Genomic DNA, 57,671 nt, shown 5'->3' with positions numbered 1-57,671 from the left:
GGCGGGCGGCAGGTCTTCGCGCTGGACGTCACGGACCCCACCTCCCCCCGGTTGCTGTGGGAGTTCGGCGTTGAACAGGACGAACGCATGGGTTACTCGATGCCAACGCCCGTCGTTGCGCGGCTCAACGACGCCGGCCGGTCCAAGGGCAGGTGGGTGGTATTCCTGTCCAATGGCTACCAGGCGTCGAACAGCGCCTCCGGCGAGTCCAGCCTGTTTGTGCTGGATGTCTCCAGTGGCGAGGTCATCCGGCGCTTTGATTTCGCGGCAGGCATGACGGCCGCAGAGCTGAGCGCGCTGCCTGCGCCGAAGAACGGCCTGTCGCGCGCCGCCGTGGTGGACAACAACGGCGATGGCAAGGTGGACGTGGCCTATGCCGGTGATCTTGCGGGCAATGTATGGCGCGTGGACCTGGCCAGCGGTGCCAGCGGCTCATGGAATGCGCAACTGTTCTTTGTGGCACGCGAGTCCGAACGCAGCGGCGGCAAGCGGCTGTCCATCACCACCGCACCCTACGTGGTGCGGCACTCCAGCGGCAAGGGCGATGTGGTGGCCTTCGGCACGGGCCGCTTCATGACGGATGACGACAAGCTGGACATGCGCCGGCAATCGGTGTTCGGTATCTGGGATCGCTACGGCACACCCGCCACGACTGCGCCGCAGCCGCTGCCTACCGCCGGCAAGGGACGCGGGGATCTGCAGGCCCAGCAGTTCACCCAGGTGAGCGGCTTTCCGGGCAAGTTCGCCCTGTCGGCCAACCCGGTCACCTGGTACAAGGACGCCACCAGCACCGCCGACTCCAATGTGCACAGCTGGGGCTGGTACGTCGATCTGCCGCGCGACGGCGAAAGACTGGTCTACGACATGAGCCTGTACGGGCGGGGACTGGTGTTCACCTCCATCCGGCCGCCGCTGGGCGACCCCTGCTCCGCGGGCCTGGCCAGCACGATCTACGCCATCGATCCCGACACCGGGGGCAAGACCGACTATGTCGCCTTCGATGTGAACGGCGACGGCATCTTCAACGCCTCCGACAACCTGGCAGGCCAGCAGGTCAACGGCCGCGAGGTGGGGCCGGGCAGGCCCACCATCAGCGGCGCGAAGATCTTCGACTCCAGCGGAAAGCCAAGCGGGGCGGGAGACCCGGTCAAGACCGGGGGCGACGATATCAACAGCGGAGTGGACCGGGGGCGACAGAGCTGGCGCCGCCAGCCAGCGAACCCGTGACCGCCATCCCATCCACTACACACAGGGGCCTGTCGGCCCCGGCCGTCTGGCTGGCCCTGCGGGCCCCCAAGGAGAACTGCGTGCGCAGCAAGCTACATGGATTCACGCTGATCGAGCTGATGATCACGGTGGCGGTGGTCGCCATCCTTTCGGCGATCGCCTACCCCTCCTACCAGGAATACGTGCTGCGATCGCGGCGCGTGGAAGCGCAAAGCCTGCTGGGCGAGGCCGCCGCCCGGCAGGAGCGCTGGCGGGCGCAGAACGGCGGCTACACAAGCTCCGTCGCCAACCTCAGGCTGCCCTGGGGGGACAAGTCCGAGAACGGCCACTACACCCTGACGATGGCCACGGCCGCCAATGACGGCGGCTACACGCTCAAGGCCACGCGCACCGGCCGCCAGGCATCGGACAGGCGCTGCGGCGACTACACCCTGAACGCCCTGGGCGTGAAAGGCATCTCGCCCCTGGGAACGGTGGAGGACTGCTGGCGCTGAGCGCCACCGGGGCCGGGGTCTCAGTCCTGCGCCTCATCCACAAATTCCACCATGGCCGCCGACACCTTGGGCAAGCGGCCTCGTACCCGTGCCGTGCTACCGCAGTCAGGTGCGTTGCGAATCCAGCTGCTCACCGTTCCTGGCCACTTCCTGCGCCTTGGAGTAGCTTTCGATCAGCAACTGGTACGGCGGGAAGACTGCGCTGTAGGCCTGCGCCCACTGCAACGCGTCCTCGCGGTTCCAGGTCTTCTGCACCTCCGAGCACACCGCCGCCGTGTCCATCGGCACGACACCAGCCTGCACGATGCGCGCCAGCGTGATCTCCTGCGCCATTTTCGAGTAGGTCCCCGAGGCGTCGATCACCGCGAAGACCTGGTAGCCCTCGTGCACCGCGGCGATGCTGGGAAAGGCCATGCAGACGCTGGTGATCGTCCCCGCGATGATGAGCTGCCTGCGCCCGGTGGCCTTGACGGCAGCGACGAACTCCGGGTTGTCCCAGGCGTTGATCTCGCCCTTGCGCGCAACGTACCGGGCATGCGGGGCGTACTGGTGGATCTCGGGGATCAAGGGGCCGTTCGGACCCTGCGGCACCGATGCGGTGGTGATGACCGGGATCTTCGCCAGTGTCGCTACCTTGGCGAGTGTGGTGGCATTGGCACGCACCTCGGTGAAGGGCATGTCCTTGATGGTCTGGAACAGGCCGCTTTGATGGTCGATCAGCAGCATCGCCACATTGTCGGGATCGATGACCGGGCGGGCGCCGTTGAAGTTGGCGATGGTTTGGGGTGTGCTCACGGTCTTCTCCTCAATTGCCCTGGCTGAACGTGGTGTGGCTCGTGATCAGGTTGCGGTAGTCGGGGATGTGGTTGGAAAACAGAGTTCCCAGCCCCTGCACGTCGTTGCGCCAGTCGCGGTGCAGTTCGCAGGCAGCGCCGAACCAGCTCATCAGTTGCACGCCGGCCTGCGACATGCGATTCCACGCCGCATCGCGGGTGATGGAGTTGAAGGTGCCGGAGGCGTCAGTGATCACGAAGACGTCGAAGCCTTCCTCGATGGCCGACAGTGCGGGGAAGGCCACGCACACCTCGGTCACCACGCCGGCGATGATCAGTTGCTTCTTGCCCGTGGCCTTCACGGCCTTGACGAAGTCCTCGTTGTCCCAGGCGTTGATGTTGCCGGGCCGGGCGATGTAGGGCGCCTGGGGAAACTGGCTCTTGAGCTCCGGCACCAGCGGGCCGTTGGGGCCGTTCTCGAAGCTGGTCGTCAGGATGGTGGGCAGCTTGAAATAGCTGGCGATGTCGGCCAGCGCCAGCACGTTGTTCTTGAACTTGTCCGGGTCGATGTCGCGTACAAGGGAGAGCAGGCCGGTCTGGTGGTCTACCAGCAGCACGGCGGCGTTGTCCTTGTCCAGGCGGACGTAGGGCTTGGTCATGGTGAATCTCCTTGGGGTTGCAAAGTGCCCGGGATGGGCGGTTCAGGCGCAGCCGTGCACGACCGGGGCAGCAGGCCCCGGCTGAACAAAGCCGCGTCGGGGGAAACATGCAGGACTCCCGGCGGGAGCCCTGCGGCGCTCAGTGCGCCATCTGGCCGAAGCGTCCGCTGTTGAAGTCGGTCATGGCCTGACGGATCTCGGCCTCGCTGTTCATCACGAACGGGCCATAGCCCACCACCGGCTCATCGATGGGCTCGCCGGACAGCCACAGCACGGTGGCGTCGCTGCTGCCCTCGATCTCCACGCCGCTGCCGGCGCGCTCCAGGTGCACCAGTTGTCCTTCCCGCGCGATGGCGCCGTTGACCAGCACCGAGCCGTGGAGCACCACCAGGGCCAGCGTGTGGCCGTCCTTCGCGTCGAACCGGCCCACGCCGCCATGGCGGATGCGGATGTCCCACACGTCCATCGCCGTGAAGGTCTGCGCCGGGCCGCGGTGGCCGCCGAACTCGCCGGCAATCACCCGCACACGGCCCGCGCCTTCCGCCAGGTCCGCCCAGGGAATCTGCGCATCCAGCAGCGTCTGGTAGCCCGGCGCGGTCATTTTGTCCTTGGCGGGCAAGTTGACCCAGAGCTGCACCATCTCGATGGTTCCGCCGCGTTCGGTGAAGGCGCGCGAGTGGAATTCCTCGTGCAGGATGCCGCCGCCAGCGGTCATCCACTGCACGTCACCGGGGCCGATCAGGCCGCCGGCGCCGGTGGAGTCGCGGTGCTCCAGCTCGCCCTGGTAGACGATGGTCACGGTCTCGAAACCACGGTGCGGGTGCTGGCCGACGCCGCGCGGCCGGTCGGTCGGCCCAAAGGGCGTCGGCGCCGCGTGGTCAAGCAGCAGGAACGGGCTCAGGTGCTTGCCCAGCCCGTCGTAGCCGAACAGCGAGCGCACCGGAAAACCGTCGCCTACCCAGTGCATGCGGGGGGCGCTGTAGACACCGAGGATTTTCTTCATGCTGATCTCCTTGTGTCGCCGAGACAAAGGTCTTGGCTGACGGATAGAGAATAGGATTTGAACGATGAACGCGGTAGTCGTTAATATTTGCCATCAGAGTCCTATCTGAGGAACGATGAAGGCGGTGTGCAATGAAAGACCTGAACGACCTCTACTACTACGTGCAGGTGGTGGACCACGGCGGCTTTGCGCCCGCGGGCCGCGCGCTGGGGATGCCCAAATCCAAGCTGAGCCGGCGCATCGCGCAGCTTGAGGAGCGTCTCGGCACGCGCCTGATCCAGCGCTCCACGCGGCGATTTGCCGTCACCGAGACCGGCCAGACCTACTACGGCCACTGCAAGGCGATGCTGGTGGAGGCCGACGCCGCCGACGAGGCCATCGCGCTGACCCACGCCGAGCCGCGCGGCATCGTGCGCATGACCTGCCCGGTGGCGCTGCTTGATGCGCGCATCGCCGACATGCTGGCGGCCTTCATGGCCGCGTATCCGCGCGTGGAGATCCACCTCGAGGAAACCAACCGCCGCGTCGACGTGGTGGGCGAAGGAATCGACGTTGCCATCCGCGTGCGCCCGCCGCCGCTGGAGGACAGCGACCTGGTGATGCGCATGCTCGCCGAGCGCGGGCAATGCCTGGTGGCCTGCCCGCAGCTGCTGACAGGCGGCATCCCCCAGGTGCCCGCCGATCTGGCAGGCCTGCCGAGCATGGACCTGGGCCTGCCGCAGCACGAGCATGTGTGGCACCTGATCGGCCCGGACGGCACGCAGGCGGCCATCCGCCACCGGCCGCGCCTGGTCACGCGGGGCATGCTGGCGCTGCGCGCGGCGGCCTTGGCGGGGGTGGGCGTGGTGCAACTGCCCTCGATGATGGTGCGCGAGCAGATCGCGCGCGGTGAACTGGTCCACGTCATCCCGGGCTGGGCGCCACGGCGCGAGATCATCCATGCGGTGTTCGCCTCGCGGCGCGGGCTGCTGCCGGCCGTGCGGGCGCTGCTGGATTTCCTGGCAGAGCGGTTTGAGGCGCTGGACGAAGACTGAGCTGCCGGCAAGCCCCATGGTGGCGGTTGCAGCAGCTCATGGCTGCATCTCGCCTTGTGGGGCACGGCTCCTGCCGCATGTCCGTTCAATGCGGGTGTTGGTGTCCGGATGGCATGCGCTTGGGTTGCTGCACCCAGACCTTGACCTTGTATTCACCAGCCTTTTCGAACTGCAGCGTCAGATCGAAGCGATCACCCTCGCGCAGGGGCTGCGTGAGTCCGATCAGCATGAGGTGGTGTGACTGGCCATGGCGCAACTGCACCTCCTGGCCTGCGGGCAGTTCGATGAAGGGCACTTCGCGCATGCGCATGATGTCGCCCTCCATCTTCATCTCATGCAGCTCCACGCGTGCGGCCGCTGGCGTGCTGGCCCCGATGAGCCGGTCGGCGTTCTTTCCCTTGTTCCTGATCCCCCGCAAATACGCCGCCCCGTTGCCGGAGCCGGCGATGGAGGGCGTGGCGTAGGGGTGGTCTATGACCAGGTCTCCCGCCCGGAAGTCATGGGCCCGTGCCGTCAGCGGCAGTGTCAGGGCACAGCCCGTGCCCAGCAGCATTCCAAGCGCCTGGCGGCGAAGCATTGTGGTCATTTCCAGTTCCTTTCCAACAGGGCATCGGGGGTCCAGATCAGCCGCAGGCCTGCCACCGTATGGCCTTTGCCGGCAATGTGCTCGCGCCCGGCTTCAAGCGCGATCAGAACGCTTTTGACGGGGCGCCAGCCGGCCATGGCCGTGAAGCGGCGCGATGGGTTGTTGGGCAGCAGGTTGGCGTCCGTGGCCACCAGCAGGGCGCCCGGCCCGCTGACGCGATTGGTGCTTCTGAGCCATTCCTGGCGGGCACCGAATTCCCAGCGCGCGTGCGGCTGCCAGAGCACCTCCAGCCAGCCGCCCAGGGTGCGCCCCTGGTAGCGGGTGTCGCCGTTCTGGGAATAGAGGTTTCCGCTTTCGCGCCGCCAGATGCCTGCTGCGGTGAGCTTGACGCCCTGCAGCGGCGTGGTCCAGGTAGCGCTGGCCCCGGCCAGGTCCACGGTGCCGTCGAAGCAGGTGATGTCGCGCAGGCTGGCGTTGCACTGTGGCGCCGTGTGGATGTGGCCGCTGTTGGAGCGCTGCACATAGGCGCCGCGGCCCTTGGGCTGCATCCGGCTGTAGAAGACGTCTGCCTGCACCGAGGTCCAGGCGGCGCTGGCATGCACGACGGGCGCCCAGGCGGCGTTGTCGCTGCCGGGAAAGCGCCGGGCGCGCCAAAGCCCCAGGTCAATGCCCTGCAGCCAGGACATGGCGCCTTGCAGGTGGGGACGCCAGGCGGCGTTGATGCCATCCTCGATCCAGTCGCCGTTGAAGGCCGCCCGCTTGGCCAGCGGCATCTGGCCGTAGCGGTCGAAGTGCCCGGCACGCGTGAGCACCTGCCCCATGGGCACGCGGTTGCGGCCTGCGCCCAGGGTCAGCTCGGCGTCTGAGCCGCTGCGCGCTTCCATCCAGGCGGCCTCCACGTGGGCCGGGTCGCTGTCGTGCCAGCCCATCGCGATGTTGGCCCCCAGTTGGGGAGATAGGCGCAGGCCGGCGCCCAGGGTGCCATGCTCCAGCCGCCAGCCGCGCTGGTCGTCAGGCGTGTCGCCCAGGCCCAGCGTGCCGGCCAGCCTGGGCGCCGGCAAGGTGGAATCGCCATGGAGATAGGCGGCCACCGCAGCCATGTCGATGCGCAGGCCGTTGGTCTGCGGTATGCCGTCATCCAGGGTGTGCGCGGCGGCGCTGCCTGCCGACAAGGCGATGGCGATGACGACGGCGATGGCCGCTGCCAGCGGTGTGCGTTGCGCGAGGAAGCTGCGTTGCATGCTATTGGCCTGCCTGCTGTGCAAAGGGATCGGCGAGCCTGGGGTTGGTGAGCAGCTCATGGTCCGTGAGGGTTTTGAGAAAGGCCAGCAGGTCGGCGCGGTCGTCGGCCGTCAGGGCGATCTGGTTGATGAAGTCGTTCTTGTTGGGGTTGGCGCGCCCGTCGCCGGCATGCGGGCCGGAGGTGATGTTGCGGCCACCGGCCGCATAGAACTGCAGCACTTCCTCCAGCGTCGCGATGCTGCCGTCATGCATGTAGGGGCCGGTGACTTCCACATTGCGCAGGCTGGGCGCGCGGAACTTGCCCATGTCCTTGAAGAGCTGGGTCAGTTCATAGACGCCCCGGTTGGGCTCGGGGAAGGCGCCGGTGCCGCCGATGTTGTAGAGGCCCGTGTTGTGGAACGGGGTCTCGACGATGCGGCTGCCCGCGTGCACGATCTGGTCGTTGAAGTTGAAGCTGCTGTGGCAGTGGAAGCATTCGGCCTTTTCGCCGAAGAACAGGTTCATGCCGCGCTGCTCGGCCGGGTTCAGTGCCGTGCTGCCCTTGAGGTACTGGTCATATTTGCTGTTGCCCGAAAGAATGGTGCGCTGGAATGCCGAGATGGCGTGGATCACATTGCCCCAGGTGATGGGCGCTGCCTGGCCCGGGTAGGCCCTGGCGAAGCGCGGGCCGTAGCCGGTGTCGGCAGCCAGCCGCGCGAGGATTTCCTCCTTGTTGTTGTCGTTGACGCCCATCTCCACCGGGTCCGTGCCGAACAGCGGCGTCTCCATCTGCTTTTCAAGCGTGACCAGCGAGGGGTTGGCCCAGGTCAGCGTGGCGTTGTAGACCACGTTGGCCAGGCTCTGGGCGTTGCGCGGATGTGCGTGCCCTGTGGAGCCCAGTGATGTCGTCAGGCCATCGGTGAAGGCCTTGGACTGTATGTGGCAGCTCGCGCAGGCCTGCGTGCCGTTGCCCGACAGGCGCCTGTCATAGAACAGAAAGCGGCCGAGCTCGGCCTTCTCTGTCGTCATGGGATTGGTGTCGGGCACCTTGGGGGTGGGGAAAAAGGAGGGCAGCACCCAGGACCAGCCCGTGCTGCTGCCGGAGTCATCGTGGACGGCGGTGTCGCCGCCCCCGCAGCCCGCCAGGGCGATGGCCCCGGCAAGGCCGCACAGGGCGGCGGTCCATGCCGCCACCCGCCGAAGCGAATGGGGCTTGTGCATTACTTGGCCTCGGTACGGAACACGGTCTGGCCGCTGCCTTCATTGATGGAGCGGCCCGTGGTCAGATCGATCTTGAGCGCGCTGAAGATGGGCACGCATTCCGGATCGGTGGCCCCGGACATGCAGCCGGCGGCGCCGCCCAGGTCTTCCTTGACGTTCGAGCCCTGCAGCAGCTGCGCAATGTCCAGCACCACCTTCTGGGTGCCGGCATTGAAATCGCCGAACCCGAAATCCATGCGGTCCGCACGCGCGCAGCTGACCGTCTCGCCGGTCACGGGGTTGCCCGTGCAGCCGGTGGAGCCCAGGTGGACGTAGAAGGTCTTGCCGGGGGCGGCCGGCGCGGGGCGGGCCACGCCGCCCACGGGGTTGACCTCGATCTGGGCGAACTTGCGGCCGGCCTGCCAGGACCAGGCCAGGGCCTGCACATCGAGCGGCTTGGGCGCGACGGCATAGTCGGTGTGGTTGACCGAAGAGGGCACGCCCACGGTCATCCTGATGCCCTTGTACGTGCCTGCGGGCACCGTGCCCCGGACCTGCGTGTTCTGCGCCTGCGTGCCTGCGTCGGCGCATGCGCCGGTGCCGTCCTCCAGGTCGATCAGCGTCACCTCCTTGGTCTGCCAGTCGTTGACATCCAGGGTGACGGCCACGGCCTCGCCCTTGTCATTGATCAGCGAGACGCCGCTGACGTAAAAGCGCAGGTCATGCAGGTCCACCGTGGCCTGGCTGGTTCCCATGCCGGGGATGGGCGTGCCGCATTTGGCGGGCAGGTTGCCGGCCTTGGCGGCGAACTCGATGGCCACGGGCTGGGGGCCCGTGGGCGTGGTGGGCGTGGTGGGCTGGCCGTTGTCACCGCCTCCGCCGCCACCGCAGGCGGCCAGCAGCAGCGGCAGCGCGGTGGCGATCAGGGCGAGGGGAAAGCGGGAGTTGTCAAAGTAAGTGGTACGCATGGGTAAACGGTTTCTTGGTGCCTGCGCTGGGGCCATGGCTGCGCGCAGGCGTGGGTAACCCTGCAGGCTGCGACACGGGTCGCGGCTTGGCATGGGAAAGGAATTCGGGAATGGGCGACGGCATGCCGCCCGTGCGGCCCTTTCGGGCTTCAGGGAAGGGGAGGCGCCCTGGGGGGAGTGCTCAGCACCACGCGCAGCACGGTGTCCCGCGGGCGCAGGGCCTGGGGCGGCAGCGGGGTGGGAGGCGGCGGCGCGGCAAAGCGCAGGTCCGCGCGGGACACATCAGGAGGGGCATCGCCCACGACCCGGCACAGCGGGCAATGCGCCTGGCCAGCGGCCGTGGTTTGACCATCGGCTTCGGGCTCGCCTGCAGCAGACACCGGTTGCGCCTGCTGCAGTCCCAGGGGCGTGCAGACTTCCATGGCCAGCCGCGCCAGCGGGTCGCCACTGCCCTGGCCCGATGCCAGCACCATCGCCAGGGCAGGGTGCACAAAGGCGAACAGCAGCGCCGCAGCCATCCAGGCGGCAAAGCGCCGGCCCTGGTCGCGCCGCTGTCGTGCGCCCGGCAACGCCCACGGCCAGGCGGGTGGCCCGAAGGCCACCCAGCGCTTGATGCGGAGGCTGCTGCAGCGCATGGGCCCTGTGTCAGTGCTTGTGATCGTGGCCCGAGGGCGCCGCCTTGGTGGCCAGCGGGCGTACGGGCGCCTGCACCTGAACGGATTCACGCTTGCCGTCCTTGCCTTCGATGATGAGGGTTAGGGGCACGGTCTGGCCTTCCTGTACCTGCTGCTTGAGGTCCAGCAGCATCACGTGGTAGCCGCCGGGCTTGAGCTCCACGGTCTTGCCTGCCGGCAGGGCGATGGACGGCACCTGGCGCATCTTCATCACGTTGTCCTGCATGGCCATCTCATGGACTTCGACGACCGGCGTCAGGGGCGAAGTCGCTGCGACGAGCTTGCTGTCCTGGGCGGCCTGCAGTTTCAGGAAGGCGCCGGTGGCCTTTTGCTGCGGCACGGTGGCGCGCACCCAGGCATCACTGACGCTGACCTGGGCATTGGCGAATCCGCTGATCATGGCGGCGGCGAGGGCAAGCAAACGGACGTGGCGTTTCATGGGTTTCTCCTTCGTTGGCAAAAATGTCGTGTGTGTCGGGTGCGTGCCTGGTGCGCGACTGGTGCGTGACTGGTGCGGTGGACGGCTGGAAGGTGTCCATCAGAAGCGCAGGTTCATGCTGGCATAGACGCCGCGCCCGTCGGCGGGCGAGTAGCCCGAGGAGCCGCTGTCATACCAGGCGTAGACGTACTTGCGGTTGGTGACGTTCTTGACCTGCAGGCCCAGGTCCATGGTGTCCGAGAGCCGGTAGCTGGCACCCAGGTTCAGCACGGCGAACTTGCCTGCGCGGCCCTGGGTATTGGTGCGCTCCAGGTAGTAGTCACCCTGGGCATTGCCCCAGGCCGACAGCTTCAGCCGGTCCGTGGCCTGCCAGTCCGCGCCGGCCGAGACCAGGTAGTGCGGCACGTTCTCGATTTCCTTGCCCAGGGTGGCGGGAGCGCTGGGGTCGGGCGCGGTGATGCGCGCCACCTGATGGGAGTAGGCGATCCAGGCGGTGGTGCGGGCATGGGGCTTCATGTTGAGCTGGATGTCGTAGCCCTTGCGCAGCGTCTTGCCCACGTTGCCCAGGCCGCCGGGGTCGGGCAGGCCGTCCACGCCCAGCACCCGGGCCACCTCGCCCGAGGCGCGCTGCTCCCAGTAGGCCACGCGGCCGTTGAGCCAGGGCAGGGGAGAGAACTTGACACCCGTTTCCCAGCCATCATTGATGGAGGGCCTGAGGTTGCGATCCTGCGTGCGGTAGGCGTCGATGCCCGAGCCGATCTGGAAGGTCCGGCCCCAGTTCGCGTAGACGCTGGCCTGCTGGCTCAGGGTGTAGGCGATGCTGATCTTGGGCTGCTTGATCAGGCCGTAGTCATGCACGGGGGCGCGCGTGCCGGCCAGGCGGTCGATGAAGTGGCCATCCACGTCGTCAATGCGCAGCGCCGGGATGATCCGCAGGGCTTCGATGGGGCGGATCACGGCCTGCACGTAGGCGCCCTGCGTATGGAGGTCGAAGTCCCAGTCGCGGAACTGCGAGGTCCGCACGCGCTCCGTGGTGCGGTAGCGCTGGCCCAGGTTGCTTTGCCGCTGGGCGTCCAGACCGCCTTCGAGCGTGAATTCATGCGCCCAGGCCACCTTGGGGCGCCAGGTCAGGGTGGTGATGGCGCCTTGCTGCTGCTCGTCGTTGTAGCGCTCCTGCTGCGATCCCGCTGCCGAGAAGCGCACCCAGCGCTGGTTCTCGTACTGGTTGGCGTAGACCTTGGCAGACAGCGACAGCTCGGGCGTCAGTTCGCCATCCAGGTGGGCGCTGAGCTGGCCGGTTTCCCGCTCGCCACGGTCGGCCGCCGCGTAGGCCGGGGAGCTGCGCGGCGCCTTGATGGCTTCTTCGTAGCTGAGGTAGCCCGACTCCAGCGCCTTGTTGCGGTAGTAGCGCGCGATCACGCCGGTGCGCCAGCGGCCATCGTCCGAGGTGTAGAACCATTTGCCGGACAGGGACAGCTTGCGGGCATCGGCATGGTCCCGGTAGCCGTCCGAATCGCGCCAGGCCAGGAAATAGTTCTGGCTCCAGTTGCCGCTCTCGATGCCCTTGGACACCTGCAGCTCCTTGGTGCCGAAGCTGCCCACGGTCACGCTGGTACGGCCCTCGTTGCCGCCCGTGCGGGTGATCACGTTGGCATTGCCGGCGATGTTGTTGAGGCCGTAGCGCGCGTCATTGGTGCCGCGCACGATCTCGATGGCCTCGATGTCCAGCGGGAAGACAGCGTCCAGAAAGGGCATGCCCCCGGCGTTGTCATTGCTGGGGATGCCATCGATCAGCAGCTTGACCGCATTGATGCGGCCTTCGCCGTTGAAGCCCCGGAAGGAGAAGCGCCCGGCATCCGGGCCCTGCTTGAACTGCGTGACCTGCACGCCGGGCGCCTTGGACAGCAGCTCCCAGCTGTAGTCCACATGCTCGTTCTCGAGGATGTCCGCGCCCACGATGTCCACGGAGCTGAACACGCTGCGTGTGGACAGCGGGCCGGAGGCCTTGGAGGTGATGCTGATGGTGCCCAGCGTCAGGGCGGAGTCGTCCTGGCTCAACGGTTGGGGGGCGACCAGGCCCTGGGCATGGGCCGCCGAGGCCAGTGCCAGGGCGATGGACAGGGCCAGGGGGCTGCGCGAGAAGGAGAGGGAGACAGACATCACGTGAGGCAGACGGTGGATGGTGTGGAGGAGGCGATCGGCTCAATGGGCCGGATGTGCGGATGGGGGATGCTGGCCCTGCGCGTCCATATGGACCATGCCGTCGAACAGGGACAGCAGGGCGCGGCGCGGGGCGGGCATGGCGGACTCGGCCTGCACGACCTTGCTGGCCAGACTGCGCGCGGCCGATGCAGACAGGCCAGCCATTGCCAGCATCTTGGGGTCCTTGAGTCCATCGCCGCCACAGGCGGCCACCAGCCATTGGCCCTGCGCGTCGCGCCGCAGCAGGGCCCGGCCACCGCGATCGCCTTGTATCCATCCGGCGACCGCATGGCCGCCTTCGATGGAGATGGGCGCTACCTCCAGCCTGGCCTCGGGCTTGTCCCAGGTGGCCATCATGACGCTGCGGATGGCCGCCGCATCAGCCGACCCGGCCGTGGCGGGGGGCGTCGCGCCCGAGGCCGCCGCCATGGCGGGCAGGCCCAGGACCAGGGCCATCGACAGGGCGATGCTGCTCAAAGAAAGATGTCTCATGCGTGCTCCTTGTGCGGGCTGTGCGGGCGGGGGATCAGAAGCTGGCCGCCACGCCGATCTGTGCCGAGCGGCCGGGCATGGGGTAGCCGGGGCGATAGGCGTAGTTGCGGTCGAACAGGTTCTCCACGGCCAGGAAAACCTCTCCCTTGCTGCCCAGGGCAGGCACCGGATAGGCCACTCGCAGGTTGGCCACGGCAAAGCCGGCCACGCGCTCGGTGTTGGCGGCATCGGCGCCCCGCGCGCGGCTCAGCGCCCAGACTGCCGACTGGTACTGCGCATCGAAGGCGACCCGCACCGGGCCGGCCTTGCCATTGACGCCCAGCGTCAGCGCGCGGCGCGGGCTGTAGGGCAGGTTGTCCATGCTGGGGTCCAGCAGCGTCAGGCCGGCAAAGCCCGACCAGCCGCCGCCCAGCGCCTGGCGCAGCGACAGCTCCATGCCGCGCATGGTGTAGCCGCCCAGGTTGATGAACTGCGGCGGGGGCGGGACATTGGGCGGAAAGCCGAAGACATAGCGGTTCTTGACCTTGTCGTGGAAGATGCTGGCGTCAAGCTGCGTGGCCTGCGACAGCGTCCACTTGAAGCCCAGTTCGGCGTGGTCCATCTCCTCGGCGGACAACTGCTGCCACGTGGAGCCCAGGGCCGGAATCAGCGATGCCAGCAGCGGTGTCTCCAGCCCGGGGTAGTTGATGCCGCGCGACAGGTTGGCGTAGACGGTGAACTGCTCCGAGGCCAGCGACAGGCCCGCATGGGGGGCCGCCTTGGAGCTGAACTGGCTGTGGTCGTACATGCGCAGGCCTGCGGAGGGCACCAGGCTCCATGTCGCCGACAGCGGGATCTCCTGGCTGAGTCCCGCATAGGGAGAGGTGATCCTGAAGGTGGGCGCCTGGAAAAATCCCTGGGGCGCTGGCGCGACGCGGTTGAAAGAGGCATCGCCCGAAATGCGGTCATGGTCCAGGCCGGCAGTGACGGTGGCCCCCTTCCAGGGCGAGAACTGTTCCTTCCAGCGCAGGCCGCTCATGCGGAACTTGTTGATGCTGTCGCCGTCCGGCGCGGGCTGGTCCAGCCAGTCGCCCCGGCCATGGTTGCTGTACAGCTTGAGCTCGCCCCGCCAGTCACCATGCACGTGGGATACGGAGCTGCTGAACATGCTGGCCTTGGTGTTGTACTGGGGGGGCAGCGCCGCAGCGGCAAGCCGTGCGTCGCCAGGGTCCCTGGCCTTGTTGTCCACCTGCAGGAAGCTGGCCGCCACCGACCAGTTCGCATCCAGCCTGTAGCCAATGCGCCCCATGAGGTTGCTGAGACGGCCATCCGCATTGGCGCGGTGGCCGTCCGAGCGCGCAAAGCCCTGGGCCAGGCTCCAATCCAGGTTGCCGCTTCTGCCCAGCAGACTGGCCTGTTCGGTGAGGGTGCCGTAGGAGCCCGCCGAGATCCTGGCATCCCCGTGCACGCCGTCCTCGGTGGCGCGGCGCGTGAGCAAGTCGATGGAGGCGAAGTTGTTGCCATTGACCTGGGGCTGCGGGCTCTTGTAGACCGTGATGGACTGCATGCCGTTGACGGGCAGCAGGTCCAGCAGGGGATGGCTCCACAGTCCCATGTAGAACGGCACGCCGTCCACATAGGTCTTGATCTCGCTGCCGGGCCGGCTCACGCCCATGCCGCGGATATAGACGGCGCCGCCCTGATCGCCGCCAAAGGCACCCACGGGGTTGTAGCGCGAGATCTGGACACCGGGCGTGCGGCGCAGGGCCGAGGCCAGGTCCACCGCGTTCTGGTCGCGCAATTGTTCCTGGGTGATCACGGCCGAGTTGGAGGAAAACGCATCCAGCTCCATCTCTTCCACCACGGGGCGGGCATTGACGGTGACGGGGGCCATCTGAGGCTCCTGGGCATGCGCGCCGGCAGCCAGTGTGAGAAGGGCCGAGGCGATGGAGGACCTGTGGAAAACGGCTGGAATGCAGGTGAAGCGTTGGGCAAGCATGGGTGTGCACGCAGTCCGTCTGAACTGCGCAAATCATTGTTGGACGATCCAGGGCAGGCCGTTGCCCGTGCGCCGCACCGCCGGCCTGGTCACAGGCGGGCGCATTGGGGGCTTGGGGCAGGCCAGGAAATGACCTCGCAACCGGCGTGGCGCAAGGCCTTGCCATGGTGTCGCGGCCAAGGCAGCCGCGCTATCGATGCGAGGGAATCAGGCCTGTGCGGGAGGCCCGCGGGGCGGAAGCGGCGCGCCGACCAGGGCTGCGATATGGGCCGCTGCAAACGGATGCAGGGCTGCCGCCAGAGGATGGGGTTGTGCCACCGCCAGGCTGACGGGAGGCAGAGGCAATGCAGGGGCCAGGCACATCGAGCAATCGAGCGTGTGCTGACCTGGCGCCTGGGCCTGGCCCTCGTCGTCAAGAACCACCATGGTGATGGCTCCGCCGCTGGAGCAGATGAACTCCATGGTCTTGGGGTTCACGAAGGGCGAAGCGCCCGCAACACCCAGCGTCAGCAGGAACCACGCCAGGGCGAGGCGCTTCCAGAATGACGATGTGCGAAGGGTGTGCATAGCCCGCGATTATGGCGGCGATATCGGACCGACAGCAACCTTCTTGCGCAATGGCGGATGCAGATCCGGCCCGGTTGATCTTGGTCAAGGCGCTGCCGCCGCTTGAAGGCGGCGGATGGCAAGGCAGTTTTGCAGGGAACTCACAACAGCTTGCCAGGCAGTTGCCTCGCTCAACGGGCGATGGCCCCCCATAATGCGCACCCATGCAAACCTTGCGCAATTGCCTGATGCTGCCCCGCCTTGCTTTGGCGTGGTTCATGCTGGCATTGGCGATGGCCGTGGCGTCGCCCATCGTGCACCCGCGCTCCCTGGAATTGGTTTGCACGGGCAATGGCAGCATGCAGGTGGTCGTTCTGGATGACGAAGGACAGGCGAGTGCCGGCACGCACCACTCGCTCGACTGTCCTTTGTGCCTGGTGGTCACGCCTCCCTTGTTTCACCCTTCGCCGGAGTTTGAACAGCCGCAGCCGTTGGGATTGGCGGTGCAGCCCGTGGAGTCGGCGCGCATTGCCGCGCTGGTGGGGGCACCGCTTCCGCCCAGAGGTCCGCCGGCGCGCGTGTAAGCCTTGTGCGGCGGGCCCCGATGCCTGCCTCACCTTCGCCGCCGGGCCTTGTGGGGCACGGCAGGTCTCACTTGCACGCAAATCGCTCATGACCCGTTCCATTGGCCCCGCGATGCCCGAAGGCATCGTTCACACTTCTTCGTCCACCTTTTTGCAACGTTCTCGCCAGACCCGGGCCGTGGTGTTGCTCCCCATGGCGTTCGCTTGCTCGGCAAGCTGGGGACAGGCCTCCACAACCCTGGACACCATTACCGTGCGCTCATCCGGCGACAGCGCCCTGGAGCGCCCGCTGGCCACCGGCAGCCGACTGGATCTCAGCGCACGCGATACGCCCGCCAGTGTCGAAGTGATCACGCGCGAGCAACTGCAGGCCAGGGGCGACACTTCGCTGGTCGATGCAATCACCCGCTCCACGGGTATCACCAGCCTGGGGCATCCGGGCAACAGCGGCAGTTCGCTGTCGGCACGGGGCTTCACCGACACCACATCGGTCATGCGCTTGTATGACGGCACTCGCCAATATGGCGGTGTGGGCGTGAGTTTTCCCTTCGACACCTGGTCCGTAGACCGCATCGAAGTGCTGCGTGGACCGGCTTCCGTGATCTATGGCGATGGCGCCATTGGCGGGGTCATCAATGTGATTCCCAAGAAGCCCACGCGCAGTCCGATACGCAACGAGGTCCAGGCCACGGTGGGCACCGACGGAAAACGCGGCCTGGCCTTTGGCAGCGGCGGCGCAATCAATGAGCACTGGTCCTACCGTCTGGATGCCAGTGGCGACCGCTCCGACGGATGGGTTGACCGGGGTGATTCCAGCAGCCGCACCCTCTCCGCAGCCTTGCGATGGGATCCGGTGCAGGACTTCAGCGTGCAACTGTCCCACGCGCTGGGCAGGCAAAAGCCCATGCGCTACTTCGGCACGCCGTTGATCAATGGAGTTCAGGATCCGGCGGTGCGCGAACGCAACTACAACGTGGCCGACAGCCGCATCCAGTACAAGGACCGCTGGACCGAACTGGCGGCGCAATGGACGCCCTCCAGCAACGTGATCGTGCGCAGCAAGCTCTATCACATAGCCAGCGACCGCTACTGGCGCAACGCCGAGTCCTACCTGTACAACGCCTCCACCGGCCTGATCGACCGATCCGGAAACACCGAGATCGCCCATGACCAGACGCAGACCGGCAACACCACGGATGCGACCTTCAGCGGCAGTCTCTTCGGCCGCAAGAACCAGGTGTCCCTGGGCTTCGATGTCAACCACGCGGCATTCCGGCATTCCAACAACACCTATGCGGGCAGCTCCGGTTCGGTGGACCCCTACAACCCCGATCCCGGTCAATACACCAGCTCCATTCCCTTCATTCCCCGCTATCGCAACAAGGCCGAGCAATATGCGCTGTTCGCTGAGGACCGCCTGGAGATGACGGACCGCTGGTCATTGGTGGCAGGTGCGCGGTTTGACCATACAAATCTCTCGCGCCAGGACCTGGTGGCTGGTACGCAGGCCTTCAAGCGCAGCTACTCCAATGCGGGGTGGCGCTTGGGAACGGTCTACCAACTCCACCCCGGCCTGTCACTGTATGCCCAGGCATCCAAGGCGGCGGATCCGGTGAGCGGCCTGCTGATGCTGTCTGCCGCCAACGCCGCTTTCGACGTGTCCACAGGGCGGCAGTTCGAAATCGGCCTCAAGCAATCGTTCTGGGAAGGCAAGGGCGACTGGACGCTGGCCATGTACTCCATCACCAAGAACAATCTGCTCACGCGTGACCCTGCCAACCCCGCGCTGCGCATCCAGGTGGGGCAGAGGTCATCCAAAGGCATGGAGAGCACCCTGTCGATGCAGGTCGCCAAGACGGTCCGGCTGGATGCCAACGTGGCCTTGCTCAAGGCGCGGTACGACGACTTCAGCGAGTCGGTTGGCGGCGTCACCGTGTCCCGCAATGGCAGCGTGCCCACCGACGTGCCTGAACGTGTCGCCAATGTCTGGGTGGGCTGGAACCTCGCTTCGAACTGGACACTGTCAGGAGGGCTGCGCCATGTCGGCAAACGCTATGCCGACAACGCCAATACCTTGAAGCTGGGGGCGTACACCACCTTCGATATGGCACTGCAATGGAAGGCCACTGCAGATACCACGCTGACGCTGCGCGGGTTCAACGTTCTGGACAAGCACTATTTCTCCACGGCCTACTACACCACGACGCAGTGGCTGGTGGGCGAGGGGCGGCGTGCGGAGATCACGTTGCATCACCGCTTCTGAAGGCGTAGCTGGCGACGCGAACCCACCTGATACTCCCCATCGCCCAGCCAGCACACCGCGCTGAGCTGAAAAAGGTCGGTCTCCTTGAATGCCGCACAGGACTTCAGGAGCCGGCCGGTTGTAACGCTTCGAGCACCATCAACGCATCTCCCGCAGCCACAGCCTTTCCAGCTTGGCAATGCACGGCAGCAATCCTGCCTGCCTGACTGGCTACCACCTGGAACTCCATCTTCATCGCTTCCAACACCAAAAGTGGTTGCCCGGCTTCGACCTCTTGGCCTACTTCGACGAGAAACTTCCAAACATTGCCGGATATGTCGGCAGTGACTGTGTTGGCATCCAAAGGGCCTGCGGCAGATTCAGCCGCGCTTTCGCTCGCATCGGCTTTTACGTCGCTTTCCCAGAGTGCCACCTCGTTCGCGTAGGCCTTGTGCTGTTTCTCCCTGAAGGTGTTGATCTCCTGCGCGTTCTGCGCAAGTTGTCTTTCGTACTCAGCCAGGTCAAACACTGCATCTTCTACGCGTGTCTGTGCCCGCCCCGCGCGGAAGTCCACACGGAACTTGTCCAGCTCAGCCTCGCTGACCGGGTAGAAGCGCACCCGGTCGAAGAAGCGCAGAAGCCAGGGGTCAGCGCCGAACTGGCCATTGCTGAGAAATCTGTTCCAGATCGGCACGGTCCGGCCGACGAGCTGGTAGCCGCCGGGCGAGTCCATGCCGTAGATGCACATGTACACGCCACCGATGCCCACCGTGCCCTCGGCCGTGTAGGTGCGCGCGGGGTTGTACTTGGAGGTCAGCAGCCGGTGACGCGGGTCCAGTGGCACCGCGCAGGGGGCGCCCAGGTACACATCCCCCAGTCCCATGACCATGTAGCTGGCGTCGAACACCGTCTTGCGCACATCTTCGCGACTGCCAAGTCCGTTGATGCGTTGAATGAAGTCCACGTTGTTGGGCAGCCAGGGTGCTTCGGATTTCACCGTTTCACGATAGCGTTGCACTGCGCCCAGGGTGGCCGAGTCCTCGAAGGCCATGGGCAGGTGCACGATGCGGCTGGGCACCTTGATGCCTTCCACGTCTGGAAGCTGTTTTTCCAGCGCGATCAGCTTGCCGATCAGTTCGGACTGCGCGATCACCCGGCTGTCGTAGTGGATCTGCACCGAACGCACGCCCGGCGAGAGTTCCTGCACGCCGTCGACCCTGGCGGCCTTGAGCGCCTCCATCAACAGGTGGATACGCAGCCGCAGACGCAAGTCCAGCACGTTCGGGCCGTATTCCAACAGGATGTACTTGTCGCCAGCCTGGCGATAGGCCACGGCGGGGCGGCTGCCCTCGGCGGGCAATTCGGCCAAGACGCATTGCGAAGCCGTGGCCAGTGCAGTGGACAGGCTCTGAGCGGGTCGCTCGGTCTGCGGGCGCAGCAGGCGAATGGCCTCGTCCTGCGCCTTCTCCAGCGCCAGTGCCTCCTCGAAGCCTATGCGCCGGAAGCGAATCGTGTCGCCCGGCTTCACCTGTCCCACTTTCCACAGTTCCGCTTTGACGATGGTCGCTGCGCAGACGAAGCCACCCAGGCTCGGACCGTCGCAGGTCAGGATCACCGGCGTGTCGCCCGTGAAGTTGATGCTGCCGATGGCGTACACGCAGTCATGCACGTTCGACGGGTGCAGTCCCGCCTCACCGCCGTCGCTGCGTGTCCATTCAGGTTTCGGCCCGATCAGGCGCACACCCAGCCGGTTGGAGTTGTAGTGAACCTGATAGTCGGTGGCGAAGAAGGCCGCCATGCTGTCTTCTGTGAAGAAGTCCGGCGCGCCATGCGGGCCGTAGAGCACAGCGATGTCCCAGTGCTTGCCATAGGCTGGCACCAGTTCATGGGGAGGCGTCGCCGGCACATAGGCGGGGGCTGGCGTGCTGCAGGCGGCCAGGTCGGGCCGGCTGACGGGCAGCACGTCGCCCACGCGCAGCGTTCGTCCTGCGTGGCCGCCGAACTGGCCGAGCACGAAGGTGGATTTGCTGCCCAGGTAGTCGGGCACGTCGATGCCGCGCCGGATGGCCACGTAGCTGCGGCACCCGCTGGTGGCCTTGCCGATGCGAAGCACTTGGTTTGCGCGGACGGCGATGGGCTTCCACCAGGGCAGCGGGTCGCCGTTGTCGAGCGTCGCGAGGGCTGGCGCACCGGTGAGTGCAATCACCGCGTTGCCGTGGAACTTGAGCGTCGGACCCTGGAGCGTGCATTCCAGTCCGGCCGCGCTTTCGTGGTTGCCGACGATGCGGTTGGCCAGGCGGAAGGCATAGTCGTCCATCGGCCCGGACGGCGGCACGCCGATGTCCCAGTAGCCGGTGCGTCCCGGGTAGTCCTGGACCGTGGTGTAGGTGCCAGATTCCAGCACCTCGACCACGGGCGAGACGTATTCGTAGCGGTCCAGCAATCGCGTGGACACAGTGCCGGTGACGAACTCCTGGCTCTGCAAAATGCTGCGCAGGTAGTCCAGGTTGGTGGCGCTGCCGTGCAGGCGCGTCAACTCAAGGGCCATCAGCAGCTTGTGGCGCGCTTCCTCTCGGTCAGCGCCGTAGGCGATGACCTTGGCGATCATCGGGTCGTAGTTCGCCGACACCTCGGTGCCGGTCTGCACCCAGGTGTCCACACGCACGCCTTCGGGAAACTGCACGTCGGTCAGCACACCGGGCGCGGGCTGAAAGCCACGCACGGGATTCTCGGCATAGACGCGCACTTCCATGGCGGCACCCTTGGGTTCAGGCAGGTCGTCGAAGGATGGAGGCTCACCAGCGGCGATGCGAACCATCCACTCCACCAGGTCCAGCCCCGTCACCTCCTCGGTGATCGGATGCTCGACCTGCAGCCGGGTGTTCACCTCCAGGAAGTAGAAGGCATCGCGCGCGCCGTCGTAGATGAATTCCACCGTGCCGGCCGAGACGTAGCACACGGCCTCGCCCAGCTTCACGGCAGCGGCCAGCAGCGCCTTGCGCGTGGCTGGCGGCAGGTGCGGTGCCGGGGTTTCCTCGACCACCTTCTGGTTGCGCCGCTGCAGCGAGCAATCGCGCTCTCCCAACGCCACGACGCGGCCTTGGCCGTTGCCGAAAATCTGTACTTCGACATGGCGCGCATCGGCGATGAAGCGCTCGATGAACACACCGCTGTCCTTGAAGAAGTTCTGGCCGAGGCGTTGCACCGAATCGTAGGCCGCGATCAGCTCGGCCTCGTTGTCGCAGCGCGAGAGGCCGATGCCGCCGCCGCCCGCCGTGCTCTTGAGCATCACCGGATAGCCGATGTGCTGTGCAGCTGACTTGGCGTCCTCCAGACTTTGCAGCAGGCCGGTGCCTGGTGTGAGCGGCACGCCCGCCGCCTCGGCGATCTCGCGCGAGGTGTGCTTCAGGCCGAAGCGCCGCACCTGGTCCGGTGTCGGGCCAACGAAGACGATGCCCGCTGCCGCACACTGCTCGGCGAACTCGGTGTTCTCGGACAGGAAGCCATAGCCGGGGATCACCGCCTCGGCCCTCGTTTCTCTGGCGATCTCCAGGATGCGGTCGCCGCGCAGGTAGGTTTCCGCCGGGCTGCTGCCGCCATCGCTGTTCAAGGGCACGGCCACGTCGGCCGCTGCCACGTGCAGGCTGTCGCGGTCGGCGTCCGAATAGATGGCCACCGAGCGCACGCCCATCTTCTTGAGGGTGCGGGCGATGCGTACCGCGACTTCTCCACGGTTGGCAATGAGTACGGTCTTGAACATGGGCGGACTCCAGGCAATGCAGCGGCCTGGCCTGTCGCGCAGGCCGCTCGAAAAGTAGATGGTCAAAGGGGAGGGCGGGGTTACTTGCGAGCCATGTAGGCGCGCCAGCCTCCGAGCGACGTAATGTCTTCGGCCCCTTGCGTGGCCCACGCTTCGCAGACGAAGCCCTGCACCGTGCGACCGTCGATCAGTTCCAGCGTGCCGATGCCCAATGGCGAAGGGATCAATGCCACGAAGGAGCCGTAGCGCTCCACCGGTATCGCCCACAGTTCCACGGCGATGGGTGCGCCATCACCCGTGCGAACCAGGCCGGGCTTGGGAGGCACGGTGCCGGGCAGCGCGTAGAAGCGGTACGCGGCCGAGGTGTGGGTGCTTTCCAGTAGCGTGGCGCCGCGCTCGATGAGCTGGCCGTTGAGCGGCATGCCTGACAAATGGGCACCCACCACAGCGACGACGACCTGTCCGTCCAGATTGGTTGATGCAGGTGCGTCGATGGGCGGCAGGTCCTGCTGCGAGGCGCCACGTTTCCAGGGGGCGGCCGCCTGCCAGCGTCGGCCGAACTCGACCAACCGTGCCTCATGCCAGCCGGGCGAGATCAGAGTGATTCCGGCGGGCAGCCCGTCGGCACGCATGCCAGCGGGCAGCGCGATGGCGCTCCAGTCGAGCAGGTTGACGAAGTTCGTGTAGATGCCCATGCGCGAGTTCAGCGTGACTGGATCGGCCTGCAACTGCTCAATGGTGTAGATACTGGGTGCCGTGGGCACGAGCAGGCCGTCCAGCCCCTGCATCAGCGCCTCTGCCTTGCGTGCCAGCGCCATCCGGCGGTACTCGGCCTTGTAGGTGTCCACGGCGCTGAAGTTCTTCGCCTTGTCCACAATGCTGCGCACGACGGGGTGCACGACCTCGGGCCTGGTGTTCATGAGGTCCTCGATGGCCGCGTAGCGCTCACCGACCCATGGGCCTTCGTACAGCAGCGCGGCGACCTCGAAAAGCGGGGCGAAGTCGATGGGCCGCAGTTCCACGCCGATGGCTTCCAGCCGGCGCAGCGCATCGCTGTACACGCGCTCGGCATTCGCATCGCCGAACCAGTCGGGCGATGCCGGAATGCCCAGCACCGGCTTGGCAGGCCATGCAGCGGGACGAGCAGGGGCGCTGCGCGAGTACGCATCGGTGGCGTCGAAGCCGCCCATGGTGCGCAGCGCCGCATCGGCATCGCCGACGCTCAGTGCCATCACCGTGATGCAGTCCAGCGTGCGGCAGGCCGGCACGAGACCGGTGTTGCTCACCAGGCCACGTGTCGGTTTCAAGCCCACGAGGTTGTTGTGACCAGCAGGCACGCGGCCGGAGCCGGCCGTGTCGGTGCCCAATGCGAATGGCACCAGGCCGCGCGCCACTACCGAAGCAGAGCCCGAGCTGGAGCCCCCGCTGATGAATTCGGGCTTGAATGCGTTGGGCACGGGGCCATAAGGGGAGCGCGTGCCCACCAGGCCGGTAGCGAACTGGTCGAGGTTGGTTTTTCCGATGGCCACGGCGCCTGCCGCCTCCAACCGGTCGACAACCGTTGCATTGTGGGCTGGCAGGAATGCGAACTCGGGGCAGGCGCAGGTCGTTGCCAGCCCTGCCACGTCGATGTTGTCCTTGACGGCAAACGGTATGCCGTAAAGCGGGAGTTTGGACAAGTCTCCACCAACCGCTTCCCGTTGCTGCCCAAGCTGAACCAGCCGTGTGTGCAGGCCGTCCATGGACAAACGGGAAATCCAGGCGGTATCACCGTCCTTCAGACTGGCTAGCAGAGGCACCAGAAGATCTGAGGGCGCGGCGCCACGTTGGTAGGCAGATTGCCAGTCGGAGATAGTCCAGAACGCTGTATTGGTCATGTTTGATCGGTAGGTAGAGCGATGTGGAGGCCACCAGCTTGATCACAAGCGGAGAGGGTTTGCGACGCTTGTCCGCATGGGTGGCTTCCTGTTGCAGCCCAGTATTACGAAATCAAAAAACTTCATACATACGTCAAACAGCGTATGGGCCGGTGACGCTGCGCTGATACGGGATGCATGGCCGAAGGTGTCGCGCTGAGCCCAAACGCAAAAAAGCCCCCTCGGCTGCCATCACGGCGCCGAGGGGGCTTTGTCGTTCTGAAGGCTGATTCTTCCCAAGTTCTTCCCAGGGGACCTGAGAAAAGTCGCGCTTCAGAGGGGAAAGACTGGCCCCCGGAGGGGCTCGAATTGATCGATTGTTTCTAGGGAAAAATCTACGGAAAAAACAGTTTAGAGAAAAAGTACCAACATAAATACCAACAAAAATGAAAGCAGCTTTCCTGTCTGTCTGCTGGCTGTACCTGGCCATTGTGCTGGTCCTCTACATTCGCAAGATCGTGGGCCGGTCTATGAAGGCAGCGCTGGGCAGAGAGCTGGCGCTCGAGGCCTTGTTGATGGCGGTCTGGTGACGCAAACCTCGGCCGCACTTCTTGCCCTCTTGGGGCCAGGGCGGCCCTTGTGAAAGCGACGTCTTTAAGCGCCTCTGAGTCGCCCGTAACCTTGAGTGGAGCATGAGCCGGCGCGACAGCTGCAGGGGCAATGCCGTTGCCTAGCCATTCTTCAATAACATGAAAAAAGTGCGCATCCAAGCACCTTGACTTGAGGTTGTAGCCTTTCTAGCAGAGCGAGGGCAGTCCAGGCAGCGATGACAGGCAGTCAGAACCTAAGTGAGCTTCCCGCTGCTCCCATTCGCGGTTTCTGCAAGTGCCAGGCACGCAGCCTTCAAGCGAACTCCCAGGAGGCCTAAAGAGGCTGCGTCCTGGTTACTCCAGTGGGCCATCACAATCGCACCTTCCGTCAAGCAGGAGATCAGCGTGGCTGTCGTGTGCGCTTCGGCCTCCGTCAAGTTCGGGTTGATTCTGCGCAGGATCGGGGCCAAAGCCTGGATGTATTCCGCGTAGATTTGCTTGAGCCAGTCCGCAACGATGGGACGGTGGCGGCCCATCGCCCACACTTCGAAGTAGAGGTTTCGCACGTTGACGTCGCGAACAAATGTCCAGGCGTCGTCGAGGAAAACTTTCAGGTCATCTGTTGGGGACTCGTACTGGCCTTCCGCCAACTGCCTGGAGTACCGCATGAATTCCTCGGTCGAGGAAGTGATCGTTGCAAGAATGAGCGATTCCAGATCGCCGAAATGATGCTGAACGGTGTTGAGCCGAACGCCTGCTGCTGAAGCCACTTTGCGCAACGAGAAATCTGCATAGCCTTGTGCCAGGACCTCTTTCGACGCCTTCAGGATATCCGCACGCCTACGTTCGGACTGTACGGCTCGCACGCCCGGCGCGCCTGTTTCGGAGGCAGCGGACGGGGCGTTTTCGTTTTTGGGTTTTGTCATGGCATGGATTGAAGTCTGTCGGATCTCTGGTGATTATGGAGACGCTTCGATAGCGCCCACCTCCTGTCTGATTTAAGGTTTCAAGCCCCGCATGGTCTGCATGCGGGGCTTGAAACGAGCGCTTTTTGCCGAGCAGAGTTGGCTTCAGTTTGTGCTTGTGGCGAACCCCGCCGACACGCCTGGCAAGCGGGACGTCAAGAAGCGTGCAAGTGATGTTTGTCCTGTGTCAGAGCTTGAGGTGGTCGCCCAGTTCGCTGTAGTTGACCTGCCAGAGGCCGGGCGATCCGATAGGGTACTGCGAGCGGAACCCGAGCAGGCGCTGGACGCGCGGCGACAACTGCCGAACGATGTCCATGCTGACCAGGAAGGGGTAGGCCTCTTCGCCGGTGAGAAAGCCTGGGTTGAAGGCGAAGGCAACGCCTCGGCGGTACTGGTCGGTGGTCAGGTTGGCGCCACCGCCATGGGCGGTTTTGCCGCTGAACAGGAGGACATCTCCTGCATTCATTTCGGCCGGGATGGTCTGCTCCGGCGTACCGCGATCTTCGAAATTTTCCCAGTGGTTGCTGCCGGGGATGACGCGGGTGGCGCCGTTCTTCTCTGTGTAGTCGGTGAAGGCGATCATGAAATTCATGGCGGCCTCGGGGCCCTTGGGGCCCATGCCGATGAACGGATACCAGTTCTCGAGGTCGCGGTGCAGCATCTGGGCCTTGTTGCCAGGGCCGATCTCGATCACCTGCGCGGTGGTCATCCAGTACGAGCCCGATTCCTCGAGGAAGATCGCATCGAGCAGGTTGTGCACCAGGTCGCGGTCGAGGATTTCCTCGCGGAAGGTCTTGCTGTGCGTGACCAGATTTGTCAGGCGCTTGGTGTTTGCGCCGTGAAACTCGGCAATCAACTCGATTTCGTGCGTCGATCCCGGCGCGAGGGCGTCCATCGGTCCCTGGATCTCGGCATTGAAGCTGTCGATCTGTGACTGGGTAAGGAAGTTCTTGATGATGACGCCGCCGTCTTCCTTGAGGATCCGGAGGATCTCGGCGATGGGCGTCGAGGTCGTGGCGGTGCGCAATGCGCTGATTGTCGGGGTCATGAAGCGTCTCCTTTGTGCCGGCTGGTATTGATTAACTTGATTGGTCATGTGACCTATCTTCTGAAATGATGGGATACATCGCACCGCGCTGTCAAGGGTGGCCACACCCCCTTGAGGCATGTGGTGGACCTGCTCCGGTGCCGGGCACAACGGACGTCCCACCCATCAGCGGGAAGGGCCGCCGCGTCTTCCTTGTCGGCATGTTTTCTCCAACGGCCGAGGCGGCTCGGATCGATGGAGACGCCCGTTTGCACGTCAGCTTCGCCTCGCATGAAATTGTCAGCAAGGGTTTCCCTGGCCTGTGTTCGTTACAGCTTCTCGAGAGAGAAAAACGGTGATTTCACCTTGACCGTGCTTGGACAGGCAGGCCTGCGAGGAGCCACCTGTCGATCCATTTTTTCCTGCCGTGGGTGATCCGGGTCGATCCCCGCGCTGTTCTCGATGGGATCTCCCTGACCCGGGAAAAGCTTGGGCGCGCGCCGTCTCATCCACCTACTTTTCCGCAGCGGCACCAGCATGAATCTGGACGCCCACGCTCCCTGCCGTTCGCTTGTGGGGGGTAGTTTCACTAACCGCATTTCCCCTATGTTGTTTATGTGGTCATGTGACCAATAATTTATTCACTTTGCTTGCGCAGATGCGCCGAAGAGAGCGTGAGTGGACGCGCAGATGGCGTGTTCGATGACTGAGACCTCCGTACAACCACACATCACAGGAGTAGTTCACGTGACCCCAGCAACACGATTCGTGGTGGCTGCGATTGGCGCCTTGGCAGCGGCGGGCGCTCCAGCCGCCGAGAGCCAGGACTGGCCGCTGCTCGGCCGCAATGCGGACATGCAGCACAACAGCCCCTTGCAAGCGATCAACGACAAGAACGTGGCGAACCTTGGCCTGGCCTGGTCGGCCGAGATGCCGACGAAGGACGGCATGGTCGGCAATCCGCTGGTGGTCGATGGGGTCGTCTATCAGAGCGCACCTCGCACGCAGGTGTTCGCGAACGACCTGAAGACGGGCAAGCTGCTCTGGAAGTTCGAAGCCCCAGTCAAGATGCCTGACGAAACGGGTGTTCCGCGTTGGGCATACAACGTGAACCGGGGCGTCGCGGTTAGCGGCGACCATGTCTTCTACGCCTCGGCGGACTGCAGGCTTTATGCGATCAACCGCAAGTCGGGCGCGCTCGCCTGGTCGGTGGAGGCCTGCGACGCCTCTCAGGAGACGGGCTGGTATGCGATGACCATGGCGCCGCGCATAGGCGGTGGCATGGTTTTCGTCGGCAACGCTTGCGGCGACAGCGGCATCGGCCGCGGCCACGTCGATGCTTTCGACGAGAAAACGGGCAAGCCGGTCTGGCGCTTCTACACCGTGCCGGACGATCCGGCGAAGGGCAAGCAGAAGACGCCCGAGCTCGAAAGGGCCGTGAAGACCTGGGGGAAGGACTGGCACTCCAAAACCAACGGCTGCGGCAGCGTCTGGGACGGCATGACCTACGACGCCAAGCTCCATCAGCTCTACATCGCCGTCGATGGCCCGGCGCCCTGGATCCCCACGCTGCGGGGCAAGGGGGCGGGCGACGAGCTCTACACGAACTCGGTCGTCGCGCTCGACGCGAGCACCGGCAAATACCTCTGGCACTACAAGCAAACGCCGAACGACGGCTGGAACTATTCGCCCAATGCCCCTTTGATGCTGGCCGAACTGCCCATCGGTGGCAGTTCGCGGCGCGTGGTGATGACGGCCCCGAAGAACGGCTTCTTCTATGTGCTTGATGCGAAGACGGGCAAGTTCATCTCGGCCAACAACATCGTCCCGGTCAACTGGGCAAGCGGCATCGATCCCAAGACCGGGCGCCCGATCTTCAAGGCCGAGGCACGCTACTGGGAAAAGAAGGATGGCAAGGCCGTGATCATTCCTTCGACGTCAGGGGCTCACAACTGGCATGCGATGGCCTACAACGAGCAGACCGGACTGGTCTATCTCGGCGCTGCCGTGGTGCCATCCCTGGCGGAAATGAAGCCGGACATGATCGGAGGTCTGGTCACGCACGATTATTTCGGCTACGAGGCCGCGAATGCGAAATACCGTCCTTATGGCGAGCTGATTGCCTGGGATCCTGTTGCCCAGAAGGCCCGTTGGCGGGTTCGGCGCGACATCCCGTACAGCGGCGGCACGCTGACCACGGCGGGCAATCTGGTGTTCCAAGGAACGGGCGACGGCAAGTTCGAGGCCTTTGCGGCAGACACCGGCAAGCGTCTGTGGTCGTTCGACACGGGAGGTGTGGGCATGGCAGCGCCCACGACTGTCTCGCAAGATGGCGAACAGATTGTCCTCATGCCGATCGGTAACGGCGGCGCGGCGTCCATCGGACAGATCCTGACGCGCGTCGCATCGACTGCACAAACCCGTGCATCGCCTTCCCGCCTTCTGGCATTCAAGCTGGGAGGGACCGCGACGCTTGTCAAGGCTGAACCCCAAGTGGTTCCCGAACCTCCTCTTCCGCGGCCTGCGAACAAGGCGCAAATCCACGCCGGGGCGATTCTGTGGGAGGGCAAGGGGTGCGTGTACTGCCACGGCCATGAAGCTGGCAGTGCCAACGGCAACGTGAAAGACCTGAGATTCAGTTCGGCTGAAACGCACGGACTGTTCGCCGGCATCGTCATCGGCGGCCTGCGCAAAGAGCAGGGCATGCCGGTATTCCAGGACATCACGATCGAAGAGGTCAACGCGTTGCATGCGTATGTGCTCGACCGTGCCTGGGCCGGGTACCTCGATGCCGGCAAGTCGAAGCCCTGAACCGCACAGATCGAGGAGGCGAGCCATGATGACGGTACGCGAACGATTCCCCAGGCTTTTTGCCGCTGCGTTGCTCTGGCTGGCATGTGCGGGTTATGTGTTTTTTGGAGGTATGCCCGCCTTTGTCGTCCAGATGGCCGCGGACTGGCACTACACGGCGACGCAACAGGGCGTGATCGCCATGGCCGAGGTGGTCGGCAATGCCATCGGCTCCCTGCTGCTCGTCTACGTGATCCACAGCCGAACGGCGCGCTTCACCTTGGCCTGCGGCTTGCTGATGCAGCTTGCGGGCAATGCGGCGATGTATGGCGACCCCGCGTTCTGGCTCGCCTGCTGCGAGCGGGTATTCGCAGGCATTGGCGGCGGCATCGTCTTCGGCACGGCCATTCGCTACGTGTCGTTGAACCCGCGCGCCGACACCTTGCTGCCGCTGATGGTGGTTTGCCAGTATCTCGGCATGACCTTGTTGACCTCGGTCATCGTGCCGGGGCTGGGTTCGATCGGCGCTTCGCTCATCTACTGCGCGGCGACGGCGGGCGTCTCTTTGTTCGTGCTGTTCTTCTTCATGGATGGATGCAGGGTGGTCGGGGAGTCGCCAGATGGCGAGCTTCCCGCAGTGAACGCCGGCGCCGCGTGGCTGGTGCTTGCATCCATCTTTCTGGTGTCGGCCTGCGCCGGCCTGGCATGGACCTTTCTGGAAGCCGTGGGCCTTGCTTCGGGTCTTGCGCCAGACCAGGTTCACAAAGCCATTGGCGCGTCTGCCGTGCCCACCGTACTGGTCTGCCTGTGCATGCCGGCACTGCTTCGTCGCGGCTGGGCCTTGTCGTCAGGGACGGTACTTCTGAGCGTCTGCGCGGCGGGTGCGCTGCTGCTGGCCACACCTTTGACCCCATGGACGTTTGTCGTCGGTGCAACGGCGTTCACCGGCGCCTGGATGGCTAGCGGGGTGGCGCAGTACGCAATGCTGCCGGGGTTCGACCCTGTGGGCCGGCATATCGCGCTGATCCCTGCCTGCGTCGGCATCGGTTCTGCGGTCGGATCGCTGGTGGGAGGAGGGCTGATCGACTCCTCTTCCGCCTTCGGTGTGGCGTACGACATCTCCGCGATCTTCGCCGTGCTGGCCATCGTCTCGATGCTGGCGGCCCACCGGTGGGGCGCACAACGAAGTGTCATTGGCGAGGCCCCGCTTCGCGATTCAACGAACTGACGCAACAGCGCAGCCCTGCGTTTCATCCCTGCTCGAAAGGACCCTCAGCATGAACCCCATGAACTGTCACCGCGCGGTTGCCATTGCCGCGGCCATGTCGATGTCGTTTGCCTACGCGGACGATGCCGGCAAGTTGGGCACAACCCTGTCGCCCTCGGGCGCTGAAAAAAGCGCCTCTGCCGACGGTGCTGTGCCGGTCTGGTCTCAGCCGGAGCCTCAGGGGGCAGGCTGGACATTCGGCAAGCGGCGCATCGAATTCTTCAAATACAAAGACGACAAGCCCCTGTATGCCATTGATGCGGGCAACGTTGACAAGTACGCCGACAAGCTGGCGCCGGGCCAGGTCGAACTGATCAAGTCCACAAAGGGCTTCCGCATGGACGTGTACCCCAGCCGAAGGACCTGTGGCACGCCGGACTTTGTGGCGGAGAACACCAGGAAGAACGTCGGCTTCGCCAGGATGGCGAGCGACGGGGTTTCCTTGGAAGAGGCCCATGTTCCGGGATTCCCTTTTCCGATGCCGGGCAATGGCGCGGAGGCCATGTGGAATATGAAGCTGCGCTACCGCGGGCTGGCGTCGGGCATGCGCAATTCCCAGACCATCGTCTCTCCACGCAAGGGCAGCGACGAATGGATCAAGGCGGCAAACGACATCACGGTGTTCGTCCCCTGGGGCGTCAAAGGCAGCACGCTGTTTTCGAAGGTGGACCGCATGGAGGCGGCGGTCTACTTCGCCTACAACGCACCGGCGGCGCTTGCCGGGCAGGCCGCGGTGGTGACCACCATCGCAGGCAAGCCCCAGGAGGCGCACTACTACTTCCCCGGCCAGCGCCGCGTGCGGCGCATGCCCACCTATTCCTATGACTCGCCCCAGATCGGCATGGACAACCAGGTCACGGTCGACGAGTCGTACGTATACAGCGGACCGATGGACCGCTTCGACTGGAAGCTCGTCGGCAAGAAGGAACTGATCGTCCCCTACAACGCCCTGGGCATCTTCGACTTCACGGCCAAGGCGGACGACGTGCTGCTGCGCGATGCGCCTGCGCCGGCCGTTCGTCGCTATGAGACACATCGCGTCTGGATCGTGGAGGCCACCGTCAAGCAAGGTGTGCGCCATCTGGCACCCAAGCGCACGTTCTACCTCGACGAGGACAGCTGGGCGCCATTGCTGGCGGTGGACCAGGATGCGCAGGGCAAGGTCTGGAAGGTGCGCGAGGGCTACGCGATGCCTGTCTACGAGACAGGCACATGCGACGTCGCGGCGTACTCCCAATACAACCTGGCGGACCAGCGCTACTTCCTGGACTACACCTCGCTTGGGGCAGGCAGTGACATCCAGTACTACACCGAGGCTGCGGGCAACCCGCGCCTGAAGCGCGACTTCTACACCTCGGACAACCTCCGTGCCATCAGCGAACGCTGAGCAGGCGACAACACGCCGCGCAACGAGGAGAACTGCGATGCATCACAACTGGAGACTGGCGGCTCTGGTGGGCCTGATGGCCACCTGTACCGGCCACAGGGCCTACGCTATCAATTTCGAGACCGAAGGTCTGAGGGGGTCTTTCGATTCTTCCATTTCACTGGGCACGGGAGTGCGCGCCCAGTCGTCGGCCTGTGGATTGGTCGTTGCCGGGGCCACGGGCAACGGCGCGCCTTCGGGCTGCCTCTCGCCCACATCCGGGATCGGCGATCAAGGCAACCTGAACTATGGCAGGGGCGATGCCTTCACCACCTACCTTAAAGGCAGCCACGAACTGCTGTTGAAGTTCCCGGAGGATGTCACGGTGATGGCGCGGGCCAACTGGGTGCGTGATTTCTCCGCGACACATACGACAGGCGTGCTCAGCGCGACCACGCCGCCCGGCATGGGTGGCCTCACCGGCAGTGCAAGCGAGGATCTGCGTTTCAAGGCCCGCTTGCTGGATCTCTGGGTGAGCAAGTCCTTTGCCATCGGCGAGCGGCAGGCGCGCGTCCGTGTCGGCAACCAGGTAATCAACTGGGGAGAGAGTCTCTTTTTCCCTGGTGGTATCAACGCCACCAACGCATTGGACTACATGCGCCTGGCACAGCCTGGCGTGCAGTTGAAGGAAGCCGTGCTGCCGGCGCCCATGGCCAGCTTCGCGACTGGATTGGGGCACGGGCTTAATCTGGAAACCTATGCGCAATTCGGCTGGAACAAGAGCTATCTCCCTCCGGTGGGGAGCTACTGGTCTTCGACGAATTCCCTGGGCAAGGGGATGGAAGACTTCGGATACGCAGGCAGCAAGGCTCGCAATGGTGGCCAATGGGGGGCGTCGCTGCGCTGGCAGCCGCCGGGGTCGGAGCTAAACCTGGGTCTCTATGCCCTGAACTACCACGACAAACTGCCCGCGCTGAAGATTGATCAAGCGACCTTCGCACCGTCCTGGGTGTATCCGGAGAACCGCAGGCTGTACGGCATCAGCGCGAATTTCCCCGTGGGCGATTGGGCCGTGGGCACCGAGCTGTCGTATCGGCCCCGGGATGCCGTGGCCCTGAGCCCCTTGGCTGGCTGCGCTGACCGTGACGGCCGCTGCTGGGTGGATGAGAAGCGCTTTCAGTGGCATCTGACCGGGATCTATGCCTTCTCGCCCGCCAATACGCCGGATTTTCTGAAGCTGATCCGCGCCCAGGCGGCGAACCTGATGGTCGAGACCGTCGTGGTGCACTACCCCGGCATGCGGCGATCCTATGGCGGGGATCCCGTGTCCGCCGGCTATTGGGGATGGGGCCAGGAAACCGATCCCACGGCGGCGCCGCTCACCGGCGGAACGCGTACCTCGGCGGGTATCGCGCTCGACTTTAGCGTGACTTACGACGGAACCCTCATCCCAGGCTGGCAGGTCATCCCGGAGATCTACTACTCGCGGGCACTGACGGGCCGCACGCCGAACGCGTCGGCGATGTTCATGAAGGGGGCCCAACAGATGAACCTGATCGTGACGTTCATCCAAAACCCCGCGAAATGGCAGTTCGCCGTCAACTATGCACGCTTCTGGGGCGGCTCCTCGCCTTTCGATCAGCCCTTGCGCGACCGCGCCTTCGTCGGCGCCGTGCTGACTCGAAATTTCTGATGGGGAGCCGAACGTGACTTTTGCCGAGCGAAATTCCAAACGCGGCCTGCTGAAGCGTTTGGAAAGCTGGTTGTTTCAGCGGCGCGTAGCGGTGCTGGGTGCGCTTGCCTTGCTGACGGTAGGCATGGGCTGGTTCGCCAGCCAGCTGCGGATGGATGCGGGCTTCGAAAAGCAATTGCCGATCGGGCACGAGTATGTGCGGACCTTCAACGACTACCGCAACGACCTGCTCGGCGCCAACCGACTGATCATCGCGGTCAAGGTCCGCAAGGGGAACATATGGAGCCCGGCGGCACTGCAGCGCCTGTATGACGTGACGCAGGCGGTGACGTTCATGCCCTACGTCGAGCGCGCTAGCGTGCAGTCCCTGTGGACGCCAAACGCCTTTGTCAACGAGATCACGGAAGAGGGCTTCCGCGCCGACCCCCTGGTGCCAGGGGACGTGACGCCCGACCGGCTGGACGAGCCAACCATCCAGGCCATCGCGCGTTCGACGGCCCAGGGGGGCTTCGTGGGAACCCTGGTCTCACGCGACCAGTCCAGTGCCATGGTGACGGCCGATCTGTCCGAAGTCGATGCCCAGGGCCGGCACATGGACTATGTCGAATTCAACCATGAGCTCGAGCGCGTCTTGCGTGCGAAATTTGAAGACGACGCCTTCGAGATCCAGATCATCGGCTTTGCCAAACAGATCGGCGACATTGCCGATGGTGCCTCTGCGGTTCTGCTGTTCTGCGGTGTGGCGCTGCTGCTCACTGCACTGGCGGTGTATGGCTACTGCCGCTCATGGCGGCTGACCCTGCTGCCCATCGTCTGTTCGCTCTCCTCGCTGGTATGGCAGTTCGGGGCCCTGCGGATTCTGGGCTATGGCCTCGATCCCCTGGGTGTGCTCGTCCCTTTCCTGGTGTTCGCGATCGGGGTGTCGCACGGCGTGCAGCAGATCAACCACATCGTGCGTGAAGTGGCCCATGGCAAGAGCTGCGACGAAGCAGCCCGCTCGGCCTTCACGGGTTTGTTGATCCCCGGGACGCTGGCCCTGGTGACGGCCTTTGTCACCTTCATCACGCTGCTGATGATCCCGATCCCCATGGTTCGCGAGCTGGCCATCACCGCTGCGCTGGGCGTGGCATTCAAGATCGTGACCAACCTGGTGATGCTGCCCGTGGCAGCCTCGCTGATGCAGGTCGATCAGGCCTATGCGCTTCGCGTCGAGCAGTTGACGGTACGCCGGCAGCGTTGGTTGCGCCTGCTGGCGCAAGTAGCCGTTCCGCGCAATGCGGTCGTGGTGCTGGCCATTGCAGCTGTGGTGCTGGGGGCCGCAGTCTGGAACAGCCGCGACCGTGTCGTCGGTACGCTCGAAGCAGGCGCCCCCGAATTGCGTCCCGAGTCCCGGTTCAACCGCGATGCATTGGCGATCGCATCTGGATACGACCTGGGACTGGACTGGATGAGCGTGATTTTCGAGGCGCCTCCGCAGTCGTGCGACAACGTCGCTGTCGGCCAGTACCAGGACCGTTTCGTCTGGGCAATGCAAGGTGTGCCGGGCGTGCTGTCGATCAACTCATTCTCGTCGGCGCTGCGCCAGTACAACGAAGGCTACAACGAAGGCAACCCGAAGATGGGGGCGGTCCCCATCGACGGCGGCAACTACGCAGCGCTGGCCGTGGAGATCGCGCGCAGTCCAGGGCTCATGCGCAAGGACTGCAGCATGACGGCCGTGCATCTGTTCCTCTCGGACCACAAGGCCACCACCATCGAAGGCGTGGTTTCGGCAGTCAAGGCGTTCCGCCAGCGCGAACAGCTGCCAGGCGTCGCGATTCGCCTCGCGTCGGGCAACGCCGGCGTCCTGGCCGCAGTCAACGAGGAGATCGAACACAGCGAACTGCCCATGATGCTGTACGTCTACGCAGCCATCATCGGACTGATCCTGCTGGTCTACCGGGATGTGCGGGCCGTGCTGGTGTGCTGCCTGCCTTTGGCGATCAGTACCTTCATCGGCTACTGGTTCATGAAGGAGCTGCAGATCGGCCTGACCGTTGCCACGTTGCCTGTCATGGTGCTCGCGGTAGGGATTGGCGTGGACTACGCGTTCTACATCTACAACCGGCTGCAGCTGCACATGGCCAGCGGGCAAGGCATCGTCAAGGCGCTGGAGCGTTCCATCCTTGAGGTCGGGGCAGCGACCATTTTTACGGCGATCACGCTGGCCATCGGCGTGGCGACGTGGAGCTTCTCGTCGCTGAAGTTCCAGTCGGACATGGGCAAGCTCCTGGCCTTCATGTTCATGGTGAACATGGTGATGGCCATGACGGTGCTGCCGGCATTCGCGGTATGGCTTGAGAGGGCGCTGCCGCGCCGGGGGCCGGTCCGGTCCGTGGGCCTGATGGCGCATTGAACGCGGGGATGACGATGACAAGACGTTTGTACAAGTGGGCGGCCTGGGGACTGGCAGGGGCCATTGCCTCCGCGGCCTGGGCAATGGACGAAGTCAAACCCGTACCGGCCATGACATCTGCCATCGCGACTCAGGCGGCCATCCTGGGCAGCACCTGGGCGGGAACACGGGCCGTGGCGGTCGGCGATCGCGGCGTTGTGCTGCTTTCGGACGATGGTGGCGCACGGTGGCGTCAGGCGCGGTCGGTGCCGGTCTCCTTCACGCTGACATCGGTGAGCTTTGCCGATGCGCAGCATGGCTGGGCCGTAGGGCACGGCGGGTCGGTGATCGTGACGCGCGATGGCGGAGAAACTTGGCGCGTTCAGCGGGTCGTCACGACGGAGGATCGGCCGCTGTTCTCCGTGCACTTCTTCGATGCACATTCCGGCGTCGCGGTTGGGCTGTGGTCGCTGGTTCTGGTGACTTCCGATGGCGGTGAAACCTGGCAGGAGCGGCCATTGCAGCCTATGCCCGGCGCCAAGAAGGCCGACCTCAATCTGCTGGGCCTCTTTGCCGGCAGCGATGGCGCGCTCTTTGCCGCCGCAGAGCGCGGCCAGGTCCTGCGCAGCGACGACCGCGGTGCCACCTGGACATACCTTTCCACGGGCTACAACGGAAGCCTTTGGTGCGGTGCCATGTTGGCGGATGGTGCGCTGCTTGTCGGCGGGCAGCGCGGCACGCTGCTGCGCAGCGAGGACCACGGCCAGACCTGGAAGCCATTGCGGCTGGATACCAAGAGCTCAGTCACCGCAATCGCGGGCGCGTCGCAGGGCGTGACGCTGGTGGGGCTCGACGGACTCCTAGCGCGCAGCGGCGATGGCCGCGATTTCACGATCGAAACCAGGCCCGACGGGGTGGCGATCACCTCCGCGCTGGTGACGCCGCGCGATGGGGGCAGACAAGCGCTGCTGTTCACACGCCGAGGCGTGGTGCGCGGCGGCGGGCCGCCCTAATGCACTGGCGTCCATTGCCAGCCTGAGGCCTGGCCTTCGCCCATCTTCAATTTCATCCAAACAGGAGACAAACGTGATCACCCAACCTCAGGCCGCGCTCGTGAGCGGCCAGCATCTCGACTTTATTGTCGTGGGCGCCGGCATCTCGGGTCTTGGTGCGACATACAACACGCACAAGCGATTTCCCGATCATTCATTCGCCGTACTCGAAGCCATGGACGGATTCGGGGGCACCTGGTGGACGCATCGCTACCCTGGCGCGCGTTCGGACAGCGATTGCTACACCTACGGCTACAGCTTCAAGCCCTGGGAAACGGGACGCGCCATCGGCACGGCCGACGAGATCCGCGCCTACTTAGGTGAGCTGATCGAAGAGAACCAGCTGACGCGCCACATCTACTACGGACACCGGATCACGGCAGCCCGGTGGTCGTCCCAGGACAAGTGCTGGACGCTGGAAGTCACTCGTATCCATTCGGGCGAAACGCTGACGCTGACGACGAGTTTTCTGTGGATGTGCTCGGGCTACTACGACCACACCAAGGGCTACACGCCCGAGTGGTCCGGCATGGGTGAATTCAAGGGGCAGTGGGTGCATCCGCAGCACTGGCCCCAGGATCTGGACTGCACGGGCAAGCAGGTGGTCGTCATCGGTTCAGGCGCCACGGCCGCTACCTTGATCCCGTCGTTGGCGGACACCGTTGCACACGTGACCATGTTGCAGCGCTCGCCCACGTTTTTCGCGGCAGATTCCCCTATCCATCCGCTGGAGACACAACTGCGCGAACTGGATGTGCGTCCCGACTGGGTGCACGAGATCATGCGGCGCGCATTCGTTGCCAAGGTGGACAGCGAAGTCCGCATGTCCTTCGAGCATCCCGAGGAAATGCGCGCGTGGATTCTTGAGCAGGCGCGAGCCCTCCTGCCTGAAGGCTTCGACGTGGACAAGCATTTCAACCCGAGCTATCGCCCATGGCAGCAACGCATCGCGCTGGTTCCTGACGGTGACCTGTTTGCGGCCATCCGCTGCGGCAAGGCTTCGGTAGTGACCGACGGTATCGAGCGCTTCGACGCCACGGGCATCCAGTTGACCAGTGGAGCGCATCTTGATGCCGACATCGTCGTCACCGCGACGGGCTTCAACATGCAGATGTTCGGAGGCGTGCCATTTTTCGTTGACGGCGAGGCGGTGGACTTCACCAAGCGTGTCAGCTATCGCGGCGTGATGATCGAAGGCATCCCCAACATGGCCTACGTCATGGGCTACTTCCGCTCAAGCTGGACGCTGCGCGCAGACCTGGTCACCGACCTGGTGTGCCGCATCGCCGAGCACATGCAGAGGGAGGGTCACAGCATGGTGGTTCCCACCGTGCCTACCGCGGACGCTGACATGCCGCGCCTGCCCTGGATCGATTCGGAGAACGTCAACTCGGGCTACATCATGCGTGCCCTGCACCTGCTGCCCCGCCAGGGCGATCGTCATCCCTGGAAGCAAGGCCTTGAGTACGAAGAGGAGCGTGTCTCGTTCCCCTCGGTGCGGCCTGACGAAGAGGCCCTCACATACCGCTGATCGCTCGTGACGCCTGCGACCCCTTCATCGCTCAAAAAAGAAAGCCATTCCATGTCACTCGATCCCCATATCGCCGGCGCCATGAAGATGCTGGCCGAGGCTGGCGCGAAGCCGCTGCACGAAGGCACGCCCGAGGAGGGCAGGGCCTTCTATCTGGCGACGACGGCCGGCGCACTGACGCCCGAGCAAGTCGTCCCCGTGGCCCGTGTCCAGGACATCACCGTCGGTGGCGCTGTCGGGCCACTGAAGGCCCGCGTGTACCGCCCGGAAGGCGAGGGCCCGTTTCCGACCGTGGCCTATTTCCACGGCGGCGGATTCGTCATTGGCGACCTGGACACGCACGACAACATCTGCCGTGACATCTGCCGCGGCGCGAGTGCCGTGGTGGTGTCCGTGGACTACCGGCTGGCGCCCGAACATGCGTTTCCTGCAGGCATTGAAGACGCCGTCGCGGCCACGAAATGGATCGTGGCGCATGCGAGCGAGCTGGGCGGCGGCCGCATCGTCGGCGTCGCTGGCGACAGCGCGGGCGGCAACTTCTCGGCGGTCGTCGCCCAGCAACTGCGCGATGAAGGTATCCCGCTGGCAGCGCAGTTCCTCATCTACCCCGCTGTGGATCATGTGGCGGCGCAGTACCCCAGTGTCGCGGAGAACGGCGAGGGATATCTGCTCGATGTGGCCACCATCAATTGGTTCTATGACCACTACGCGGGCGACTATCCAGACCCGATGGATCCACGCCTGGCGCCGTTGCAGGCCAAGGACTTGAGCCGGCTGGCACCGGCGCTGGTGGTCACGGCGCAATTCGATCCATTGCGCGACTCGGGCGCTGCCTACGCGGCGGCCATGAACGCGGCCGGCAGCCCCGCAAAACATATGCCGGGTCCAGGAATGATCCATGGCTTCTTTGAAATGGGACCGTGGTCGCCTGGCGCGCAACAGCTGATGCAGCGAAGCATCCAGCAATTCGGGGCGATGTTGCATGAATGAAGCGAGGGCCGTCACGCCTGTGCCGGCTTGAGATCAACGAGCTCGACGCTCACCGAGGCCCAATCACCATGAATACGATTTTTCTTTTGCTGGCCGATGTGCTGCTGATCCTTGCCGGGATCATCTATGGCGCGAAGTTTCTCAAAAAGCGCAATTATCTGTGTGGGATCGAATGGTTCGTCATGGCCATCTCAGGCACCCACTTCCTGTTGTGGGCGCTCTTGGGATGGGATTTCGGCTACAGCGTTGCGCATTTCTTCGATGCGTTCTCGCGGTCCTTCGGTTTTCCTGTGGTCGCGGTCGCGGGCATGATGGTGGTGACCCACAGCTACCAGCCCTCGCGCCTTGCGGATGTCCTGTATTTCCTGCTCGGTTTCGCAGGCGCTGCCGTGCTTGTGGCGGCCGACCATGCGCCGGCGTTCGCGGTCTACAAGCCGCCGTTCTACCTTCTGATGTGCTTGGTCTTCCTGGCCTATCTGGCGTACTTCGCCTGGAGGCTGCACAAAGCGGGAGAGGCGCTGCATGCGATGGGAACGGTGTTCGTTGCGCTGAGCGGCCTGGCCATCGCCGTCTTCTACGACTATGTCCCGATACCCGGCGACGACGCGGATCGCACGGTGTTCTACACCGCAGCCTTGTCCGTCTGGGCTTTCATGATGGTCGAGCTGTACTACGGCTATTGCGCACTCGAGCGTGCCACACAGGCGCGGTTCAGCGCCTATGCCCGTGAGCCGCTTGCCAAGACCCGTTTGCGCCGTCACGCCTGACAGCGCGCAAAGCCCCCCTCATCGCTTAATCCTTTGGAGTGCAATCATGGCTCACTGGCCAGACCTGGCTTCCCGTTCCCGGGAACTGTATGAACGCGGCTTGAAAGTGCTGCCCGGCGGCATCACGCGCACATTGCCATGGCAGGAACCTTTTCCGGTCTATGCCTCGTATGGCGAAGGGGCCTACGTGGTCGACGTCGATGGAACGCGCCGCCTTGACCTGCTGAACAACTTTGCCTCTCTGATCCACGGTCACGCGCATCCAGGCGTCGTGCAAGCCGTCCGTCACCAGGTCGGCAATGGAACGGCCTTCACGCTGCCCACGGAGCAGGAGGTCGCGCTGGCGGAAACCCTATGCGGACGGGCAGAGAGCTTCGAGCAGGTGCGATTCTGCAACTCGGGTTCGGAAGCCGTCATGAGCGCGATCAAAGCCGCCCGTGCGATCACGGGCCGGTCCAAGATCGTCAAGGCGGAGGGCGTCTATCACGGTGCCTACGACTATGCCGAGGTCAGCCTCGATTCTTCACCGTCGAATTGGGGCGAGGATCCGAACTCGATCGGCTACTCAAAAGGGGTGCCCAAAGGGGTGACCGACGATGTTGTAGTCATCCCCTTCAACGACGTCGAGGCCTCCGAGCGAATCATCCGCGCAAATGCCGCAGACATCGCGGCTGTCCTGCTCGACGCAGCGCCCAGCTATTTGGGATTCATCCAGGTCTCCCCGCGCTTCACCGACATGATTGAACGTGTGACCCGCGAGATCGGAGCACTTTTCATTCTTGACGAAGTCATCTCGTTCAGGTCTCACACGGGTGGCGCTCAAACGCTGCTGGGCATCCATCCGGATCTGACCACCTTGGGCAAGATCATTGGTGGCGGCTTCCCCGTCGGCGCAGTGGCGGGACGGCGTGAGCTCATGCAGATCTACGACCATCGCCAAGGCAAGCCCGGCTTGCCGTGGAGCGGCACCTTCACGGCCAATCCGGTCACGATGACCGCGGGCAAAGTCACGCTGGATCTGCTTGACGACAGCGCGATCGATCGCATGGCACAGCTGACTTCCCGGCTGGTGGGGGCGCTGAACCAGGCATTCGCGCGGTCCGGCTTTCCAGGGCAGGTCACAGGCTTCGGGTCGAGCTTCATGGTGTTCGGCCATCAACGGCAGGTGACCGATTACCGCTCCGGCTATTCCAGCCCTGAGGAAACAAAGCGCGTTGTCGCACTTCAACGCGCCTTGACGCTGGCGGGCTTCCATATTGCCCGCACCGGTAAGGCATTCCTTTCCACCCCGATGACCGAAGCGGACATCGAGAGCTTCATCAGCGCCGTCAGCCGCATCGTCGATGCGCGGCTGGAGCCGGTGGGCGCGGGGGTGGTGTCATGACTTTTCCCAAGAACCTGCGAGCGAGGGCCACACTGTGACGGACTACATCATTGTCGGCGGCGGGTCCGCAGGCTGTGTTCTGGCGAATCGACTGTCCGCGAACCCGGACGTCGAAGTCACGCTGATCGAAGCCGGTGGCTGGGACAGCAGTCCCTTCATCGGCATGCCGGCCGGCTATTTCCAACTGATGAAAACCGGGCAGATCGACTGGGGCTACAACACCGAGCCCCAGGAGCATCTTGCGGGCAGACGGCTGTTCTGGCCGCGTGCGAAAGTGCTGGGCGGATGCAGTTGCGTCAACGGCATGGTCTATATCCGAGGCAGCGCCACGGACTACGACCATTGGGCGGCTTTGGGCAACAGTGGTTGGTCCTTCGAGGATTGCCTGCCCTATTTTCTTCGTGCCGAGAACTGGAACGGCCCCAGCAGTCCCATCCATGGACACGACGGTCCGTTGCATACCAGCCGCTACGGTGTCCAGCACCCCTTGTCGAAGGCGTTCGTGGAGGCGGGCCTCCAGGCCGGATACCCGTACCGGGACGACTTCAATGGCGGTGAACAGGAAGGCTTTGGCCCCTGCGACAGCACGATCAAGGCCTACGGAAACAAGGGGATCCGGGCGAGCACGGCTTTCGCTTACCTGCATCCGGTCAAGGACCGAAAGAACCTCAAGATCATCACCAAGGCATTGGCCACCCGGGTCATCGTCGAGCATGGCCGCGCGGTCGGCGTCGAGTTTCTTCGCCGTGGCCGCAAGGAAGTTGTGCGTGCGCATCAGGAGGTGCTGCTTTCGGGCGGCGCGATCAACTCGCCGCAGCTGCTTCAGTTGTCCGGCATTGGCGATCCGTCGCATCTGCGCGCTGTGGGCATCGACGTCACGGTGGCATTGCCTGGCGTGGGCCAGAACCTGCACGATCACCTCTCCGTCGGAGTGCAATGCCGCTCGACGCAGCCCAACTCGCTCCTGACCTATGTGCGTCCCGTTCGTGCTGCCGCCGCCCTGGCGCGGTACATGTGGGACAAGGGAGGCCCTGGCGCGTATCACGGCGTGGAGGCGCTGGCCTTCGTGAAAAGCCAGCCCGATCTGATCGCCGCGGACATCCAGTACCACTTCGAGATGATCATGTACCGCGAAAACGGTCGGGTCATCATTCCCGAGCACGGTTTCACGCCCCTGTTCAACATCTCGCGCCCCAAGAGTCGGGGCTGGTTGAAGATCCAGTCGGCGGACCCCACTCAGCACCCGCGCCTTCAGCCCAACTATTTCTCGGATCCGGATGACATTCGCATCTATCGCGAGGGGATTCGTGTCGGCCGGGAAGTGCTGGCGCAAAAGGCGTTCGATCCCTATCGCGGCGTGGAGTACGCCCCCGGACCGCAGGCCACGACCGATGCCCAGATCGACCAGTACCTGAGGGAGAACGTCGAATCCGTCTACCACCCGGTAGGCACTTGCAAGATGGGCAGCGACGAGATGGCTGTCGTGGACGATCGGCTGCGCGTGCGCGGCGTGAGCGGCCTGCGCGTCATCGATGCATCCATCATGCCGACCATCGTGAGCGGCAATACCAATGCACCCACGATCATGATCGCCGAAAAGGCGGCGGATTTCATCCTCGCTGCGGGCTCCCGCGGCGCCAAGGCCGCGACCGCGGTCGCCGCCGTTGCGGCCTAGCGGTCCGCGGCATATCCCCTCAACCTCATCCCGTAGACAGGAGACTCGCGTGTTTGACCAAGAACTGCTGATCGGTTCCGCCTTTGTCGTGGGCGCGGAAACCAAGGAGAAGATCCTTAATCCAAAGACCGGGGCGCTGCTGACCGAATTGGCCGAAGCCTCGCTTGCGCAGGTCGATGCGGCGGTCGAGGCAGCGTCCAAGGCCTTCACCGCCTGGTCTCGAACCACGCCTGCCGAGCGATCGCGCCTGCTGTTGAAGCTGGCCGATGCCATTGAGAGCGCCGGCGAGGAATTCGCGACGCTCGAAGCGCTCAACTGCGGCAAGCCGCGCATCCGCGTGCTGGAGGATGAGATCCCGGCGATCGTCGATTGCTTTCGCTTCTTCGCCGGCGCCGCACGAACGATGCACGGCGCTGTGTCCGGCGAATACGTTGCCAACCACACGTCGATGATTCGCCGAGACCCGATCGGCGTCGTCGCATCCATCGCGCCCTGGAACTACCCTCTGATGATGGCGGCCTGGAAATTGGCACCCGCGATTGCTGGCGGCAATACGGTCGTGATCAAGCCTTCGGAGCAGACGCCCCTGACGCTGCTGAAGCTTGCGAAGATCATTGCGGACATCTTTCCCGCCGGTGTCGTCAACGTGGTCACGGGGCGCGGCGCGAGCGTGGGCGATGCGCTGATCCACCATCCGAAGGTGGCGATGGTCTCGCTCACCGGCGATATCGGCACGGGCAAGAAGGTGCTGCAGGCCGCGTCCAGGATCGTCAAGCGGACCCACCTCGAGCTCGGCGGCAAGGCGCCCGTCATAGTCTTCGATGACGCCGACCTGGCCAGCGTCGTGGAAGGCGTCAAGGTCTTCGGCTACTACAACGCTGGCCAAGACTGCACCGCCGCCTGCCGCATCTATGCCGGCAAGAAGATCTATGACAAGCTCGTTGCCGACCTTTCCGATGCGGTCAAGAGCCTCAAGTTCAATCAGCCCAACGATGACGACAACGACCTGGGCCCACTGATCTCGGCCAGGCAGCAATCCCGCGTCGAATCCTTTGTTCAGCGGGCGTCTGAAAACAAGCACATCGAGATTACGGCGGGCGGCCGCGTGGGTGGTGGTAGCGGCTTCTTCTACGAACCCACCGTCGTGGCTGGCGCGCTGCAAGGCGACGAAATCGTCCAGCGCGAAGTCTTCGGTCCCGTCGTCTCGGTGACGCGATTCGACGATGCCGATGAAGCAGTGCGCTGGGCCAACGATTCCGACTATGGCCTGGCCTCATCGGTCTGGACCCAGGACATTTCACGCGGCATGGCGACGGCCGCCCAATTGCAGTACGGCTGCACCTGGATCAACACGCACTTCGTGCTGACGAGCGAAATGCCGCACGGCGGCGTGAAGTCATCGGGCTACGGCAAGGATCTGTCCATGTACGCACTGGAGGACTACACGGTCGCGCGGCATGTCATGGTCAAGACAGGCTGAAACGATGCACAGGGTCAACGCGATCGCCGGCGCCCATGTGGCGCAGATCGAGGGCGGCAAGGGCGGCAGCCTCGAGCTTTTTTACTTATTGAAAACTGGTCAAAACACAAGGAAACAGGAACAGCATGCTCTCGCAATCAGCTCCTCTCGATGAACCTCTGGACGTCCTGATCATTGGGGCGGGAGTTTCCGGCATCGGCCTTGCCGCCTATCTGCGCCGAAAACAGCCCGGAAAACGCTTTTCCATTCTCGAGGCTCGAGAGCGGATTGGCGGAACATGGGATCTGTTCAAATATCCCGGCATTCGATCCGACTCGGACCTCTACACCTTCGGTTTCGACTTCAAGCCCTGGGTCAAGAACAAAACGCTGGCGGACGCACGGGACATCCTCGAGTACCTTCGCGAAACCGTTGAGGAGTTCGATCTGGGGCCGGTCATCCAATACCAGCAGCAGGTGGAATCGGCGGACTGGCTGAGCGGTGAGGGCCTTTGGGCGGTCCGGGTCCGCGACGGAATCGGCGGCGATGTCCGCACGGTCAGGACCCGCTGGCTGTTCAGCGCTGGCGGCTACTATCGATACGATCAAGGCTACAGCCCGCGCTTCGAAGGCTCGGAACGTTTCAAGGGGCGGATCGTGCATCCGCAGCATTGGCCTGAGGATCTGGACTACTGCGGCAAGCGCGTCGTCGTGATCGGCAGCGGCGCCACGGCAGTGACGCTCATCCCGGCGATGGCCGATCAGGTGGCGCACATCACCATGCTGCAGCGCACGCCTTCGTACATCATCAACCAGCCTGCTACCGACTCCGTCGCCGGCTTCCTGCAAAAGATACTGCCGGCCCAAACCGCCTACTCGCTGACCCGCTACAAGAACGCCAGGATCACTCTGGGGTTCTGGAGCTTTTGCCAACGCTTTCCGAAGCTGGCCCGAAAGCTTCTCGTGGGGCTCGTGCGCCGGGACCTGCCGAAGGGGTACCCCGTCGACGTGCACTTCAACCCGCCATACAACCCTTGGGACCAGCGGCTGTGCTCGGTGCCCGACGGTGACTTGTTCAAATGCCTCAGTTCGGGCAAGGCGTCCGTGGTGACCGACCAGATCGAGACCTTCACCGAATCGGGCATCCTTCTCAAGTCGGGCAAGGAAATCGAGGCCGACATCATCGTCACGGCCACCGGACTCAACGTCCAGCTCTTTGGGGGAGTGGCCTTGCGCAAGGATGGGCAGCCGGTGGTGTTGAGCGAAACATTGGCCTACAAGGGAATGATGTTGTCCGGTGTGCCGAACTTTGCCTTTGCCGTCGGCTACACCAACTCGTCTTGGACGCTGAAGGTCTGCCTGCTGTGCGATCACTTCTGCCGGCTCCTGGCTTACATGGATGAACATCGGCACGCCGTCTGCGAGGCACAGGCGCCAGAAGGGATCGAGACCCGCCCGCTGCTGGATTTCGGTGCAGGCTACGTGCAGCGCGCGTTGCACAGCGTGCCACGACAGGGACCCGGCGAACCTTGGGTCATGTCCATGGACTACTTCCGCGACGTCAAACTGCTGCGACGCGGGCGGGTGGCAGAAAAGTGCCTGGCGTTCTCGCCGGCCCCCGGCGCGAGTTCCCAGGCTCCGCTTGATCTGCGACTTTCAAAGGCTCGCGCATGAACACGGGAGACCTCTTCTGCAATATGGCCGATGGCCGACGCATCTGCTACCGCAGCCACGGCCCCGATGGTGGGGAGACGTTGATTCTGGTGGTGGGCCTGGGGTTGCAACTGACGTACTGGCCACAGGCCTTGATCGATGGTCTGGTAGAGGCCGGTTTGCGGGTGGTTGTCTTGGACAACCGCGACGCGGGACAGTCGTCCTTCACCGACGCCGAGCCGCCCAGCACATTCCAGCAACTCCTTCGCCGGCCCACGCGCGGCTACGACCTGGGGCACATGGCCAGCGATGTGGTCGGTTTGATGGATGCCCTGTCCATAGCCTCTGCCCACGTCATGGGGATGTCCATGGGCGGCATGATCGCGCAGACCCTGGCGGCGCGCCATGCCGAGAGGATGAAGTCGTTGACCTCCGTCTTTTCGACCACCGGATCATTGAAGGTCGGCCAGCCGGCGCTCAAGTCGATATTGCAGCTGATCCGTCGGCCGCCACGTGATCAGCGGGAGGCTGCTCGAGATTACGTCGACCTCTTGCGAGTGGTCGGCTCGAGCCTGGAGTGGAGCGAGCCTCGGCACCGGCAATATGCAGAACAAGCCTGGGAGCGCGGTGGTGGCCTGCGCAACAACGTCGGCACCGCGCGGCAGATCGGGGCAATCATCAATTCCGGTGATCGGACGGCCGAGTTGGGCCGCGTGCGGTGCCCCACGCTGGTCATCCATGGCGACCGGGATCTGATGGTGGCGACCAGTGGCGGTTACGCCACCGCAGCGGCCATCGGTGGCGCACGCCTGGTCATCTTGCCGGGCATGGGGCATGACATTGCACCGGGTCTGGTCAACATCCTCGTCGACCTGATCGCGGGACATGTGCGGTCCTGCCTGCGCCCTGCGAGCTAGGCGAGGGTGCTTGTCGGCCTTTGGGGCTTTGGCGCGCGCGACATCAGATCATGGTGGCGCCAAAGCCTTCAGCGATTCAACCAGCTCCTGGTAGGCCGGGGATTTTCGAACAGCCTCCGAACCTGCCTGCTGCAAGTCGCGGACGTCCTGTGCTTCGACCGTGAAGGCCGTCGGCACACGCAAAAGCCTGTAACGGAAACTGTCGTCGTCGACATCGTTCAGGCTTACGCTGACGACATATACCTCGCAATCTGCTGCAAACGGGCTGCCAGGCAAACCTCTGGTGCGCTGAATCTCGTTACGCCAGCGTTGCAGATCATCGTTGAGCATCGCCAGCGTCTGCTGGCTGTCGCGGGTCCCGGCACCAAAGATCAGTGTCTCCAATACCTGTGGAATGGTAGGGACCTGATCACTCTTGTCCACACGCTCGGCAAGCGCACGTGCAGAGTTGACTGTGACCAGCACCAGGCGATGGATGGAGCCAGCTTTTGCTTCAGGGAAGTTCGCGCCCATGGAGCCTACAGCGGTCATTTGATCGAGCAGCAAGCGAACGCCGAGGTTGTCGCTGACTCCGCCATCCACCAGGTGGATATAGGGGCGCTCCTTGGCATTGCGGTAGCTGACGGCACTGCGCCGCAATATGTGTGCGCGGTAGCCTGACGCGGGCTGGAGTACCGATGCTTTTACATCGGGACATTGGTCGGCATAGTTGCGTATGGCGACGGGCGACAGCAGCAGCGGTACGGCGGAGGACGCTGCAACTGCGAATGACAGTGGGGTAGCGTCAAGATCGGAGCAGATCAGCTGGAACTGTTCGGACGTGAAGTTGAAGGGGGCCCCGGTGGTCAGGTCGGTAGCCGTGATCATGAGGTCCGGTGCTCCAGGGCGCCTGCGAGCGTCGGCGAAGGTCTTGCCTTCGTAGAGCTTGTTCAGGCGATCCATCAGCAACTGCGTTCTGCCATACCAGGGTGAGGTCAATGTGTAGAGCTCACCAGGCCAGAACACATCGCGTATGAGACGGCTTTCGAATGGCGTGAGCAGGAATTCTGGCTCAAATCGCTTGAGCGTCGCGTCGCCAAAGGCTGCGTAGTGTGCGGCCAGGATGCTGCCACCTGACACGCCACTGATCAATACGGTCTCGTCCAGCAACGTCGTTGTGCGTTCTCCGATCTTGAACTCCTGCGCCTTGAGTTCACGCAGCACACCGAGGCCAAAGGCTGCGGCACGCGCACCCCCTCCGGACAAGGTCACGGCAACCATGACAGACTTTGGTTGATGCTGCTCGGCCGCTAGCACCTCCCGAGGCTGATGGGGATACGGTTCATTGATCCAGGGCCTGTAAGTGGAGCATCCTGCCAGCAATAAGATCGAAATGGCTTGCAGGGTGCGAGTCCAGGGTGAAGCTAACTTGCGCATGTGTATACCGTGAGGAAAGCCGGTGTCAATCTGCCTTGTCCTGGTGACCTGTACATGTTTTGCACATTTCAATCGAGCCGGATGGTGGGACGGAGCCGGGCATTCATCAGATCGACCAGCCACATCTGGCTGCCACGCCAGAAGCCATGCAGCTGGGCCTGGTGGCTGCGGTAAAGCAGTGCATGGCTCAGTTGCGCCAGGCGCCCTCTGAAGGTCACACCCTTGAACAAGCCTGTCTTGCCGAGCGAGCCATAGGCGTCATATTCACCCAGTGACACCAGGGCCCCCATATCACGGTACTTGAAATCCGGTGGTGATATGTCGTGCAGCAGTGCGGCTGGAAGATGGCGAATCAGGTGCTGCGCTTGTTGATGAGCAATCTGTGCGGTAGGAGGAAACGGCCGCTCGGCCCCCTCGGGTATCAGGCTGGCACAGTCGCCCAATGCATAGATGTCCGCGTCATGGGTAGTCTGCAATGAAGGGCGCACGATCAACTGATGGTTACGGTTGGTCTCCAGCCCATCCAGATCACTCAGAATCTCCGGGGCCTTGACTCCGGCCGCCCAAACCTTCAGTGATGCATGAACTTCCGTGTTGTCGCCCAACACGAAGCCGTGCGCATTGACCGCTGCCACACGCGTCGCGACCTTGACCTGCACACCCAGAGCTTCCAGCCGAGCTTGGGCACTGGCGGAAATATCTTCCGGAAAGGCCGCAAGGAGGCGAGGGCCGCTTTCTATGAGCGTGATGTTTATCCGCCTCTTCAGACCCTTGGCTCCATAGGCCTCTGCAGCGTCAGCCAAACCGACGAGTTCGGCAGCCAACTCCACACCAGTCGCTCCGCCACCAACGATGGCGATGGAAAGGGTGGCATTTTTCTCATTGCTGCCTTCGTGTCCCAGGCATTGGAGCAGCTGCGTGCGGATCTCCTGGTTGAATGCATCTGCCTGCAGGCGTGAGTCGATGGTGTAGCAGTGCTCGGCCGCACCCGGTGTGCCAAAGTCGTTTGCCTGGCTGCCTACTGCGATGATGAGCTTGGTATACGGAACGCTACGCTCCGGGACAAGCACCCGTCCGTCGGGTGCCAGCAGCGCCGCAATCTCCACTTGTCGCGACTCGCGGTCAACGCCCAGCAGTTCACCGGGCTCGTAAGAGAAATTGCAGGCATGTGCTTGTGCTATGTAGGCCGTTTGTTGCTGGTAAATATCGCGCGTGCCCGCTGCGATGGTGTGCAGCATGGGTTTCCACACGTGGGCGAACTCGCGATCAATCAGCAGGACTGGTGGCAGCTTGCTGCCGGAATTGGCACTCAGCTTGCCCATCGCCGTGGCTACGGCAAGACCTGCCACGCCACCACCTACGATGATGATCGGTGCTTGGGATGTATTCATGTCATGGTTCCCTGGGTAGAGATGTCCTGTCAGGCAGCTACCGCTTGGGCGTTATTGCGGCCTGTCAAGCGTGCCGCCCATTGGGCGATTCGGTCGCTGAACAGCAGTTCGTACAAGACAGGCACCAGGCCCAGCGTGATCAGGGTGCCGAGCATCAGGCCGCCGATGATGGTCACGGCCATGCCGGTCCACAAAGTGCCGGCAAACAGTAGCAGCGGGATCAGACCCACGATGCAGGTCATCTTGGTCATCACGATGGGGCGCAGTCGCGCTACCGCTGCCGCGACGACCGCTTCGCGCCGGGTCTTGCCCTCGGCCAGCTCTTCCTCGATCCGCTCGAGCAGCAGCACCGCGTTGTTGACGATGATGCCTGCCAGCGACAGCAAGCCGAACGTTGCCATGAAGCTCATGGGCTCTCCCGCGATCATCATCGCCGGCCCGACACCAATCATTGCGAACGGAATGATGGCGAGGATCAGCGCGAGCTTTCGGAAGGAACGGAACTGCCATAGGAACAGAACCAGCATGGCTACGGTTGCATGCGGTAGGTACTGCTCCAACGAGACGTTGGCTTCAGCGGAGTCTTCAATCTCTGCGCCCATTTCGATGCGATAGCCTGGTGGCAAGGCGATCTGGCTCACGACTGGAGCGGCAGCTTGTACCGCCTGCAGTGCCGTGCCATGGGTGCTGCGGCCCTCAACCGTCAAGGTGCGCACCAGGTTGCGGCGTAAGAGCGCTGCGGGCTCGAAGTCGAGGCTCACTGCAGCCATGGCCGAAAGTGGGTGCGGCGCCCCCCCATTGGCAGGATAGATGAGTGTATTGGCGAGGTTCTCCGCACTGGCGCGCTCGGAAGCCGTACCGCGTATGACCAGCGGTACCAAGGTGTCGTTGTCGCGCATGACGGATGCCTGAATACCGCTGTTGCGCGCTGCCAGCGTCGTCGCAATGTCTTCGCTGCTGATTCCCAGCGCTCGTGCCTTGGCTTGATCAATCTGTACATTCATGCGTGGAACACGGGGGCCCCAATCATCGCGAACCATCACCATTCCGGGAATAGGTCGCAGCGCAGCTTTCACCTGTTCGCCGATGGCTCGCAACACATTCTCGTCAGGCCCGGAGATCCGATAGGCAACCGCACCCGCGTCATTGCTGCTGCGCGAGAACAGCTTGGGGTCGATACGCACGTCCGGGTGATGGTCATTCATCCAGGCGGTGGTGCGTTCCATCACCGTCTTGAGTTGCTTGGCATCCTTCACCGTGACAGTGAAGTAGCCCACGTGAGAGGCTGGCATAGGAGGGGTCAGTGCCAGAACGACCCTGGGCCCGCCTTCGGCCACATAGCCAATGCTGGTGCTGACTTCGGGGTTCACCTGCCTGTCAGCGAGCCAGCGGCTCAGATCCTCTACCACCTGCTTGGTTTGTCGCGTGTCCGTGCCCGGCTGCAGCTCCAGCCCCATTTGGAACTGGGGGCGATCCGATGGCGGCAAGAAGCCTGCGGGCAGGTTGGCCAGCAGCAGCAGGGCACCGGTCAACAGCGCGACCATGAACCCCATGAAGATGGCTTTGTGCGCCAACAAGTACCGGATCACCTTGGCGTAGCCGGCATAGAAGCCGGTGAGCTGGGGTTCGGCGGGTGCATCGTGATTCTCGTCTGCCGGCTTGGGGTGGGCTTTCAGGAAGTAGTAGCAAAGCAGCGGAGTCACTGTCAGGCATAGGAGCCAGGAGCCGAGCAGGCACAGCCCCAGAACGATGACCAGCGGCTTGAGGTATTCATTCGTTGTGGTGTTTCCAAAGAAGAAAGGAGAGAAGGCCAAAATGATGACCAGTGATGAGGTCAACAGCGGAATGGCAAGCGTCCGCCCGGCTTCGATGCAGGCGTTGCGGCGGTCTTCACCCAATGCGAGTCGCCGCTCCACGTCTTCTACGATCACGATGCCGTTGTCCACCAGCAGTCCCAACGCAATGATGATGGCCGCCATGGATACCGAATGCAGTTCAATCCCCAGGCTGCGCATGATGAGCAGCGTGAGGAGAATCGTCAGCGGCACGATGCTGCCCACCACCAGGCCCGCCCGCCACCCCAGGAAGAGGACGACCACGATCATCACGATGACCACCGTCTCGCCCATCACTTGGTTCATGCGACCCATCTCGGTCTTGACCACGTCGGGCTGGAAGGTCACGTAGTCCAGGCTGAAGCCCGCAGGCAACTGGGCCTGCAGCTCCGTCACGCGTTGCTGCAATGCGGCGCCCACAGTCTTGACGTTCTGGCCTGATCGCATCGAGATGCCCAACACCACGGCATCCTGGCCCTTGTAGATGGCCGCGCTTTCCGGAGGATCGGCCTTTTGCACCTGGAGACGCGCCAAGGCGCCCAGACGGATTTGGGCAGGGCCAAGGTGCGACGCGTCGGCGCCCTGGCGTGCCAATGGCACCGACAACATGAAGTTTTCCAGTTCGGCGACGGAGCGGATTTCGCCCGATGCGATTACCACACTGTTGACGCCAGCCAGAACAGCCTGGCCCCCTGACTGCACCACGTTCTGCTGGCGCAGTTGTTGCAGCACCGCAGCGGGCGACAAACCCAGACCCGCCATGCGTGCACGGTCGAACTCAAGATAGACACGGTCCTCTTGCCAGCCGTGCACGCTTACGCCCTGTATGCCAGGTAAACGGAAGATGCCTTCTCGCAGCATCTTGAGCGGCTCGCGCATCTCGCTCATGGAGAAGTCCGGCGCTGTCACGGCAATCGACGCGATTGCCACGCGGCCGAAATCGTCATCGATCTGAGCAGGCAAGGTACCCGTGGGGAACAGGGGTTCCACCTCCTGCACCTTGGCACGCAATCGCTGCCATACCGGCATCAACTCCTTGACGTCTTCGCGCAAAGTAGCCTTCACCAGCACAGAGCCGGAGCGCACCGTGCTAACGACGTTTTTCAGTTCCGCCATCTGGCGCAGATTTTCTTCCACGGGACGGGCAATCAGCTGCTCCATGCGCTCGGAGGGCATGCCAGGATTGGAGATCATGATCACGGCATCACGTATCGTGACGGAGGGCTCCTCCTGCGAGGGAAAGCTCAGGAAGGTAAAGATCCCCGTAATCAAAATCAGCAGCGCGACAAAAAGGGTCAGCCTGCTGGATTGCAGCGCTCCTTCGGCCAGCTTCATGATTTCGCCCCTTTCAGGACAGTCTGGGGCACATGCACTACCACTTGTTGTCCAGCGTTCAGAAAGGCGGTGCCGGCGGTCACCACACGGTCCCCGACGGATAAGCCCTGGTCGATGACAACCCGCCCGTGGGACGTCAAGTGGCCTGCGGTCTTGATAGGTCGCAACTCCAGTTTGTTTTCCTGATCGATCACGTACACCTGGGCCTGAGACGCTTCAGTGCCAGCCATGACCGCAGTAACGGGCAAGGTCAGTGTGGCAGCCTGGGCTGGTTTCTGTGGTAGCTCCACCGACACCATTCCGCCGCTTCGAAGTCCGGGGCTGCTGCTTCGTTCTGTGCGCTGGACGCTGTAAATGGCCTGAACCAGTGAGCCGTTGTCACTGCGTGTGGACAAGTATTCGAGCACCAACGGGAAAGTGCGTTCGCCACTGCGGCCCTGCGCCTTATCACCCACAGCAAGCGTACTGGCGACGGTATCCGGAAACATGGCAACCACCTCCAGAGCACTTCCCGCCTGCAACTGCAAAATGGTCTGTCCGGCAGACACGTCGGAATGTGGCTGTGCTTGTCGGCCCACCACTTCACCATCAAAAGGCGCGGTGATTTTTGTCAGGCTCAGGTCACGGCGTGCCGATGCAAGTGCGGCATCTGCCGCATCGAGCTGGCTGCGCGCCAGTTGGTGCGCAGCGCGAGCAGACTGCAGGGCAGTGGGGGAGATGATCTTGTCATTGGCAAGCATCTCCTGTTGATGGAGTTGGGTGCTGCGCTCTAGCAGCGATGCGGCTGCTGCCGCACGGTCCGCAGCAGCTTTGTCCACGCGCCATCGGGCAGGTGACTCGTCCAGCCGCGCAATCACTTGACCTGCCCGCACACGGTCGCCCACTTCGACGGAAATGGCCGTGAGTCGGCCAGATGTTTCAAAACCCAGATCAGTGCGTTGGCGCGCGCGCAACGTGCCGACAAAGTTATCTGCGCGGGATGCAATGCCCGCTTCGCCAACGACCTCGATTTTCACCGGTTTGGGCGTAGCCGTTGTAGTGGCGGCATGTTGTGTGCAAGCAGCCAGCGTGACGGTCGATAGCACGCATGCCAGTAACCGGGAGATGGAGTTGAGAGAGAAATGCATGATTGGATGCGTGTGTGAATGGTTCAGGGCAGTTGTGCAATCAACTCTTCAACAGTCTTCCTGACGGCATTGCGCTGCTCAGAGGTGAATTGGTGAAGACGGAGCAAATCAATGAGTTGCATCCCATCCATTGCCAGACTGATCAGCAAAGCGCGGCCTGGATCGGCGCACTCACTGGCGATACCGTAGCTGCGCTCGAACAAGGCCTGTACAGGTGGCAGCAGGTCAGGATGAGAGAAATGGGCTTCAAGCAGGTTGCGCATCAGTCGCTGCAGCTGCGGGGGCATTTGGAACGTCATTTCGACCAGTTCCATCATGGCGGACTGCAATTCGCTTTGGCTCCCGCGGGAGGCGTCATTCACGCGCGATGCGCGCTGCTCTTCGGCGGCGCGGCTGTAGAGATCGATGGTTCGGGCCATGCTTTCCACCACAGCCACCAGGAGCTCGTCGCGGGTCTTGAAGTGATATATGAGACCGGCCTTGGTCACTCCCGCAGCGGCAGCAGCAGCTTCAATGGTCAGTTGCTGAACCCCGCGCTCACTCACCAGGGCGGTAGCGGCGTCAAGGATCTTGTCTCGGGAGCTTGGGCGTCTTGTCGTCTTGGTCATGAAAACTCCACTTGAAAACTTATCTATACGTATAGTATAGTAATGTGATCGCAACGTCAACGCCTGGTCCTCATATGCTCGAAATTTCTCCACGTTCCCAACGCTTTCTCCGTCGACCCCTGCTGCTTGGCGTTCTCAGCCTGGCCGCTCTTGGCTTGGGAGGCTGCGCGTCGGTTCCGCCCTCGGTCGGGCCTGACGCTGCATCGGTGGACGTGCCTGGGCAATGGGGTGCCCCATACCAAGGTGTTGCTGCCATCGACGCTGACTGGTGGACAGACTTCCATAGCGCTGAACTGGACCGTCTGGTCCGCATGGCACTGGATTCCAATCGGGATCTGCGCATCGCCACAGCCCGCATGGCCCAAGCCCAGGCACTGTTGGGAAGTGCTGAAGCCGAACGCCGCCCACAGTTGGGCGCCACAGCCGGTGCGCAGCGGGGGCGAGACAGCGCCGACGCAGTGAAGGCTGAACGCAGTTCCGTCGGTTTGCGCGCAAGCTGGGAGGTGGATCTGTTTGGGCGCGGCGCACTGGGCGTGGACGCCGCCAAGGCAGACATACAGAGCAATCGCCAGGCACTCGCTGCCGCGCGTATCGCTCTGGCTGCCGATGTCGCCACTGCGTACTTTGAACTGCGCACCCTGGATGCCCGCGTGGGGATGAGGCACGAAGTCATGACCTTGGCTGAGCGCCAGCTGCACGTGGCGCAGAAAAAATTTGAGGCGGGCCAGTCCAGTGCACTGGACGTTGAGCGCTGGAAGACAGAGCTTGCACAAGAGCGCGCGGCAGTCCAGCAAGTGAAGGGTGAGTTGCAAGTGCGTCAGCGACAGCTGGCGGTGCTGTTGGGCGCCAGCCAGCCACCGGTGCTGGATCTGAAGGCTGAAGCCGTCATGCCCCAGGCGCCCGCTCCCTTGCTGCCTGCCGATTTGTTGGAGCGCCGCCCTGATGTACAACGCCAGGCCCGCGCTCTGGATGCTGCGCTGGCACGGGTGGGTGTCGCCCGACGCGAGATTTACCCTCGCCTGCAGATCGCCTGGGCCGGAGCGCGCGAGCGGTTGGCGGCCATCGGTGGCTCCGCGTCTCCCATTTCCGTGGTGGGATACGGCATCTCGCTATCCCTGCCCATTCTGGACGGTGGCCGGATTCGCTCGAATGTAGAGATACAGGAAGCCCGCGCCCAAGAGGCAATGGCGGGGTACGAGCAGTCGATGATCTCCGCGCTGGCCGACGCCGAAACTTCGCTGGTGCAATGGTCGGCATCGGAAGCCAGTTTGCGCGAACTGCTGGATGCACGAGAGGCGGGCGACATGGCAGCGCAACGCGCGGCGCGCATGTTCGCTGCCGGCATGGCTGACGCCACGGCAGTGCTGGACACTCAACGCGAACAGCTGCGGGTACGGGACGCAGTCGCACAGGCCGAGGGGCAGCGCTGGACATCGGCCGTTCGTCTTCGCCGCGTGTTTGCCGGAACTGTCTGAATGCATCCCCTGTGCGCAAAAGCCGCGAATCGATCTGACATTCATATGCCTTGACGAACAGAGATGTCGGATGACCAAAAGGCAGAAGAGGTTGCGTATCGGGAAGGTTGGAGATGTTTTGCTTGCACGCCCATGACCATCGAACTGGATGACAAGCTGGCCAGTGCGCTGGCACTGGCGGTGTCTCAACACCCAAGAGCAAACCTTGAACAGCTTGCACGCGCGGCAGGTACTTCCAAGGGAACGCTTTACCGAATCTGTGCGACTCGGGAGGGGATGATTGATTTGTTGATGCAACGCACTGAACGGCACATGCGAGAGGCGCTGGAAAAGGCAGATCTCACGCGGCTACCGTTTGCTGATGCGCTTCATCGCCTGACAAAACACCTTATGACCCATCGTGAGCTCTACCTGTTCTGGAGTGCCGTTGTATCGGTCGACCTCGGAGATACCAAAGACCACGACATGAAAGGCTACGCGCTTTCCTTTTTTGGAGGTGCGCTCGAGGATTTTTTTTTAAGAGGGCAAAAGGCTGGCGTTTTCCGGATTGACATGTCAGCAAGATGGCTGGCGAAATCCTATAGCTTTTTGCTTTATGGCGCTCTCGATTCAGCCCAGAGAGGAGAGATTGCCACGTTGGGAATATCGGGAAGCGTGAACAAGATATTCCTGTGTGGTGCCAGTTCCGATCCTGCATCAGTCACATAGGGCAGGGTGCCTTGGCATCGCCGAAGGTGGTGCGTACTCTCTTGCCGCGGGTCGCGCCGCGCAGTCTCGTGCTGCATGGATCAGGCGCTTGACCGTGCAGCCGGACCACGGCAATGCCTGCGGGTGCCAGGGGCCACTCACCTTGTCGGTGCCTCAGACCTGCATGCTGGCGCATGCCATCCCCATTCCGAGTCCCTTGTCCAGCTCGGCGCCTTTCGCAGGATCGAAAAAGTGCATACCACGTTCTACAGATAAACCATTGCCACCCTCGCATCCTGGTCTGAAATGCCGGGAGAGGAACTGGCTGTTTCGATCCGGTTGCGCCCGGCCGCCTTTCCC

Annotated in this window: 45 protein-coding genes (1 of these 45 running past the window's edge); 22 read left to right on the top strand and 23 right to left on the bottom strand. The window is 63.7% G+C overall.

Annotated features, from left to right (window positions below; all coding sequences use genetic code 11):
• Both DTS01S_RS18690 and DTS01S_RS18685 read left to right on the top strand, forming a co-directional pair.
• On the top strand, positions 1-1,227 hold the final stretch of the coding sequence (locus tag DTS01S_RS18690) for a pilus assembly protein (protein ID WP_255247322.1). Its footprint begins 3,252 nt before the window's first position; 1,227 of the gene's 4,479 nt are visible here — the last part of the coding sequence; its start codon lies off the left edge, out of view; it ends in the stop codon at positions 1,225-1,227.
• A gap of 80 nt (positions 1,228-1,307) precedes the next feature.
• Positions 1,308-1,721: a type IV pilin protein gene (locus tag DTS01S_RS18685; protein ID WP_174538912.1), complete on the top strand. Its 414-nt coding sequence runs from the start codon at positions 1,308-1,310 to the stop codon at positions 1,719-1,721.
• A gap of 105 nt (positions 1,722-1,826) precedes the next feature.
• Here the strand turns inward: DTS01S_RS18685 and DTS01S_RS18680 are convergent, their stop codons facing one another.
• The 3 genes from DTS01S_RS18680 to DTS01S_RS18670 all read right to left on the bottom strand — a co-directional run bounded on the left by DTS01S_RS18680 (position 1,827) and on the right by DTS01S_RS18670 (position 4,156).
• Complete coding sequence (locus tag DTS01S_RS18680) at positions 1,827-2,516, bottom strand: hydrolase (protein WP_013803115.1); 690 nt, start codon at positions 2,514-2,516, stop codon at positions 1,827-1,829.
• 10 nt (positions 2,517-2,526) lie between these two features.
• On the bottom strand, positions 2,527-3,153 hold the full coding sequence (gene ycaC, locus DTS01S_RS18675) for an isochorismate family cysteine hydrolase YcaC (RefSeq protein ID WP_016452476.1): 627 nt from the start codon (positions 3,151-3,153) through the stop codon (positions 2,527-2,529).
• 139 nt (positions 3,154-3,292) lie between these two features.
• Positions 3,293-4,156, bottom strand: coding sequence for a pirin family protein (locus DTS01S_RS18670; protein ID WP_017404961.1), 864 nt, complete (start codon positions 4,154-4,156; stop codon positions 3,293-3,295).
• A 131-nt stretch (positions 4,157-4,287) separates the two neighbouring features.
• Here DTS01S_RS18670 and DTS01S_RS18665 point away from each other — a divergent pair, with 131 nt between their 5' ends.
• Positions 4,288-5,190 (top strand): LysR family transcriptional regulator, encoded by a 903-nt coding sequence (locus DTS01S_RS18665; protein WP_016445413.1) that lies wholly within the window; start codon positions 4,288-4,290, stop codon positions 5,188-5,190.
• An 85-nt stretch (positions 5,191-5,275) separates the two neighbouring features.
• Here the strand turns inward: DTS01S_RS18665 and DTS01S_RS18660 are convergent, their stop codons facing one another.
• The 10 genes from DTS01S_RS18660 to DTS01S_RS18615 all read right to left on the bottom strand — a co-directional run bounded on the left by DTS01S_RS18660 (position 5,276) and on the right by DTS01S_RS18615 (position 15,517).
• On the bottom strand, positions 5,276-5,776 hold the full coding sequence (locus DTS01S_RS18660) for a copper chaperone PCu(A)C (protein ID WP_061288319.1): 501 nt from the start codon (positions 5,774-5,776) through the stop codon (positions 5,276-5,278).
• A complete protein-coding gene (locus DTS01S_RS18655; RefSeq protein ID WP_061288317.1) occupies positions 5,773-7,017 on the bottom strand; it encodes a hypothetical protein in 1,245 nt (414 codons plus the stop codon). Before DTS01S_RS18655 ends, DTS01S_RS18660 begins: the two co-directional genes overlap by 4 nt.
• Position 7,018: 1 nt before the next feature.
• Positions 7,019-8,218 (bottom strand): methanobactin export MATE transporter MbnM, encoded by a 1,200-nt coding sequence (locus DTS01S_RS18650; RefSeq protein ID WP_061288315.1) that lies wholly within the window; start codon positions 8,216-8,218, stop codon positions 7,019-7,021.
• On the bottom strand, positions 8,218-9,165 hold the full coding sequence (locus tag DTS01S_RS18645; RefSeq protein WP_061288313.1) for an MbnP family copper-binding protein: 948 nt from the start codon (positions 9,163-9,165) through the stop codon (positions 8,218-8,220). Before DTS01S_RS18645 ends, DTS01S_RS18650 begins: the two co-directional genes overlap by 1 nt.
• Positions 9,166-9,314: 149 nt before the next feature.
• Positions 9,315-9,800, bottom strand: a complete 486-nt coding sequence (locus DTS01S_RS18640; protein WP_061288311.1) for a DUF2946 family protein — start codon at positions 9,798-9,800, stop codon at positions 9,315-9,317.
• A gap of 10 nt (positions 9,801-9,810) precedes the next feature.
• The gene (locus DTS01S_RS18635) at positions 9,811-10,278 is read right to left on the bottom strand and encodes a copper chaperone PCu(A)C (RefSeq protein WP_013803107.1); all 468 of its coding nucleotides are present in this window, start codon (positions 10,276-10,278) and stop codon (positions 9,811-9,813) included.
• Positions 10,279-10,377: 99 nt separating this feature from the next.
• The gene (locus DTS01S_RS18630) at positions 10,378-12,438 is read right to left on the bottom strand and encodes a TonB-dependent receptor (protein WP_061288309.1); all 2,061 of its coding nucleotides are present in this window, start codon (positions 12,436-12,438) and stop codon (positions 10,378-10,380) included.
• Between the two features lie 42 nt (positions 12,439-12,480).
• Positions 12,481-12,972, bottom strand: a complete 492-nt coding sequence (locus DTS01S_RS18625) for a copper uptake system-associated protein (protein WP_061288307.1) — start codon at positions 12,970-12,972, stop codon at positions 12,481-12,483.
• Positions 12,973-13,006: 34 nt separating this feature from the next.
• The gene (locus DTS01S_RS18620) at positions 13,007-14,845 is read right to left on the bottom strand and encodes a TonB-dependent receptor (protein WP_061288327.1); all 1,839 of its coding nucleotides are present in this window, start codon (positions 14,843-14,845) and stop codon (positions 13,007-13,009) included.
• Positions 14,846-15,157: 312 nt separating this feature from the next.
• Positions 15,158-15,517, bottom strand: a complete 360-nt coding sequence (locus tag DTS01S_RS18615; protein ID WP_016445422.1) for a hypothetical protein — start codon at positions 15,515-15,517, stop codon at positions 15,158-15,160.
• A 203-nt stretch (positions 15,518-15,720) separates the two neighbouring features.
• On the opposite strand from DTS01S_RS18615, the gene DTS01S_RS18610 reads away from it, so the two are divergent.
• A complete protein-coding gene (locus DTS01S_RS18610) occupies positions 15,721-16,080 on the top strand; it encodes a DUF2946 family protein (protein WP_026062268.1) in 360 nt (119 codons plus the stop codon).
• An 88-nt stretch (positions 16,081-16,168) separates the two neighbouring features.
• Positions 16,169-18,343, top strand: a complete 2,175-nt coding sequence (locus tag DTS01S_RS18605; RefSeq protein WP_026062269.1) for a TonB-dependent receptor — start codon at positions 16,169-16,171, stop codon at positions 18,341-18,343.
• 103 nt (positions 18,344-18,446) lie between these two features.
• Here DTS01S_RS18605 and uca read toward each other — a convergent pair whose 3' ends face one another.
• Positions 18,447-22,082, bottom strand: coding sequence for an urea carboxylase (gene uca, locus DTS01S_RS18600; protein WP_026062270.1), 3,636 nt, complete (start codon positions 22,080-22,082; stop codon positions 18,447-18,449).
• 80 nt (positions 22,083-22,162) lie between these two features.
• Positions 22,163-23,959 (bottom strand): allophanate hydrolase, encoded by a 1,797-nt coding sequence (gene atzF, locus DTS01S_RS18595; RefSeq protein ID WP_026062271.1) that lies wholly within the window; start codon positions 23,957-23,959, stop codon positions 22,163-22,165.
• 425 nt (positions 23,960-24,384) lie between these two features.
• Here atzF and DTS01S_RS30545 point away from each other — a divergent pair, with 425 nt between their 5' ends.
• Positions 24,385-24,528 (top strand): hypothetical protein, encoded by a 144-nt coding sequence (locus DTS01S_RS30545; protein ID WP_017404973.1) that lies wholly within the window; start codon positions 24,385-24,387, stop codon positions 24,526-24,528.
• Positions 24,529-24,782: 254 nt separating this feature from the next.
• On the opposite strand, the gene DTS01S_RS29770 is transcribed toward DTS01S_RS30545, so the two are convergent.
• Together DTS01S_RS29770 and DTS01S_RS18585 are read right to left on the bottom strand one after the other, a co-directional pair.
• Positions 24,783-25,454 (bottom strand): TetR/AcrR family transcriptional regulator, encoded by a 672-nt coding sequence (locus tag DTS01S_RS29770; protein ID WP_080649903.1) that lies wholly within the window; start codon positions 25,452-25,454, stop codon positions 24,783-24,785.
• A gap of 226 nt (positions 25,455-25,680) precedes the next feature.
• Positions 25,681-26,541: a phytanoyl-CoA dioxygenase family protein gene (locus tag DTS01S_RS18585; RefSeq protein WP_016445427.1), complete on the bottom strand. Its 861-nt coding sequence runs from the start codon at positions 26,539-26,541 to the stop codon at positions 25,681-25,683.
• Positions 26,542-27,267: 726 nt separating this feature from the next.
• Here DTS01S_RS18585 and DTS01S_RS18580 point away from each other — a divergent pair.
• The 14 genes from DTS01S_RS18580 (at position 27,268) to DTS01S_RS18515 (ending at position 47,437) form a co-directional block, all read left to right on the top strand.
• Entirely contained in the window at positions 27,268-29,331 is a 2,064-nt protein-coding gene (locus DTS01S_RS18580) for an outer membrane protein assembly factor BamB family protein (protein ID WP_016445428.1), read from the top strand.
• 25 nt (positions 29,332-29,356) lie between these two features.
• Positions 29,357-30,538: a YbfB/YjiJ family MFS transporter gene (locus DTS01S_RS18575; protein ID WP_061288305.1), complete on the top strand. Its 1,182-nt coding sequence runs from the start codon at positions 29,357-29,359 to the stop codon at positions 30,536-30,538.
• Positions 30,539-30,587: 49 nt separating this feature from the next.
• Positions 30,588-31,964, top strand: coding sequence for a DUF1329 domain-containing protein (locus DTS01S_RS18570; protein WP_016445430.1), 1,377 nt, complete (start codon positions 30,588-30,590; stop codon positions 31,962-31,964).
• Between the two features lie 37 nt (positions 31,965-32,001).
• Positions 32,002-33,636, top strand: a complete 1,635-nt coding sequence (locus DTS01S_RS18565) for a DUF1302 domain-containing protein (RefSeq protein ID WP_017404978.1) — start codon at positions 32,002-32,004, stop codon at positions 33,634-33,636.
• A 13-nt stretch (positions 33,637-33,649) separates the two neighbouring features.
• Positions 33,650-36,031 carry an efflux RND transporter permease subunit gene (locus DTS01S_RS18560; RefSeq protein ID WP_017404979.1) on the top strand — a complete coding sequence of 794 codons (2,382 nt, stop codon included), beginning with the start codon at positions 33,650-33,652 and terminating at the stop codon, positions 36,029-36,031.
• A 14-nt stretch (positions 36,032-36,045) separates the two neighbouring features.
• Positions 36,046-37,023 carry a WD40/YVTN/BNR-like repeat-containing protein gene (locus DTS01S_RS18555; protein ID WP_026062275.1) on the top strand — a complete coding sequence of 326 codons (978 nt, stop codon included), beginning with the start codon at positions 36,046-36,048 and terminating at the stop codon, positions 37,021-37,023.
• Positions 37,024-37,096: 73 nt separating this feature from the next.
• The gene (locus tag DTS01S_RS18550) at positions 37,097-38,593 is read left to right on the top strand and encodes a flavin-containing monooxygenase (RefSeq protein WP_016452455.1); all 1,497 of its coding nucleotides are present in this window, start codon (positions 37,097-37,099) and stop codon (positions 38,591-38,593) included.
• Positions 38,594-38,644: 51 nt separating this feature from the next.
• A complete protein-coding gene (locus DTS01S_RS18545) occupies positions 38,645-39,583 on the top strand; it encodes an alpha/beta hydrolase (RefSeq protein ID WP_016452454.1) in 939 nt (312 codons plus the stop codon).
• Positions 39,584-39,651: 68 nt separating this feature from the next.
• Complete coding sequence (locus DTS01S_RS18540; RefSeq protein ID WP_016445436.1) at positions 39,652-40,350, top strand: hypothetical protein; 699 nt, start codon at positions 39,652-39,654, stop codon at positions 40,348-40,350.
• Positions 40,351-40,396: 46 nt separating this feature from the next.
• Entirely contained in the window at positions 40,397-41,734 is a 1,338-nt protein-coding gene (locus DTS01S_RS18535) for an aspartate aminotransferase family protein (protein ID WP_016445437.1), read from the top strand.
• 34 nt (positions 41,735-41,768) lie between these two features.
• Positions 41,769-43,409, top strand: a complete 1,641-nt coding sequence (locus DTS01S_RS18530; RefSeq protein WP_016452452.1) for a choline dehydrogenase — start codon at positions 41,769-41,771, stop codon at positions 43,407-43,409.
• A 49-nt stretch (positions 43,410-43,458) separates the two neighbouring features.
• Positions 43,459-44,889 carry a gamma-aminobutyraldehyde dehydrogenase gene (locus DTS01S_RS18525; protein ID WP_017404985.1) on the top strand — a complete coding sequence of 477 codons (1,431 nt, stop codon included), beginning with the start codon at positions 43,459-43,461 and terminating at the stop codon, positions 44,887-44,889.
• A gap of 125 nt (positions 44,890-45,014) precedes the next feature.
• Positions 45,015-46,541, top strand: coding sequence for a flavin-containing monooxygenase (locus DTS01S_RS18520; protein WP_016445441.1), 1,527 nt, complete (start codon positions 45,015-45,017; stop codon positions 46,539-46,541).
• A complete protein-coding gene (locus DTS01S_RS18515) occupies positions 46,538-47,437 on the top strand; it encodes an alpha/beta fold hydrolase (protein WP_016445442.1) in 900 nt (299 codons plus the stop codon). Before DTS01S_RS18520 ends, DTS01S_RS18515 begins: the two co-directional genes overlap by 4 nt.
• Before the next feature lie 48 nt (positions 47,438-47,485).
• Here DTS01S_RS18515 and DTS01S_RS18510 read toward each other — a convergent pair whose 3' ends face one another.
• The 5 genes from DTS01S_RS18510 to DTS01S_RS18490 form a co-directional block, all read right to left on the bottom strand.
• A complete protein-coding gene (locus DTS01S_RS18510; RefSeq protein ID WP_017404986.1) occupies positions 47,486-48,697 on the bottom strand; it encodes a patatin-like phospholipase family protein in 1,212 nt (403 codons plus the stop codon).
• A gap of 224 nt (positions 48,698-48,921) precedes the next feature.
• Entirely contained in the window at positions 48,922-50,244 is a 1,323-nt protein-coding gene (locus DTS01S_RS18505) for an NAD(P)/FAD-dependent oxidoreductase (protein ID WP_026062277.1), read from the bottom strand.
• 29 nt (positions 50,245-50,273) lie between these two features.
• Complete coding sequence (locus DTS01S_RS18500) at positions 50,274-53,414, bottom strand: efflux RND transporter permease subunit (protein ID WP_017404988.1); 3,141 nt, start codon at positions 53,412-53,414, stop codon at positions 50,274-50,276.
• Positions 53,411-54,541: an efflux RND transporter periplasmic adaptor subunit gene (locus DTS01S_RS18495; RefSeq protein WP_016452446.1), complete on the bottom strand. Its 1,131-nt coding sequence runs from the start codon at positions 54,539-54,541 to the stop codon at positions 53,411-53,413. Before DTS01S_RS18495 ends, DTS01S_RS18500 begins: the two co-directional genes overlap by 4 nt.
• 23 nt (positions 54,542-54,564) lie before the next feature.
• A complete protein-coding gene (locus tag DTS01S_RS18490) occupies positions 54,565-55,149 on the bottom strand; it encodes a TetR/AcrR family transcriptional regulator (protein ID WP_016445447.1) in 585 nt (194 codons plus the stop codon).
• A gap of 74 nt (positions 55,150-55,223) precedes the next feature.
• Here DTS01S_RS18490 and DTS01S_RS18485 point away from each other — a divergent pair, with 74 nt between their 5' ends.
• Together DTS01S_RS18485 and DTS01S_RS29765 are read left to right on the top strand one after the other, a co-directional pair.
• Entirely contained in the window at positions 55,224-56,624 is a 1,401-nt protein-coding gene (locus tag DTS01S_RS18485; RefSeq protein WP_254788030.1) for an efflux transporter outer membrane subunit, read from the top strand.
• A 132-nt stretch (positions 56,625-56,756) separates the two neighbouring features.
• Entirely contained in the window at positions 56,757-57,332 is a 576-nt protein-coding gene (locus DTS01S_RS29765; RefSeq protein ID WP_074931947.1) for a TetR/AcrR family transcriptional regulator, read from the top strand.
• Positions 57,333-57,485: 153 nt separating this feature from the next.
• Here DTS01S_RS29765 and DTS01S_RS31075 read toward each other — a convergent pair.
• A partial coding sequence (locus tag DTS01S_RS31075; protein ID WP_218010587.1) for a hypothetical protein occupies positions 57,486-57,671 on the bottom strand: 186 nt, incomplete at its 5' end.

Origin of the sequence: Delftia tsuruhatensis NBRC 16741, from assembly GCF_001571325.1 — a bacterium.
GTDB lineage: Bacteria > Pseudomonadota > Gammaproteobacteria > Burkholderiales > Burkholderiaceae_C > Comamonas > Comamonas tsuruhatensis.
The sequence above is the reverse complement of the archived record's forward strand: the minus strand, read 5'-3'. Positions and strand labels throughout refer to the sequence as shown.

Bases quoted from the DNA above. Each gene is read 5' to 3' on its own strand.
- uca (WP_026062270.1), bottom strand. From the start codon at position 22,082: ATGTTCAAGACCGTACTCATTGCCAACCGTGGAGAAGTCGCGGTACGC.
- DTS01S_RS18650 (WP_061288315.1), bottom strand. From the start codon at position 8,218: ATGCACAAGCCCCATTCGCTTCGGCGGGTGGCGGCATGGACCGCCGCC.
- DTS01S_RS18635 (WP_013803107.1), bottom strand. From the start codon at position 10,278: ATGAAACGCCACGTCCGTTTGCTTGCCCTCGCCGCCGCCATGATCAGC.
- DTS01S_RS18485 (WP_254788030.1), top strand. From the start codon at position 55,224: ATGCTCGAAATTTCTCCACGTTCCCAACGCTTTCTCCGTCGACCCCTG.
- DTS01S_RS18500 (WP_017404988.1), bottom strand. From the start codon at position 53,414: ATGAAGCTGGCCGAAGGAGCGCTGCAATCCAGCAGGCTGACCCTTTTT.
- DTS01S_RS18505 (WP_026062277.1), bottom strand. From the start codon at position 50,244: ATGAATACATCCCAAGCACCGATCATCATCGTAGGTGGTGGCGTGGCA.
- DTS01S_RS18515 (WP_016445442.1), top strand. From the start codon at position 46,538: ATGAACACGGGAGACCTCTTCTGCAATATGGCCGATGGCCGACGCATC.
- DTS01S_RS18670 (WP_017404961.1), bottom strand. From the start codon at position 4,156: ATGAAGAAAATCCTCGGTGTCTACAGCGCCCCCCGCATGCACTGGGTA.
- DTS01S_RS18640 (WP_061288311.1), bottom strand. From the start codon at position 9,800: ATGCGCTGCAGCAGCCTCCGCATCAAGCGCTGGGTGGCCTTCGGGCCA.
- DTS01S_RS18655 (WP_061288317.1), bottom strand. From the start codon at position 7,017: ATGCAACGCAGCTTCCTCGCGCAACGCACACCGCTGGCAGCGGCCATC.
- DTS01S_RS18610 (WP_026062268.1), top strand. From the start codon at position 15,721: ATGCAAACCTTGCGCAATTGCCTGATGCTGCCCCGCCTTGCTTTGGCG.
- DTS01S_RS18570 (WP_016445430.1), top strand. From the start codon at position 30,588: ATGAACCCCATGAACTGTCACCGCGCGGTTGCCATTGCCGCGGCCATG.
- DTS01S_RS18535 (WP_016445437.1), top strand. From the start codon at position 40,397: ATGGCTCACTGGCCAGACCTGGCTTCCCGTTCCCGGGAACTGTATGAA.
- DTS01S_RS18565 (WP_017404978.1), top strand. From the start codon at position 32,002: ATGCATCACAACTGGAGACTGGCGGCTCTGGTGGGCCTGATGGCCACC.
- DTS01S_RS18575 (WP_061288305.1), top strand. From the start codon at position 29,357: ATGATGACGGTACGCGAACGATTCCCCAGGCTTTTTGCCGCTGCGTTG.
- DTS01S_RS29765 (WP_074931947.1), top strand. From the start codon at position 56,757: ATGACCATCGAACTGGATGACAAGCTGGCCAGTGCGCTGGCACTGGCG.
- DTS01S_RS18615 (WP_016445422.1), bottom strand. From the start codon at position 15,517: ATGCACACCCTTCGCACATCGTCATTCTGGAAGCGCCTCGCCCTGGCG.
- DTS01S_RS18545 (WP_016452454.1), top strand. From the start codon at position 38,645: ATGTCACTCGATCCCCATATCGCCGGCGCCATGAAGATGCTGGCCGAG.
- atzF (WP_026062271.1), bottom strand. From the start codon at position 23,959: ATGACCAATACAGCGTTCTGGACTATCTCCGACTGGCAATCTGCCTAC.
- DTS01S_RS18510 (WP_017404986.1), bottom strand. From the start codon at position 48,697: ATGGTTGCCGTGACCTTGTCCGGAGGGGGTGCGCGTGCCGCAGCCTTT.
- ycaC (WP_016452476.1), bottom strand. From the start codon at position 3,153: ATGACCAAGCCCTACGTCCGCCTGGACAAGGACAACGCCGCCGTGCTG.
- DTS01S_RS18495 (WP_016452446.1), bottom strand. From the start codon at position 54,541: ATGCATTTCTCTCTCAACTCCATCTCCCGGTTACTGGCATGCGTGCTA.
- DTS01S_RS18660 (WP_061288319.1), bottom strand. From the start codon at position 5,776: ATGACCACAATGCTTCGCCGCCAGGCGCTTGGAATGCTGCTGGGCACG.
- DTS01S_RS29770 (WP_080649903.1), bottom strand. From the start codon at position 25,454: ATGACAAAACCCAAAAACGAAAACGCCCCGTCCGCTGCCTCCGAAACA.
- DTS01S_RS18540 (WP_016445436.1), top strand. From the start codon at position 39,652: ATGAATACGATTTTTCTTTTGCTGGCCGATGTGCTGCTGATCCTTGCC.
- DTS01S_RS18520 (WP_016445441.1), top strand. From the start codon at position 45,015: ATGCTCTCGCAATCAGCTCCTCTCGATGAACCTCTGGACGTCCTGATC.
- DTS01S_RS18620 (WP_061288327.1), bottom strand. From the start codon at position 14,845: ATGGCCCCCGTCACCGTCAATGCCCGCCCCGTGGTGGAAGAGATGGAG.
- DTS01S_RS18630 (WP_061288309.1), bottom strand. From the start codon at position 12,438: ATGTCTGTCTCCCTCTCCTTCTCGCGCAGCCCCCTGGCCCTGTCCATC.
- DTS01S_RS18645 (WP_061288313.1), bottom strand. From the start codon at position 9,165: ATGCGTACCACTTACTTTGACAACTCCCGCTTTCCCCTCGCCCTGATC.
- DTS01S_RS18490 (WP_016445447.1), bottom strand. From the start codon at position 55,149: ATGACCAAGACGACAAGACGCCCAAGCTCCCGAGACAAGATCCTTGAC.
- DTS01S_RS30545 (WP_017404973.1), top strand. From the start codon at position 24,385: ATGAAAGCAGCTTTCCTGTCTGTCTGCTGGCTGTACCTGGCCATTGTG.
- DTS01S_RS18585 (WP_016445427.1), bottom strand. From the start codon at position 26,541: ATGACCCCGACAATCAGCGCATTGCGCACCGCCACGACCTCGACGCCC.
- DTS01S_RS18605 (WP_026062269.1), top strand. From the start codon at position 16,169: ATGACCCGTTCCATTGGCCCCGCGATGCCCGAAGGCATCGTTCACACT.
- DTS01S_RS18665 (WP_016445413.1), top strand. From the start codon at position 4,288: ATGAAAGACCTGAACGACCTCTACTACTACGTGCAGGTGGTGGACCAC.
- DTS01S_RS18555 (WP_026062275.1), top strand. From the start codon at position 36,046: ATGACAAGACGTTTGTACAAGTGGGCGGCCTGGGGACTGGCAGGGGCC.
- DTS01S_RS18625 (WP_061288307.1), bottom strand. From the start codon at position 12,972: ATGAGACATCTTTCTTTGAGCAGCATCGCCCTGTCGATGGCCCTGGTC.